This window comes from Nostoc sp. WHI (genome assembly GCF_015714725.1).
Classification (GTDB): domain Bacteria; phylum Cyanobacteriota; class Cyanobacteriia; order Cyanobacteriales; family Nostocaceae; genus Nostoc.
Window position 1 is genome coordinate 1 of the sequence record NZ_WBKM01000038.1, and the last position, 57,671, is coordinate 57,671.

37 protein-coding genes and 3 pseudogenes (1 of these 40 running past the window's edge) are annotated in these 57,671 nt (G+C 42.7%); 19 read left to right on the plus strand and 21 right to left on the minus strand.

Annotation, left to right across the window (positions count from 1 at the left end):
- From F8S12_RS42205 to F8S12_RS03620, 7 genes and pseudogenes are all read right to left on the minus strand, one after another.
- Positions 1–306, minus strand: a pseudogene (locus F8S12_RS42205) (ISH3 family transposase); the annotation flags it as partial.
- A 323-nt stretch (positions 307–629) separates the two neighbouring features.
- A complete protein-coding gene (gene pqqE / locus F8S12_RS03595; protein WP_196514831.1) occupies positions 630–1,727 on the minus strand; it encodes a pyrroloquinoline quinone biosynthesis protein PqqE in 1,098 nt (365 codons plus the stop codon).
- A 15-nt stretch (positions 1,728–1,742) separates the two neighbouring features.
- On the minus strand, positions 1,743–2,084 hold the full coding sequence (gene pqqD / locus F8S12_RS03600) for a pyrroloquinoline quinone biosynthesis peptide chaperone PqqD (RefSeq protein ID WP_196514832.1): 342 nt from the start codon (positions 2,082–2,084) through the stop codon (positions 1,743–1,745).
- Between the two features lie 77 nt (positions 2,085–2,161).
- On the minus strand, positions 2,162–2,890 hold the full coding sequence (gene pqqC, locus F8S12_RS03605; protein ID WP_331001340.1) for a pyrroloquinoline-quinone synthase PqqC: 729 nt from the start codon (positions 2,888–2,890) through the stop codon (positions 2,162–2,164).
- 21 nt (positions 2,891–2,911) lie between these two features.
- A complete protein-coding gene (gene pqqB / locus F8S12_RS03610; protein WP_196514833.1) occupies positions 2,912–3,817 on the minus strand; it encodes a pyrroloquinoline quinone biosynthesis protein PqqB in 906 nt (301 codons plus the stop codon).
- 57 nt (positions 3,818–3,874) lie between these two features.
- Positions 3,875–4,063, minus strand: coding sequence for a pyrroloquinoline quinone precursor peptide PqqA (pqqA, locus tag F8S12_RS03615; RefSeq protein ID WP_196514834.1), 189 nt, complete (start codon positions 4,061–4,063; stop codon positions 3,875–3,877).
- Between the two features lie 248 nt (positions 4,064–4,311).
- Positions 4,312–4,593, minus strand: coding sequence for a hypothetical protein (locus F8S12_RS03620; RefSeq protein WP_196514835.1), 282 nt, complete (start codon positions 4,591–4,593; stop codon positions 4,312–4,314).
- A 66-nt stretch (positions 4,594–4,659) separates the two neighbouring features.
- On the opposite strand from F8S12_RS03620, the gene F8S12_RS03625 reads away from it, so the two are divergent.
- The 3 genes from F8S12_RS03625 to F8S12_RS40220 all read left to right on the plus strand — a co-directional run bounded on the left by F8S12_RS03625 (position 4,660) and on the right by F8S12_RS40220 (position 5,929).
- On the plus strand, positions 4,660–4,836 hold the full coding sequence (locus tag F8S12_RS03625; RefSeq protein ID WP_196514836.1) for a hypothetical protein: 177 nt from the start codon (positions 4,660–4,662) through the stop codon (positions 4,834–4,836).
- The gene (locus F8S12_RS03630; protein ID WP_230967763.1) at positions 4,826–5,155 is read left to right on the plus strand and encodes a hypothetical protein; all 330 of its coding nucleotides are present in this window, start codon (positions 4,826–4,828) and stop codon (positions 5,153–5,155) included. The genes F8S12_RS03625 and F8S12_RS03630 overlap by 11 nt, the downstream gene beginning before the upstream one ends.
- Positions 5,156–5,494: 339 nt before the next feature.
- Positions 5,495–5,929, plus strand: a complete 435-nt coding sequence (locus F8S12_RS40220) for a hypothetical protein (RefSeq protein ID WP_230967764.1) — start codon at positions 5,495–5,497, stop codon at positions 5,927–5,929.
- Positions 5,930–6,248: 319 nt separating this feature from the next.
- Here F8S12_RS40220 and F8S12_RS03640 read toward each other — a convergent pair whose 3' ends face one another.
- Both F8S12_RS03640 and hslO read right to left on the minus strand, forming a co-directional pair.
- On the minus strand, positions 6,249–8,291 hold the full coding sequence (locus F8S12_RS03640; protein ID WP_196514837.1) for a chromosome segregation ATPase: 2,043 nt from the start codon (positions 8,289–8,291) through the stop codon (positions 6,249–6,251).
- A gap of 154 nt (positions 8,292–8,445) precedes the next feature.
- A complete protein-coding gene (hslO, locus tag F8S12_RS03645; RefSeq protein ID WP_196514838.1) occupies positions 8,446–9,351 on the minus strand; it encodes an Hsp33 family molecular chaperone HslO in 906 nt (301 codons plus the stop codon).
- Between the two features lie 140 nt (positions 9,352–9,491).
- Between hslO and F8S12_RS03650 the strand changes: the two genes are divergently transcribed.
- Complete coding sequence (locus tag F8S12_RS03650) at positions 9,492–9,878, plus strand: hypothetical protein (RefSeq protein WP_196514839.1); 387 nt, start codon at positions 9,492–9,494, stop codon at positions 9,876–9,878.
- 199 nt (positions 9,879–10,077) lie between these two features.
- Here the strand turns inward: F8S12_RS03650 and F8S12_RS41510 are convergent, their stop codons facing one another.
- From F8S12_RS41510 to hisD, 4 genes are all read right to left on the minus strand, one after another.
- A complete protein-coding gene (locus F8S12_RS41510) occupies positions 10,078–10,398 on the minus strand; it encodes a Uma2 family endonuclease (RefSeq protein WP_331001341.1) in 321 nt (106 codons plus the stop codon).
- Positions 10,399–10,400: 2 nt separating this feature from the next.
- Positions 10,401–10,664: a Uma2 family endonuclease gene (locus tag F8S12_RS41515; protein WP_269144765.1), complete on the minus strand. Its 264-nt coding sequence runs from the start codon at positions 10,662–10,664 to the stop codon at positions 10,401–10,403.
- A gap of 18 nt (positions 10,665–10,682) precedes the next feature.
- On the minus strand, positions 10,683–11,108 hold the full coding sequence (locus F8S12_RS03660) for a universal stress protein (protein ID WP_196514840.1): 426 nt from the start codon (positions 11,106–11,108) through the stop codon (positions 10,683–10,685).
- A 349-nt stretch (positions 11,109–11,457) separates the two neighbouring features.
- Complete coding sequence (gene hisD / locus F8S12_RS03665) at positions 11,458–12,759, minus strand: histidinol dehydrogenase (protein WP_196514841.1); 1,302 nt, start codon at positions 12,757–12,759, stop codon at positions 11,458–11,460.
- Positions 12,760–13,139: 380 nt separating this feature from the next.
- Between hisD and rpsT the strand changes: the two genes are divergently transcribed.
- The 11 genes from rpsT (at position 13,140) to F8S12_RS03720 (ending at position 29,874) form a co-directional block, all read left to right on the plus strand.
- A complete protein-coding gene (gene rpsT, locus F8S12_RS03670; RefSeq protein ID WP_196514842.1) occupies positions 13,140–13,436 on the plus strand; it encodes a 30S ribosomal protein S20 in 297 nt (98 codons plus the stop codon).
- Between the two features lie 163 nt (positions 13,437–13,599).
- The gene (locus F8S12_RS03675; protein WP_196514843.1) at positions 13,600–14,397 is read left to right on the plus strand and encodes a TatD family hydrolase; all 798 of its coding nucleotides are present in this window, start codon (positions 13,600–13,602) and stop codon (positions 14,395–14,397) included.
- Positions 14,398–15,137: 740 nt separating this feature from the next.
- On the plus strand, positions 15,138–18,437 hold the full coding sequence (gene rpoB / locus F8S12_RS03680; protein WP_196514844.1) for a DNA-directed RNA polymerase subunit beta: 3,300 nt from the start codon (positions 15,138–15,140) through the stop codon (positions 18,435–18,437).
- A 259-nt stretch (positions 18,438–18,696) separates the two neighbouring features.
- Positions 18,697–20,574, plus strand: a complete 1,878-nt coding sequence (locus tag F8S12_RS03685) for a DNA-directed RNA polymerase subunit gamma (protein WP_196514845.1) — start codon at positions 18,697–18,699, stop codon at positions 20,572–20,574.
- 110 nt (positions 20,575–20,684) lie between these two features.
- Positions 20,685–24,764: a DNA-directed RNA polymerase subunit beta'' gene (locus tag F8S12_RS03690; protein WP_196514846.1), complete on the plus strand. Its 4,080-nt coding sequence runs from the start codon at positions 20,685–20,687 to the stop codon at positions 24,762–24,764.
- Between the two features lie 268 nt (positions 24,765–25,032).
- Positions 25,033–25,362, plus strand: a complete 330-nt coding sequence (locus F8S12_RS03695; protein ID WP_196514847.1) for a hypothetical protein — start codon at positions 25,033–25,035, stop codon at positions 25,360–25,362.
- A gap of 72 nt (positions 25,363–25,434) precedes the next feature.
- Entirely contained in the window at positions 25,435–25,983 is a 549-nt protein-coding gene (locus tag F8S12_RS03700) for a GIY-YIG nuclease family protein (protein ID WP_196514848.1), read from the plus strand.
- A 48-nt stretch (positions 25,984–26,031) separates the two neighbouring features.
- Positions 26,032–27,462 (plus strand): protein kinase domain-containing protein, encoded by a 1,431-nt coding sequence (locus tag F8S12_RS03705; RefSeq protein ID WP_196514849.1) that lies wholly within the window; start codon positions 26,032–26,034, stop codon positions 27,460–27,462.
- 641 nt (positions 27,463–28,103) lie between these two features.
- Complete coding sequence (locus F8S12_RS03710; protein ID WP_196514850.1) at positions 28,104–28,463, plus strand: Mo-dependent nitrogenase C-terminal domain-containing protein; 360 nt, start codon at positions 28,104–28,106, stop codon at positions 28,461–28,463.
- Positions 28,464–28,485: 22 nt separating this feature from the next.
- Complete coding sequence (locus F8S12_RS03715; protein ID WP_196514851.1) at positions 28,486–28,758, plus strand: cupin domain-containing protein; 273 nt, start codon at positions 28,486–28,488, stop codon at positions 28,756–28,758.
- Between the two features lie 369 nt (positions 28,759–29,127).
- Positions 29,128–29,874, plus strand: coding sequence for a creatininase family protein (locus F8S12_RS03720; RefSeq protein WP_196514872.1), 747 nt, complete (start codon positions 29,128–29,130; stop codon positions 29,872–29,874).
- A gap of 200 nt (positions 29,875–30,074) precedes the next feature.
- Here the strand turns inward: F8S12_RS03720 and F8S12_RS03725 are convergent, their stop codons facing one another.
- The 7 genes and pseudogenes from F8S12_RS03725 to F8S12_RS03755 all read right to left on the minus strand — a co-directional run.
- Positions 30,075–30,572, minus strand: a complete 498-nt coding sequence (locus tag F8S12_RS03725; protein ID WP_196514874.1) for a DUF427 domain-containing protein — start codon at positions 30,570–30,572, stop codon at positions 30,075–30,077.
- A 130-nt stretch (positions 30,573–30,702) separates the two neighbouring features.
- A complete protein-coding gene (locus F8S12_RS03730; protein ID WP_196514852.1) occupies positions 30,703–32,286 on the minus strand; it encodes an HlyD family efflux transporter periplasmic adaptor subunit in 1,584 nt (527 codons plus the stop codon).
- A gap of 179 nt (positions 32,287–32,465) precedes the next feature.
- On the minus strand, positions 32,466–35,474 hold the full coding sequence (locus tag F8S12_RS03735) for a peptidase domain-containing ABC transporter (protein WP_196514853.1): 3,009 nt from the start codon (positions 35,472–35,474) through the stop codon (positions 32,466–32,468).
- A gap of 823 nt (positions 35,475–36,297) precedes the next feature.
- Positions 36,298–39,027, minus strand: a complete 2,730-nt coding sequence (locus F8S12_RS03740; protein WP_196514854.1) for an FG-GAP-like repeat-containing protein — start codon at positions 39,025–39,027, stop codon at positions 36,298–36,300.
- A 271-nt stretch (positions 39,028–39,298) separates the two neighbouring features.
- On the minus strand, positions 39,299–42,106 hold the full coding sequence (locus F8S12_RS03745) for a Calx-beta domain-containing protein (protein WP_196514855.1): 2,808 nt from the start codon (positions 42,104–42,106) through the stop codon (positions 39,299–39,301).
- Positions 42,107–42,600: 494 nt separating this feature from the next.
- Positions 42,601–45,732 carry an esterase-like activity of phytase family protein gene (locus F8S12_RS03750; RefSeq protein ID WP_196514856.1) on the minus strand — a complete coding sequence of 1,044 codons (3,132 nt, stop codon included), beginning with the start codon at positions 45,730–45,732 and terminating at the stop codon, positions 42,601–42,603.
- Positions 45,733–46,446: 714 nt separating this feature from the next.
- A pseudogene (locus F8S12_RS03755) lies at positions 46,447–46,632 on the minus strand (DUF3124 domain-containing protein); the annotation flags it as partial.
- A 57-nt stretch (positions 46,633–46,689) separates the two neighbouring features.
- Here F8S12_RS03755 and F8S12_RS03760 point away from each other — a divergent pair.
- A complete protein-coding gene (locus tag F8S12_RS03760) occupies positions 46,690–47,886 on the plus strand; it encodes a serine hydrolase (protein ID WP_230967765.1) in 1,197 nt (398 codons plus the stop codon).
- Positions 47,887–48,075: 189 nt separating this feature from the next.
- Here the strand turns inward: F8S12_RS03760 and F8S12_RS03765 are convergent, their stop codons facing one another.
- On the minus strand, positions 48,076–51,108 hold the full coding sequence (locus F8S12_RS03765; protein WP_196514858.1) for a HEAT repeat domain-containing protein: 3,033 nt from the start codon (positions 51,106–51,108) through the stop codon (positions 48,076–48,078).
- 812 nt (positions 51,109–51,920) lie between these two features.
- Between F8S12_RS03765 and F8S12_RS03770 the strand changes: the two genes are divergently transcribed.
- The 3 genes and pseudogenes from F8S12_RS03770 to F8S12_RS41520 form a co-directional block, all read left to right on the plus strand.
- A complete protein-coding gene (locus tag F8S12_RS03770) occupies positions 51,921–52,241 on the plus strand; it encodes a hypothetical protein (RefSeq protein WP_196514859.1) in 321 nt (106 codons plus the stop codon).
- 69 nt (positions 52,242–52,310) lie between these two features.
- A complete protein-coding gene (locus tag F8S12_RS03775; RefSeq protein ID WP_196514860.1) occupies positions 52,311–56,705 on the plus strand; it encodes an esterase-like activity of phytase family protein in 4,395 nt (1,464 codons plus the stop codon).
- Positions 56,706–57,282: 577 nt separating this feature from the next.
- Positions 57,283–57,671, plus strand: a pseudogene (locus F8S12_RS41520) (beta strand repeat-containing protein); its annotated part runs 1,825 nt beyond the window's last position; the annotation flags it as partial.

Below are 57,671 nucleotides of genomic sequence, written 5' to 3' on the forward strand. Positions count from 1 at the left end.
TTTTTTTTCAATCCTAAAGGAATTCGACTTTTCAATGCTTGATTAATTTGTATCTCTAATTCCTCAAAATTGTTAATTTTATTAAGATGATATCTAATATCATTAGCTGTAGGGACATTCTTTAATGATTTGGCTGTATTTTCGATACTATCTCCATTGCTAGCTGCCTTTATAAGAATCTCGAATAAAGTCTTTTGATCACATAGTCCTTGAGAATCAAAAAGAAAAATTTTCTACTAAGCATTCAATAACCTCTTCAAGGGTTTCTGAGGCGGTTATTGCCAGTCCTTCTAATGAAACAGTCAATTTTTTCAGCCAATATGCTACACAATACTTTCATCATTTCATTTTTTGAAATTTTTCAGATTAGTATAAGCATTAATTATAATGTAAGTAGCTTATCTTACTTTAATATACGTAGTCGCGACTAGCGATCGCTCTTTGGGAAAAACTTTTTGGTTTACTGATATTTAGTAGGGGTCTTAAACCCATTTATTCAGACGCTCGAAGACTCGCTAACGCTACGCTATCCGCTTTTTTGGTCAGAATTAATGCTGAATTCTGACTCCTGACTTCTGAATTCTGTTTGATAATGCTCAATTTTTCACAAAAGACGGCGAGAAAGCCCATTACATTTGCATGGAGCGATAAACCAAAGGTAGGGGGGAATCCAAGTTTTCCTGATTTGCCTGCTTTGTAACTGTAGTAATCAGGTGATGGTGTGGTGACAGATGACAAACAGGATCAGTGGCAGCAGCATTGTTCGTTAGAAGTAAGGCTTGACAACGGCAACCACCAAAATCAAGCTGGCGGCGATCGCAACTTTGGCAAGGTTCAGACATCCATTCTGTTCCCCGGAAGCGATTAAAAGCAGATGATTCAAACCAAATCCAATCTAGTGAATGGTTACGGACGTTAGCAAATTCTAGTTCTGGAATTGAACTGGCGGCTTGGCAAGGTAACACATCGCCATTGGGAGCGATCACTAAAGCTCGATTACCCCAGCCACTCATACATGGTTTGGGGTAATCTTCATAGTAGTCTGGAAGCACATATAAGATACCCATTGGGCAGATATTGCGCTTTCTAGCTAATGCTACTGCGGCATCTGCTCGTTCTAACTGCTGGCGGGTGGGTAGTAAAACAGTACGGTTGCGATATGCCCAGCCATAATACTGAGTGTTTGCTAATTCAACTCGGTCTGCTTTTAAAACCTCACACAGCTCTAAAATCTCATCAATTCTGTCTAGGTTTTGCCGATGCAGAACAAAATTAAGTGTTAACGGAAAACCTAAAGCTTTTACTAATCTTGCTGCTTCTAGTTTTTGATTAAAAGAGGGAGTTCCAGCAATATAGTCCGACTCAGCAGCACGACTATCTTGGATACTAATTTGTACGTGATCGAGTCCGGCATCACGCAGCTGTGTAGCTCGTTCTGGAGTTAACAGTGTAGCAGCAGTAATCAAAGTAGTATATAGTTCGGCTTTGGCTGCTGCTGCCACAAGTAATTCTATATCTTTTCGTAGCAGTGGTTCGCCGCCGGTTAAGCCAAGCTGTAACACACCCAAGTTTGAGGCTTGCTGAATTACTCGCAACCAATCCTCGGTGGAAAGCTCTTGACGATAATTATGATCGCCACAATTAAGCGGGTTGGAGCAGTACGGACAACGCAGTGGGCAGCGATATGTTAATTCTGCAATTAAGCTTAAAGGTCTATCAGTCGTCATTGTTAGTAATAGTGTTTAGTTTAAATCTGCTCCACTTGAGAAATTACTTTTTTCATTTGGAGGTAAAGGTTCTGGTTCTATTCCTTCTACAGTTAATAGTCCTCGTTCACTAATTCGAGAGAGCAGATGGCGCACGTCCTCTAGCATATTTTCGCCTTGGTACTGTTTGTTCAACTCCTGTGCGATCATATTCAGAGTTCGTTTACCGTTACAAAGTGCTAAAATTGCTGCTGCTGTGGAGTTTAATTTTAGTGCCCCTTCTGGAATCAGGAGCCAATGCTGCTTTCTCAGATCATCCCATCGTAAACGCACACCACGAACTAGCCGAGGTTGGGCATGATTCTCTATAATACTCATTTAATTCGTAATTCGTAGTTAATTTTATAGGGATTAGGGACAAAGAGAATTAACTGTTAACTTTTGTCTGTTGTCCCCTATTCTCTATATCCTTCTTGAGGTCTAGTATCGCCCCGTTCAATCGCCTCTAATTGGCTCCACAACAAATTGCACTTAAATATTAAAGCTTGTACTGCTCGTTCCTGAGACTCACGAGTTCTACAGTGTTTGAGGACTTGGTTGAGGGCATATTGAGCATCTCTGGGTGCTTGGTGAAGACGTGCCCGAAAATAGTCAAATCCAGCAGGATCGATCCACGGGTAATGCTGTTCTAATGCAACTAAGCGTACTCGAATTGCATCTGGGCCAAACAGTTCAGTCAGCGATGCAGCCACTGCTTCAATCCAGGGTCGAGTGCGGCAAAAGTTAACGTAGGCATCCACTGCATATTGAACTCCAGGCAGTACGTGCTGGTCTTCTAAGAGTTCTTGACGAGACAATCCTACAGCTTTACCGAGTTTTAACCATGCCTCAATACCACCTTCGCTCTCACCTTGACCGTCATGATCAATGATGCGTTGAATCCATTCCCGCCGCACTTCTAAATCAGTGCAGTTTGACAAGATAGCAGCATCTTTAAGAGGAATACTTTTTTGATAGTAAAATCTATTTGCTACCCAGCGCCGTACTTCTGTTGACGTTAAATCACCACTGTTCATCCTTGCATGAAATGGATGCAGATGATGGTAGCGGCGATGTTGCGATCGCAATACAGCCTCTAGTTCTGTCTGAGTCCACGGGAGAGGTTCTTTAACTAATTCCAACACGCTTTTTCTTACACCTCAAAATTACAATTCGATGGTTAGACCATCGTAACCAACTTCTATTCCTGCGGCTTCAACAATTTTGCGCTCCTCTGAATCAGGTAAAAGTATTGGGTTAGTGTTGTTGATGTGAACCAGAATTTTCCGAGGACGGCTGAGTTTAGCAAGGCTTTTTAAACTAGTGTTAAGGGGTAAGTGTCCCATATCGCGGGCTTGCAGCTTGGATATTCCTAAAGCCAACAACTCATCATTGTCCCAGCAAGTGCCATCTACTAAAATGCAGTCACTAGACTCAAACCGCTCTAAGATTTTTTCGTCAAGTTCAGCTAAACCTGGAGCATAAGTAGCAACTTTGCCAGTTGTATGATCGCGAAATGTTAAACCTATAACCCAAAATCCATCTAAATTTGTCTTGTGGCGCATATATTTTGGTGGTTTGGCTGCTAGTGGAAATACCTCCACTTCCAAACCATCTTCTCCATTCAACCCCAAGTTTATAGGTACATGAGGTTCAAGTACAGACCATTCCACACCACAATAGCTTGCTAACGTAGATAGCAGGGGATAACCCTCTGTCAGAGCCATGTGTACTGTTTCTGTACCATAGACACGTAGTTTTTCCGTAGATTCTCTGAGAATAATCAGCCCAGTGGTATGATCAATCTCTGCATCAGTTAACAGAACACCAGCGATCGGGCTTGACCGAATTGTAGACGGCTGTCCTTCCCGCAATTTCTCCAACTGCGGACGTACATCTGGAGAGGCATTGACCAAAAACCAGGGCTGATTGTTTTTCCTCACTGCAATTGATGACTGGTTGAGCCAATTTACACCTGCACGACTTGTGCGGACTGCTTGGCAATTAGGACAGTTACAATTCCATTGGGGAAAACCACCACCTGCGGCAGTACCAAGAATTTTTAGGAACATAAAAACAGAAAGCAGGTAGAGGTTTTATTCAGCAATTAGACTTGTTAGTATCTACAATTATTGCTCATTGAAAATGTATGTGGTAATTTCCATACACAAGTCAAGTTCATCAAAATCTGGTTTTTCCCAATCAATTGCTGACTTAACATTTGGAGGATGAAATGAGCTTCTAGCAGAGGCATCCTCCCTTAATTTTGAGCTATTGCTTTCTTGTTGCATAGAGTGATTGTTTGTTTTCCGAATCATTATTGGCTCCTATTGAAATAAATGTTCAGTTTTTTATTTGGCCTGCAATTAATTCTAGTAATTTTAATTACTATCTGTCTTATTTGCTGGCTCAAAATATCTTTGCTTTAGGCTAAACTGTGCTACACAAGAAGTATACAGTATTTTTACTGCTCTTTCCTTATTTTTCATTATACGTAAAAGTAAGGGGGCGTTTGAAAAGTCTGAGAAATAGTAAAAATCTTTCTCAGTATATGCTAATAGAACTTTCAAGAAACACATTCCGTGGAGTGAGAAATAGGGATGAGTTCTAAGCCAAAAGCCTGAGCTTTTTTCTTCAAGTTTTTCAACGTGCGCTCTCGGTACTGTTGCTCACAAGCATCAAGACCAGGGTCAGAGTAGGCACTTCCAGAAGTCCAAAGGTGATAAAAAAGACGTGCCAGCTTGTGAGCGGTGGTAGTAATCGCCTTTGGCGTGTCCAAACGGGACTGTATTCGACGGTAGAAAGCACCGAGAGCAGAATGACTAAATATTGGCGAGTATTTTTGCAAAGCTGAAAAAGGACAAGGGCGGTCGATCCTATTTCAGAAAAAAGCCCCGTTTATTGATAATCGAAAGTGCGATTGCACAACGTCAACAGAGTTGAGGAATTGATGCAGCGAGGTTTGATGGCTCAAGGAGTAATTGCAGCCTTTGCTATTTTGATGTTTTCGTTCATCGACATCTACGGTGTTTATCGTTACATCGGTCAACAAGTTCAACAAATTCAGGAGACGTATAGCAATGTTAGGTAAATGGCTTCCTGGTTTATTTGGTAGTAAAAATGACGGTATAGTTTCAACAGATTTAAGAGTGGGAGATGCTACCCAAATTGAAGGAAACCTCCCTTCATCAATCCGCGATCGCTACACATTACCTGCTTACACTACAGCACAGCAGGTTCTGGATGAAGCAGAAGTGACTGGCACTTTAAAGGCGCAGAAGTGGCTACATACAAAATTTTCCCGCCACAAGCTCAAGCAGTTACAATCCTTGGCAGAGATGTATAAAAACCAACTGGCATATTCTCAAGAAGCCCTGAAGGTTGAGGAGGATTTACAGCGAACCAGGTGATATTTACGAGTGTGTTCTTGATGTTGGTTAGTGTAGTTCTAAAAATAATCAGCAATCCTCACAACAGCAGATTGACTGGTATGAAGAAATTATAAAATGGGCAACAGAATTAGGAAGAAGACCGCATTTCCAAGAAATCAAACAGAAGTGGCACGAATTAAGGGGGCAAGAGTTAAACGAAAGGGGGGTGACTCTATTACTAGAAAATCTCGGCTACCTAGATAATTAAACTGGAACGCTCGATATGGTAATCCGAAAGAGTACAGAAAGCAAGTAGCGAAGCCAAGTGCCGGGACTGGCTTAATAGCCCAATTTGGGAAACTACAAGGCGCAAGTCTGATGCTCAACGAGCTTGCACCCGATAGATCAAAGATTCTGCGTCGGTTGTTTCCAGACACTCCACTATTTGGGGTCAACGCCGAACAAATCAACGATTATTTAGCCCGCATTTCTCAGCCTTCGGTTGTTCTGATGAATCCACCGTTTTCGTCGTCCCCGAAAATCAACAGTCGCAACCCTGATGCCACCCCTCGCCACATCAACTCGGCATTGCAAAGACTGGTTGACGGTGGACGGCTGGTAACAATCACAGCCACTCTCGAAATTGAGTTAACGCCCACGCAAGAACGGATTTATAATAGCTACTCCGATGCTTTTCAAGTTATTCATAATAATTTAGAGAAGGCGTTAGAAGCTTGCAATATTTCCGGTGCAAAAACGTACAATCGCGCTGCTAAGATGTCTGCCACTAATTATTTGATTGACGTTATTTGACCGAAAAAGATGTAGATCATTTTTAATAAAAGTAGTAAATAAAAATATTTAGCGGAGATTGAAATAGTCTTGGCTAAAATTATCATGTTGATTTTATCGTCAATTACTGGCTTATTTGAGAGAGGCAATCTATTTTTAAAGCCCATAAAATTAATTTACTTAATCTTCTCTATTTTTGGGCTTTAAAAAGTCAACCTCAACCAGAAAAATTAAGTAGATAAAATTTTCCTGGCTGTTTTTTCAAAAATATCAATAATCTGAGTCACATCTGCGGAATGTGGGTCATATATTGACTTGAAAATTGCTGTAATAATTAATATCACTGCCCATTAGTAGTCGTTGATGGTGGCAATTGTGGAGACTCAAGCTCAGGCTGAGGCTGCGGTTGAGGATTGAGAAATTCCTGCCAAGTTCTAATTTGCTCTCGCGCCGCACTATAAGCAGCACTACCGCGTGGAATCAATTTGGCAATTTCAATTCCTCTGGAAATATCAGACTGACCTTGAGAGCGTGCTATTTCTAACAATTGCTGACTCCACTGGTCAATAGCCTGATTCGCATCCATACGTAAGATGCTATTGTTTGAAACCCGATCCGCCAGTCGTATTGCCTCAAGCAAGGCTTCGGGCGTGCCAACTGCCCCCACTTCCTGCGCTTTTCTCCAGTTTTCTGTGGTGCGGATTTGCCCTTGCCACTCATCTATAGCAGCTTGTGCTTCCCCAGAAAGTGCCCTTCCCGACGATGCAATTTGTTGAGCTGTGCTAATGGCGGCGGTAAGATTTCCACTCTGAGCCAGTTCTTGTGCCTGATCTAAGTAAGGCTGGTCTTGAATTCGCTGAATCTTTCCTGTCCAAGTGCGAATTTTGTTCCGTGCTTCTGGATATAATGCCCGACCTCTACGGATTTGACTGGCTTCAGAGATAGCAGCTTGCAATGAGTTAATATCCTCGAATATTGCTATCTGTTCGGCGCGTTCTAAGTAAGGTTGGTCTTCAATTGTCTCCACTTGTACACGCCAGCGACCCATCTCTTGCCTAGCTTCTGTGGCCCTGGGGTTACTCGCAGGGATGAGCTGTACTTGGGCGATCGCTGCTGTTAAATTATTGACTGTTCCTTGGCTAGCCAATATTCTCGCTTTTTCTAGATTGGCAACATCTTCAATTTCCAACTGCCAACGAGCAATCAATTCTTGTGCTTCGTTATACACTGGTCTTGTGGGTTCAATTTGTTGTGCTTGGGCGATCGCTGCCTCTAAACCAGAAACATTACCTATCCAAGCACTTCTTTTGGCGTCAGCTATGGCGATAAAGTCATCTGTTTCGCCTTGTAGTTTCGTACTTTCCGGTATTTGTCTAGCAATATTCAGTGCTTCATCCGCATCCTGCTTATCTAGTTTCGCCCGTGCCAATTCCAGCATTTTGCGTCCAAATGCAGGAATCGCCTCCTGAGCTTTTTGATAAATGTAACTTTCCTGACCAATGGACTCGGCTAACTTGATAGCTTCTAATAAATTATCAACAACTTTGCTACTTGCTAAGTTTTCAGCTTTTCCTAACTTATCGCCATCTTCCCGCGCTGTGATAATTAGACGATTCAATTGGTCGTATTTAGTACCCGCCCAGTATTGATTATCTACGCGCAGCATTCTGGCGGATAACATGAATGCCGATTGCCAACGCCTTTCCCGCACTTCGGCGATCGCACCGTTGTATGTTTTTTCTGCTTTTGACCAAATCGACTGCCATTTGTCGATTTGCTCATTAACTAATTTATAAGCTGTTACGTCTTCGGGTATTTTCTGAGCAGTAGCGATCGCTTCCTCTAAATTCCCTGTTTGGAAACTTTGATCAGCTAACTTCAAAATATCTCGTGACCATTCCTCGATGAAACGATCAATTTCTCCATGCAACGGGTGATTTTTTGGTAGTTGTTTCACCAAAGCGATCGCTTGCAATAAATCGTTGACTGTCTCCTTGGAAGCCGCCAACTGAGCGCAGTGTAGCCGCACCGAAGCACTTGCTAGGGGCCAAAAAATTGATGGGCAGTTAGGAGCAGTTGGCAGTTTTAGCAGCATTGCCATTGCCAAGAATCCTACACTGCCGGGAATCAACATTAGTAGTACTAGCCACAACGTCCAGCTTTTCATCCAGCGTGGCCATTTTCCAGAAGTACTACTGAGTTGGGCAGTTTCTTCTGAATCGTTTTTTTTTCGCCGCTTCACTGACTTAGAGGTAGAACCAGTAGTTGGGCCATCAAATGGCTGAGTTTCACCGAATTGTTCTGTTCGAGATAATCTTGTATTTTGATCTGGCTCGCTTCCACTGGCTGAAGACCAACTGTCTGGAATATCCCGCTCTGTCATCTTTCACACCAAAATAATTGAATAGCGCTCTATTTTAGGTCGATAATTCCATTGTTGTCATAGTAACTTTCTGATCATTAAAAAGCTACTTTTTTGATTATCCCTCTCCACAGAATACCATTATCAATCGAAAAGTTCAGTGCTGTTTTATACTTTATTCTGAAACGGTAGATTCAGCTTGCAAATCGGCAATTAGTTGAGCTAAGTCATCGCTACTTGCCTGATAAACGTTGCCGCAAAAGTCGCAAGTTGCCTCAGCACCATTATCTTTAATAATCATATCTTGTAGTTCGGCTTCTCCCAAAATCTTGAGTGCCCCCAAAACGCGATCAAAAGAACAACCACAGTGGAAGCGCAATATTTGCCTTTCTGGAAAGATTACCAGTCCCATGTCTCCTAGCAGATCATTAAAGATTTCAGTCAAAGTCTTCCCAGCTTGCAACAACGGTGTAAATCCTGCGAGACTTGCTACCCGTGATTCCAACTTTTCTACTAGGGCTTCGTCTCTAGCAGCTTTGGGCAATACTTGTACCAACAATCCTCCAGCAGCTGTAACTCCACCTGCTCCCACGAACACACCCAAAACTAAAGCTGAAGGTGTTTGTTCGGAATTCATCAGATAATGAGCCACATCATCGCCAATTTCACCAGAAACTAGTTCTACTGTACTAGAGTAAGGATAACCATAACCGATATCCCGGACAACGTAGAGGTAGCCGGCACCCACTGCACCACCAACATCTAGCTTTCCTTTGGCACTGGGAGGCAATTCCACAGATGGATTTCCCACATACCCGCGTACCGTGCCATCTAGTCCGGCATCTACCAATATGCCGCCCAAAGGCCCATCGCCCTTGACCCGAACATTGACCTTCGACCCAGTTCGTTTCATACTAGAAGCCATTAACAAGCCTGCTGCCATAGTCCGACCTAGTGCTGCCGTTGCCACATAGGAAAGCTTGTGACGCCCCCGTGCTTCTTCTGTTAAACGCGTGGTGATCACACCTACGGCACGAATCCCACCTTCGGCTGCTGTTGCACGAATTAACTGATCCGCCATGAATAACCTTACATTTCTTAACAAGTTCACCTTTTCTATTCTAAGTTCTCCGCTCGTAGAAAAGTGACGCGGTAATAATCAGTGATTGTATTTGCAATATTAGAAATAGCGATGTCTCACCTTTAGGTAATCGGATAAAAATGCTGGGTAATTTTCAACAAAGTCAACTGCGGATCGAAATCGAAGCACCAACAGATGCAATTCGTGACAGTCTACTGCATCCGGTGCAACTAGAAAAATGGCTCTTAGGGCAGCGCTTTGCCCCAGGAATGCCAGAAGAACTGCTTCCTGGATTTCAGTTTACTAGCTGGACTGGCCCAGTCCAGATTCATCATCAAGTAGACATCGTAAAATCCAACTGCCTCCGCTTCTTACTCAGTGGAGGCATTGACGGGTTTCACGAATGGTACTGGGGAGAAGGTTGGGTACAGTCTCGCTTAGAAGGAGTTTCAATTTTGCCCTTGAATTTGGGTCAAACCTTAAGTTTGTTGAGATTGCGTCAGTTTTTGGCAACTCAAGGGCGTTGAATTGACTGAATGTAGGGACAAGGGGATTTTCCTTGTCTCTATCCCAGATTTCTGAATCAGCCGACAAATCTATGAGCAGCCTTGCTTTTCTCAAAATAAATTTACTGCTTGACCAAGGTAAATTGAAAATGTAAGCGTCTCTAAAAAAGTTACGCACCAACTAAGTGAGCATTTAAATTTTCAAATCATTAAATTATTTTTAATTGTCGGCTGTTAACACTTGTTCAGCTGTTAATTCTAACTCTGGAAAAGTTTGAGATTGAATGCGATCGCTACCAACAAACTCTATCGGTTCGTATAATTCTTCAATTAACATAAAAATAGTCACTTTGTTCGTTAATGGATCGACAATCCAATACTCTGGAATATTTAAAACGTTATATTCAACTCGCTTGGCTCGATAATCTACAATCTTTGTTGATTCACTAACTACTTCCACCACTAACAAGGGGGGTGGTTCGTTGAGTTCAATAACTGCCTCTCGGTTTCTCAACTCTCGCCACTGAGGCAATGGAATCACAACTACATCTGGAATCCTTGATGTATCCCATCTGCCAGCAGGGGGGAACGAATACCGATAACCATTTGTTTGGAAGTCCAATCCAACCTTAGCCGGAGAATTTCGGCTCGGAAACAAACATTGAGAAATTCTGCTAACGCCCCATGTTGCCCACTTCCTAGACTCATGGGAATTAGTTCTCCATTGACCAATTCGTAGCGGGTATCAGTGCCATCATCATATTTCAGGTATTGATCAAAGGTTAGTTTTGGGGTGGTTATAGTCATTGCTTCCCCTGTAAGTTTTTACCCTGGTTTGACGACTAACACCGAACAATTAGCCTCTTCCACAACTTGACTGCTAACAGAACCCTGAACAATTCGCTTCATCCCAATCAACCCCCGACTACCAATTATGATCAAGTCAGTTTTGTAAATATTACCAAGGCGAATAATTTCTTCGGCAGGATCACCAGTTACCAGTTCTAACTCACTTGTGACTGATAAGTTTTTCTGATAAGATTGTAGTTGTTTTTCAATATTAAAATAAGAAAATGTTGGGGACTCTGGCTGAGGCCGATCAGCAGGTAGTTCCATTTCTGACTCTGGCGTGGGAAACACATGGCAAAGAATAATCTTGGCATCTTTTGAAAATGCCAAATTATCTAAAGTCTCAATTACTCGTTCTGCAATTTCCGAACCGTCCAGAGCTACCAAAACAGTATTTAGCACCGCTCTCGTCTCCTAAAGAGTAGACACCTTACATAAGTATCTAACAAAATTCCTCGGCAGCGACACTAAACCAATTTTTGCTCTGCCAACTTAGTTTATATATTTGAAGCTGCGCCATAGGTTAGTTTCATACAACTTTCAGTCTAGTGGGTTGTAGCAACTAATTTGGAGAAGCTTTTCACCAGTTTCTTGGAAAGGCAAACCCACTCCAAGGAACTACAGTTCAGCAATCCCCGACTTTTGGATGCTTAAAGGGCGAATGGGGTGCGATCGCCCCATCCAAATTTTCAGTTTGCAGCAAGAAGAGTGACTTTTGCTAATAGTATAAGAAAAAATTAAGCATTTCAAATCACTCTTCTTGCTGAATCCGGTGTCGTACTGAGTCAGCATGGGAGGGTAAGCCCTCTGCTGTTGCCAGCACATCAATTGCACTAGCCACATTTTGCAGTGCTGTTTGGGAGTATTGAATAATACTGGAGTGTTTGAGGAAAGTTTCAACCCCTAACGCTGAAGCATAGCGAGCAGCTCCAGAAGTTGGCAAGGTATGGTTAGGGCCTGCCAAATAGTCTCCTACAGCTTCTGGTGTTGAGTAACCCAAAAAGATTGCCCCAGCGTGGCGAATCTGTGGTAATAGTGCCCAAGGGTCTTTGATTTCTAATTCCAGATGTTCGGGGGCAAATTCATTTGAGAGTTCTGCTGCTGCTTGAAGCGATTCCACTACAACAATCAAGCCGTAGTGAGCGATCGCCTTTTCTGTGTCGATTCGCCTTGGGTGATCCACTAACTGTCTTTCCAACGCTAATTGCACGTTCTTCGCCAAAGCAGCATCCGTCGTCAGCAAAATTGCTGCCGCCATCGGATCGTGTTCGGCTTGGGCTAACAAGTCAGCAGCGACATGCACCGGATTTGCGGTTTCATCGGCAATCACCAGCACTTCACTAGGGCCTGCCAAAGAATCAATGCCGACGATGCCGTAAACAAGTTTTTTCGCTAGGGTAACATAAATGTTACCAGGGCCAGTAATCACATCCACCTTCGGAATCGTTTCTGTGCCATAGGCTAAAGCGGCGATCGCTTGTGCCCCCCCAATGCGATAAATTTCTTGCACTCCTGCTTCTTGGGCAGCTACCAACACTGCTGGGTTAATTGCACCCCCTACGCCTGGTGGTGTTACCATCACCACGTGGGGTACAGCAGCAACATGAGCCGGAATTGCATTCATCAGCACTGTACTGGGATACGCAGCACGACCACCAGGCACATACAACCCCGCTCGATCTACGGGGGTGTAGCGTTTGCCCAAAACTATTTCATCGTCGCCAAAGTGCACCCAGCTTTTTGGAACTCGCTGACGATGAAATGCTTCAATTTGGCGGCAAGCTAGCCGAAGTGCGCCCAACAACTCCTTTGAAACCTGCTGATAGGCTGCATCAAGTTCCGAGCCTGTAACTCGGAGTTCTTCCGCTTTCAGGATTTGTTGATCAAATTCGGCTGTGTAATGCAATACAGCTTTATCGCCTTGGCGCTTCACGGCTTGCAAAACTTCCCGCACCGTTGCTTCTTTATGAAGCACCTGTTCGTCGTGGGTGCGATCGCAGATCCGTTGTAGTTCTGCTCTGACGTCTGCCTGCTGAGTAATAATTCGCAGCATGGAGTAAAGACAATGCCAAAATTATAATATTCCCAACTGAGATTTAGTCTTGCTCTTTACCCACTGGGGGTATAGAACTCACTCTAATTCTCTTCTCTAGCTTAACCTGGATTTTTTTGATACTCCCAAGACTGCCACCAGATGCTCTGCTTGAGAAGGTGACTTAATTGCTTAGTTTTATTGATATATCTTAATTATAACGCATTTACTCAATTGACGACACATTTAATTAGGGATTGGGGATAGTTCTTCCCCAGTAATTAATCTCATTACCCCAATGGCAGGATTTTTTTTAGGAAATTATAATATTGGCAATTTGGCTGCTATATTAGTAAGTCTAGTAGTGTGTGTACATATTAATAGTATTTTTGGGATTGATTGTGGCGAATACAAAGTCTGCTCTCAAGCGTGCCGGAATCGCAGAACGTAACCGACTGCGTAATAAATCTTATAAATCAGCAGTCAAGACGCTGATGAAGAAATACCTGAATGCTGTAACTGCCTATACAGCTAATCCTACCCCAGAATTAAACCAAGAAGTACAGGCTCGGTTATCCGAGGCTTACGCCAAAATCGATAAAGCAATAAAACGGGGTATTCTTCATCCCAACAATGGGGCCAGGAAAAAGTCAAGATTGGCTCACAGACTAAAACCTCTCACACAAACGGCTGAATAGTCATTGGTCATTTGTCCTTAGTCATCATCATGATGAAGGACAAACAACATAGACGCGCCAGCGGTGAAGCAGCGCGGTCTTGGGGGTTTCCCCCATGAGCGACTGCTGAACCCGTTGGCGCAGCCTCTCGTAGAGAAGGGCTTCCCGCAGGGTAGGACAAAAGATGCAACTGATAGACACACATGTTCATCTGAACTTTGATAGTTTCCAGCCGGATTTAGCAACAGTGCGAGCGCGGTGGCAAGAAGCAGGTGTAGTGCGTTTAGTACATTCCTGTGTTCACCCTAAGGAGTTTTCCAGTATTCAATCCATAGCGCGAGAGTTTCCCGAAATCAGCTTTGCGGTGGGATTACATCCTTTAGATGCTGATAAATGGAATGACGAGACAGCCGAGAAAATCAAAACTTTGGCGAATTCTGACTCGAATGTGGTGGCAATTGGGGAAATGGGGCTGGATTTTTACAAAGCTGATAACTATGAGCAACAGTACATAGTGTTTGAGTCACAGCTAGCGATCGCTTCTGAACTCAACTTACCAGTGATTATCCACTGCCGCGATGCTGCTGTGGCAACCAGAGAAGTGTTGCAAAAATGGCGGGAACTCAAAGGAGAAAGAGTGCGGGGCGTCATGCATTGCTGGGGAGGAACGCCAGAAGAAACTCAATGGTTTCTCGATTTAGGCTTCTACATCAGCTTTAGCGGAACAGTAACGTTCAAAAACGCCAAAGCGATCCAATCCTCAGCTGCAATGGTGAGTAGCGATCGCCTACTGATTGAAACAGACTGTCCATTCCTCGCTCCAGTTCCTAAACGAGGCGAGAGGCGCAACGAGCCGGCCTACGTGCTTTATGTAGCCGAGCAAGTAGCTAAACTGCGTCAGGAAACGGTAGAGGCGATCGCCCATCAAACCACCAAAAATGCCTGTGAATTATTCGGTTTGTCAATAGCAAGTGTGTCCTAGTGTCTTTTGTTAAGTTATGTTAAAAAAATAAACCTTTAGGGGGAACAAAATATGCTAATATTATTCCCTCAAAAACATTTTGCTTGCGCCATAATGATAAAGGAAGGAATGTAAAACTTCTCATCTGAATTTTCCGTGCTGTTATCGGCTTGGCCATCCTCCAAATCTCTACAAGCGGATGCTCTCGACATATTACTAACCGTGCCAACTCAGGTGGAGCTAAACTTTTGCACAACATCGGCTTCATGTCTATTCAACCTATACAAAATCCTTAAACGAAATTGCCTTGTGAGTACAATCCAGCAAAATCAAGTCATTCTGATTCAAAGCCGACAAGGTGCGGATCATTCCCTCAATCTGAGAATATCTAAAGATATTACTGAGAGGATAAACAGCAGGGTGCATTTAAGACACGCCGTGTAGAGTTGCGTAAGCAAATTAACGCACTTTTTGGAGGGGAAGTGAGGAAAGTAGATAAAACTCAGGGATATCTCAATTGTATATTCTTCTTGAATCAAGACTATAGTTGGTTTTTGGTCTCTGAGTCACCGATTAGGGCAATTATCCCCTTCTCAAAATTGCTCATTCCAGCCAGCTTTAATCGCTGCGTTTGCCCACATCTGTAAATAGCAGGTGTGTAAGAAGAAATTCCCAAACAGCTAAGGACACTGGCTAGCAATGGGAAACGTCAAACAGCAGTGTCCAAGCGAAAATTTAACCAGGTTGACAAAGGTAGAGGCATGACTAAAGAAACATATATGGAACCGGCCTTTCTGTTGCCCGACTTGATTGAAATCCAGAGGTCAAGCTTTCGCTGGTTTTTGGAAGAAGGGTTGATAGAAGAGCTTAACTCCTTTAGTCCTATCACAGATTATACGGGTAAATTAGAACTGCACTTTTTGGGTCATAACTACAAACTCAAGGAGCCAAAGTACAACGTCGAAGAAGCCAAACGCCGGGATAGTACTTATGCCGTCCAAATGTATGTTCCCACACGCCTGATTAATAAAGAAACCGGGGAAATCAAAGAGCAAGAGGTATTTATTGGGGATTTGCCTTTGATGACCGATCGCGGCACGTTTATTATTAACGGAGCCGAGCGGGTAATTGTCAACCAAATAGTGCGGAGTCCCGGAGTCTACTACAAATCAGAAATAGACAAAAACGGGCGGCGCACTTACTCAGCTAGCTTAATTCCCAACCGGGGAGCATGGCTAAAATTTGAAACAGACCGTAACGACTTGGTGTGGGTACGCATCGACAAAACCCGCAAACTATCAGCGCAGGTACTTCTAAAAGCTTTAGGGTTATCAGACAACGAAATATTTGACGCTTTACGCCACCCCGAATATTTCCAAAAAACCATCGAAAAAGAAGGGCAATTCTCTGAAGAAGAAGCCCTGATGGAGTTATATCGCAAACTGCGTCCTGGTGAACCTCCCACAGTCTTAGGCGGACAACAACTCCTAGACTCTCGTTTCTTTGACCCGAAACGTTATGATCTGGGTCGTGTCGGACGCTACAAGCTCAACAAGAAATTGCGCCTTTCTGTCCCCGACACAATGCGCGTGTTGACTGCTGGGGATATCTTGGCAGCCGTGGATTACCTGATCAACCTAGAATATGACATTGGTAATATCGACGACATCGACCACTTAGGGAATCGGCGGGTAAGAAGCGTTGGTGAATTGTTACAAAACCAAGTACGGGTAGGCTTAAACCGTTTAGAGAGAATTATTCGGGAACGGATGACCGTATCTGATGCCGAAGTGCTGACTCCTGCTTCTTTGGTGAACCCTAAACCATTGGTAGCAGCAATTAAAGAATTCTTTGGTTCTAGCCAGTTGAGTCAGTTCATGGATCAAACCAATCCCCTAGCAGAACTGACCCACAAACGCCGCCTGAGTGCCCTTGGCCCTGGTGGTTTAACCCGCGAACGCGCTGGGTTCGCTGTGCGGGATATTCATCCTAGTCACTATGGACGTATTTGCCCCATTGAAACACCAGAAGGCCCCAACGCTGGATTGATTGGCTCCTTAGCAACCCATGCACGGGTGAACCTGTACGGTTTCTTAGAAACGCCATTTAGACCTGTAGAAAATGGGCGAGTTAGGTTTGATTTGCCTCCGGCTTACATGACAGCCGATGAAGAAGACGACCTGCGGGTTGCTCCTGGAGATATTCCTGTAGATGAAACCGGGCACATTATTGGACCCCAAGTGCCAGTGCGCTATCGCCAAGAATTTTCCACCACAACACCGGAGCAAGTAGACTACGTAGCAGTGTCTCCAGTACAAATTGTATCAGTAGCGACCAGCATGATTCCTTTTTTGGAGCATGATGACGCTAACCGAGCGCTGATGGGGTCGAACATGCAACGGCAAGCAGTACCTCTGCTCAAACCAGAACGTCCTCTGGTAGGTACAGGCTTGGAAGCCCAAGGAGCAAGAGACTCTGGGATGGTGATTGTATCGCGGACTGATGGAGATGTTACCTATGTAGATGCCACAGAAATTCGCGTCCGTCCGAAACTGGCAACCCCCGAAGTTAAGTACACCCTTTCCAAATACCAACGCTCAAACCAAGACACCTGTTTGAACCAAAAACCTCTCGTCCGCATTGGTGAGCGTGTTGTTGCTGGTCAGGTGTTGGCTGATGGTTCTTCCACCGAAGGTGGCGAATTGGCGCTAGGACAAAATATTGTAGTTGCTTATATGCCTTGGGAAGGCTACAACTACGAAGACGCAATTTTAATTTCGGAAAGACTGGTGCAGGATGATATCTACACCTCAATTCACATTGAAAAATATGAAATTGAAGCTAGACAGACGAAACTGGGGCCAGAAGAAATCACCAGAGAAATTCCCAACGTTGGGGAAGATGCCTTGCGTCAGTTGGATGAACAGGGAATCATTCGGATTGGGGCGTGGGTAGAAGCTGGAGATATCTTGGTAGGAAAAGTCACACCCAAAGGTGAATCTGACCAACCGCCAGAAGAAAAACTGTTGCGGGCGATTTTCGGTGAAAAAGCGCGGGATGTGCGAGACAATTCCTTGCGAGTACCAAACGGTGAAAAAGGGCGCGTAGTTGACGTGCGCTTGTTTACCCGTGAACAAGGCGATGAACTGCCACCGGGAGCCAATATGGTAGTCCGGGTGTATGTCGCCCAAAAGCGCAAAATCCAAGTTGGTGACAAAATGGCAGGACGCCACGGTAATAAAGGGATTATTTCTCGGATATTGCCAGCAGAAGATATGCCCTATTTACCCGATGGTTCACCAGTGGACATTGTACTTAACCCCTTGGGTGTACCCAGTCGGATGAACGTCGGACAAGTATTTGAGTGCCTCTTGGGTTGGGCTGGTCAAACCTTGGGAGTACGATTTAAGATTACTCCCTTTGACGAAATGTATGGTGAAGAGTCATCCCGCCGAATCGTGCATGGCAAGTTGCAAGAAGCACGCGATGAAACAGGAAAAGACTGGGTATATAACCCAGATAATCCCGGCAAAATCATGGTGTATGACGGTCGTACAGGCGAACCCTTTGACCGAGCAATTACTATCGGTGTGGCTTATATGCTGAAACTGGTGCATTTGGTGGATGATAAGATCCACGCTCGTTCCACAGGTCCTTACTCACTCGTAACTCAGCAACCCTTGGGTGGTAAAGCCCAACAAGGTGGTCAGCGGTTCGGGGAAATGGAAGTGTGGGCATTGGAAGCCTTTGGTGCGGCTTACACCTTACAAGAATTACTCACAGTTAAATCTGATGATATGCAAGGACGAAATGAAGCCCTAAATGCGATCGTTAAAGGTAAAGCAATTCCCCGACCTGGAACACCAGAGTCTTTTAAGGTTCTAATGCGCGAGTTGCAATCATTGGGATTAGACATTGCCGTACACAAGGTAGAAACTCAAGCAGATGGCAGCTCCCTAGATGTGGAAGTCGATTTGATGGCAGACCAATCAGCCCGCCGCACACCTCCTCGACCCACCTACGAATCTCTTTCCCGCGAATCCCTGGAAGAAGACGAATAAGGAGTGCTGAGTGCTGAAAAACCAGTGCATTGGTGAGCCAGCACTGTTGACGAGACAGGTTTCCCGTCGCAGGTAACTGGTCTATGGCTCTGCTGACTTGTTCGCGTTAGCAGAGCCTCTGGCAGAGAAGCAACTGGCGTTGCTGAGGATTAAAAAACTCAGTAATTGGCATTTAGCACTTGGATTTCTCTTAATTCAAACCTTAAAACTCAATATACTCAAAACTCATAATTCATAACTCGGAACTCAGTACTTAAAAATGAGACCTGCCCAAACTAATCAGTTTGACTACGTAAAAATTGGACTGGCTTCCCCTGAACGCATTCGGCAGTGGGGCGAGAGAACATTGCCCAATGGTCAGGTAGTCGGTGAAGTTACCAAGCCAGAGACGATTAATTACCGAACTCTCAAGCCGGAGATGGATGGCTTATTTTGTGAGCGGATCTTTGGTCCCGCGAAAGATTGGGAATGCCATTGTGGCAAGTATAAAAGAGTCCGTCACAGAGGCATTGTCTGTGAGCGCTGTGGGGTAGAAGTCACCGAGTCACGGGTGCGTCGCCACCGGATGGGCTATATTAAACTCGCCGCGCCAGTAGCTCACGTCTGGTATCTCAAAGGCATTCCTAGCTATATTTCCATTCTTTTGGATATGCCTTTGCGGGATGTCGAGCAGATCGTTTATTTCAATTCTTATGTTGTCCTGAGTGCAGGTAATGCCGAAACTTTAACTTACAAACAGCTACTGAGTGAAGACCAGTGGTTGGAAATAGAAGACCAAATTTATAGCGAAGATTCTCAGCTACAGGGCGTAGAGGTAGGTATTGGTGCTGAAGCACTGTTGCGCTTGCTTGCCGATATCAATTTAGAGCAAGAAGCCGAAAGCCTGCGAGAAGAAATTGGCAATGCCAAGGGACAAAAGCGGGCCAAGCTAATTAAGCGACTACGAGTGATTGACAACTTCATCGCTACTGGTTCCAAACCAGAGTGGATGGTAATGGCAGTTATTCCCGTGATTCCCCCCGACTTGCGCCCAATGGTGCAGCTAGATGGCGGACGGTTTGCCACCAGCGATTTGAATGATTTGTATCGGCGGGTAATTAACCGCAATAATCGTTTGGCACGCTTGCAAGAAATTTTGGCACCAGAGATTATTGTGCGGAACGAAAAGCGGATGCTGCAAGAAGCAGTGGATGCTTTGATTGATAATGGTCGGCGGGGACGTACTGTGGTGGGGGCAAATAACCGACCCCTGAAATCTTTGTCCGACATTATTGAGGGTAAGCAAGGACGTTTCCGACAAAACTTGTTAGGTAAACGGGTTGACTACTCTGGACGTTCTGTAATTGTGGTCGGGCCAAAGCTGAAAATTCACCAGTGTGGTTTGCCTAGAGAAATGGCAATTGAGCTATTTCAACCATTTGTGATTAACCGCCTAATTCGTAGCGGTATGGTGAATAATATCAAAGCTGCGAAAAAGCTGATATCACGTAATGACCCCAGTGTGTGGGATGTGTTGGAAGAGGTGATTGAAGGACACCCAGTGATGCTAAATCGGGCACCAACGTTGCACCGCTTGGGTATTCAGTCTTTTGAACCGATTTTAGTAGAAGGTAGAGCAATTCAACTGCATCCTTTGGTGTGTCCAGCGTTTAACGCTGACTTTGACGGCGACCAAATGGCGGTACACGTTCCTCTGTCGTTAGAAAGTCAGGCGGAAGCACGGTTATTGATGTTGGCTTCTAACAATATTTTGTCACCAGCCACAGGGAAACCCATCATCACGCCCAGCCAAGATATGGTGTTGGGGGCGTATTACTTAACAGCAGAAAATCCTGGTGCGACAAAAGGTGCAGGAAAGTACTTTTATTCGCTAGATGACGTAATTATGGCTTTCCAGCAAGACCAAGTTGACTTGCACGCCTATATTTACGTGCGGTTTGACGGTGAAATAGAATCAGACCAGCCGGATACGGAACCTGTGGAAGTGACGGAAAACGACGATGGTAGTCGGACATTACTCTATAAGTTCCGCCGAGTCAGACAAGACGCTAAGGGGAATGTAGTTTCTCAGTATATATACACAACTCCTGGTCGTGTTATTTACAATAACGCCATTCAGGAAGCACTAGCAAGTTAGGGAGTAGGGCATGGCGCATGGGGCATAGCGAATGGGAAAAATTACCAATGCTCAATGCCCAATGCCCAATGCCCAATGCCCAATGCCCAATGACTTAGGACTAATGACTAATGACTAACGAAAAAATGATTTTTCGCAATCGCGTGGTTGACAAAGGTCAACTGAGAAATTTAATTTCTTGGGCTTTTACGAATTTTGGTACGGCGCGAACCGCAGTGATGGCGGACAAACTGAAAGATTTGGGATTTCGCTACGCTACTAAAGCAGGGGTTTCCATCAGTGTAGATGACTTGATGGTGCCACCAACTAAGCGATCGCTCCTAGAAGCAGCCGAAGAAGAAATTCGCGCCACCGAAATCCGTTACCAACGAGGAGAAATCACCGAAGTAGAACGTTTCCAAAAGGTAATTGATACCTGGAACAGTACCAGTGAAGCCCTCAAAGATGAAGTAGTCGTTCACTTCAAGAAGACTAATCCTCTGAACTCCGTATACATGATGGCATTCTCCGGCGCACGGGGGAACATCTCTCAAGTCAGGCAATTGGTGGGGATGCGGGGACTGATGGCAGATCCTCAAGGGGAAATTATCGATTTGCCCATCAAAACCAACTTCCGTGAAGGATTAACTGTAACGGAATACATTATTTCGTCTTACGGTGCCAGAAAAGGATTGGTGGATACTGCTTTGCGGACGGCTGACTCTGGTTATCTTACCCGCCGTTTGGTGGATGTATCCCAGGATGTGATTATTCGGGAATTTGACTGCGGCACCACTAGAGGTCTTGCCGTGCGACCAATGACAGAAGGTGCTAAAACTTTGATTCCTCTAGCAACCCGCTTGATGGGACGGGTAATTGGCGAAGATGTGATGCATCCGGTGACAAAAGAAGTGATTGCACCACGCAATTCCCCAATTTCTGAGGATTTGGCGAAGAAAATTGAAAAATCTGGGGTGGGAGAAGTTGTAGTGCGGAGTCCTCTAACTTGTGAGGCTGCACGTTCTGTCTGTCAACACTGCTACGGCTGGAGTTTAGCCCACGCTAAAATGGTAGACTTGGGCGAAGCTGTGGGGATTATTGCTGCTCAAAGTATCGGCGAACCGGGCACCCAGTTAACCATGCGGACATTTCACACGGGTGGTGTGTTTACTGGGGAAGTGGCGCAACAAGTGCGTTCTAAAATCGATGGAACTGTCAAGCTTCCCCGCAAACTGAAGACCAGAACATATCGGACTCGCCACGGAGAAGATGCCCTGTATGTTGAGGCTAATGGCATCATGCTTTTGGAGCCAACAAAAGTAGGTGATTTTATCCCAGACAACCAAGAGGTTCATCTGACTCAAGGTTCAACATTATATGTATTTGATGGAAATCAGGTAAAACAAGGTCAGTTGTTAGCAGAGGTTGCCCTCGGTGGACGCACAACTCGGACTAATACAGAAAAAGCAGTTAAAGATGTCGCCTCTGACTTAGCGGGGGAAGTGCAATTTGCCGAAGTAGTCCCAGAACAAAAAACCGACCGTCAGGGTAATACCACAATCACAGCTGCACGGGGTGGCTTGATTTGGATTTTATCTGGGGAAGTTTACAACTTACCGCCGGGTGCAGAATTGTTGGTAAAAAATGGTGATGCGATCGCCTCTAATGGAGTTTTAGCAGAAACCAAGTTAGCCAGTTTGCACGGCGGTGTGGTGCGCTTACCAGAAGCTACCCCAGGTAAGAGTACCAGGGAAATTGAGATTATCACTGCTTCTGTGGTCTTAGACCAGGCAACTGTGACAGTCCAAAGTTCCCAAGGACGTAATAACTACTTAGTCTCCACTGGCAACAACCAAGTATTTAACCTCCGGGCTACACCAGGCACAAAAGTGCAAAATGGTCAAGTAGTAGCTGAGTTAATTGATGACCGTTATCGGACAACCACTGGCGGATTCCTGAAATTCGCGGGTGTCGAAGTCCAGAAAAAAGGCAAAGCCAAGCTGGGTTATGAAGTTGTACAGGGCGGTACGCTGTTGTGGATTCCTGAAGAAAGCCACGAAGTTAATAAAGATATCTCCTTGTTGTTGGTAGAAGATGGTCAGTTTGTAGAAGCTGGCACTGAAGTGGTGAAGGATATCTTCTGCCAAAACAGTGGTGTGGTAGAAGTTACCCAGAAAAACGACATCCTGCGGGAAGTTGTGGTTAAGCCAGGGGAACTGCTAATGGTGGACGATCCAGAATCAGTCACCGGGCGAGATAACACCTTCATTCAACCAGGCGAGGAGTTTCAAGGCAGCGTCGCCACGGAATTACGCTATATCCAGTATGTGGAGACACCAGAAGGGCCTGCTCTGTTGAGTCGTCCAGTAGTCGAGTTTGCTGTACCGGATAATCCAGATGTGCCATCAACGACATCGGTAAGTCAACAAACCGGACGATCAATTCAGTTGCGGGCAGTGCAGCGACTGCCTTACAAAGATTCAGAACGCGTCAAGTCAGTTGAAGGTGTAGAACTGCTGCGAACCCAGTTAGTGCTGGAAATTGAGCAAGAAGGAGAACAAGACCACAACGCTTCGCCTTTAGCAGCAGATATTGAATTGGTACAAGATACCGAAGACCCAGAAGTTCAGCGCTTGCAACTGGTGATTTTGGAGTCCTTAGTAATTCGTCGAGACATTACCGCCGATGCCACCCAAGGTAGCACCGAGACGACACTTGAGGTACACGATGGGCTAACCATCGCCCCCGGATCTGTCGTCGCACGTACCCAAATCTTGTGTAAAGAAGGGGGAATAGTCCGGGGCGTCCGAAAAGGAACCGAAAACGTGCGTCGCTGTTTAGTGTTGCGCGACGTTGACAGGCTGATCACCAATACTAGTACTCAGCCCAAGGTAAAAGTGGGTGACTTGCTAGTAGAAGGTACAGAAGTTGCTCCGGGAGTTTTTGCCCCAGAATCAGGGCAAGTAGTGGACGTTAAAAAGTTAGGAGTTAAGAGTGAAGAGTTAGGAGTTAATTCCGAAACTCCTAACTCCTCACTTCAAACTCAGAACTACGTTATTACTACCCGCATCGGTCGCCCCTACCGAGTCAGCCCTGGTGCTGTGTTGCAGATAGAAGATGGCGATTTGGTACAACGGGGTGATAACTTGGTGTTGTTGGTGTTTGAACGCGCCAAAACCGGAGATATTATTCAAGGTTTGCCCCGGATTGAAGAACTGCTTGAAGCTCGTAAACCAAAAGAAGCCTGTATTTTATGTCGGCGGGCTGGTGAAATCAAGGTAGTTTACGCCGATAGTGGTGATGAAGCGATCGCCATCAAGGTCATAGAATCAAATGGCGTAATCACAGATTATCCTCTAGGCCCAGGACAAAATTTGATTGTGCCAGATGGATCGACTGTATTAGCGGGGCAACCGTTGACAGATGGCCCATCTAACCCCCACGAAATTTTGGAAATCTTCTTTAGCCTGGGTTCCGAAGACGGAATCTATGCTTGTGCTAGCATTGCTTTGCAGAAGGTACAGACATTCTTGGTGAATGAAGTGCAAATGGTGTATCAATCTCAGGGGATTGATATTTCTGATAAGCACATTGAAGTAATTGTTCGCCAGATGACCAACAAAGTGCGGATTGATGATGGTGGTGACACTACAATGCTTCCCGGCGAATTGGTGGAACTGCGCCAAGTTGAGCAGGTGAACGAAGCTATGTCAATTACAGGCGGTGCTAGGGCCCAGTATACTCCAGTATTGTTGGGTATCACCAAAGCATCGTTGAACACCGACAGCTTTATTTCCGCCGCATCCTTCCAAGAGACAACACGGGTACTCACCGAAGCCGCTATCGAAGGCAAATCCGACTGGCTGCGCGGATTAAAAGAAAACGTGATTATCGGGCGATTGATTCCGGCTGGTACTGGGTACAATACCTATGATGAACCCGGTGCCATCGAGGACTATGCTACTGAGATTAGCAGTAGTGTCTTGGATGAAGTTGATGACCCGTTGGATATGGTCTTAGATGACCGCACGGCTCGCACCTATAATTTAGATTCTCCTACTCTTGGGGAATCTGGCTTTGGCAGCAGACGTGCAGAAAGGTCAGTTTTAGATGACGATGATGAATTAATTGCCGATGAAGTAGCAGAAGAAGAGGATTTCGAGGAAGAAGAAGACGAAGAAGACGACTTCGACGACGAAATAGAAAGCTAAAATTTCGCGTCTCTATTAAAAGGCAAAAGAAAATCTTCTTTTGCCTTTTTATTTTGCTCTATCTTACAATTCTTAATCATATTAGCTTCCTCCTGTGGCTGACAGAAGTTCCACAATCCAATAGGCTGATCTTAAAGTGGTAATTTTTCACAAGGCTGATCTGCTTAAGAAGGTAGGCTTTGTTAACCAGTGCTTTTGGATCACCAATGTGCAAAATGTTGCCTACCCTCTATCATTATTTAGTTGTTAAAAACTAGCTATACAGAAAATGTCTCTTAAAATCGTCCAGAACTTTGATGGCAGTTTCACTCTCGAACCTGAGCTTCAAGAAACTCTATTCGAGTTATTGACAAGCGTGGCTTTTTTAAATCAAATTTGTCAACAGTTGCGGTGTAAGGAAGTTAAATTTACAGAACTACTTTTCCAGCCAGTTCCTTATAGCTTAACTACCACTAAAGGAATGCCAGTAGAGTTTGAAAAGTATTATAAATCTGATGAATATGTCATCATCAACGTCCCACCAAATTTCATGTTCAGTGCTAAAATTTTTAAACCTAGTCGCCTTTGTGCAATTTACCAAAAATTGAGTAATGAGTAATTTTAAAAATAATTTTTCCCTAATTAGCAATTCTCAATTACGAAGGCAAATAGCAAGTTTTATCTTTGAGCTATGACTCCTGAAACAAATCTTTCTTCTTTAGCAACTCTAGAATACATTCCTTACATTAGCGATCGCGGTCAATTACCTGAAGAATTTCAAGGTAAAATCGGCGTATATGCGATCTTTGACCAAAAAAAAGTGCTGCAATTTGTCGGGTATTCCCGTGATGTTTATCTCAGCCTCAAGCAGCATTTAGTTCGTCAGCCACAGCAATGTTATTGGGTCAAGGTTCAAACTATTGAGCGCCCTAGTCGCACAATTTTAGAAAATATTGAGAATGCTTGGATTGCTGAAAATGGCAGCGTACCCTGGGGAAATGGGGATAACAAAGAAAAATGGACTCATCCCATTGATATCAAAATGGTAATGACACCTGAAGAACAGGCAAATTATCAAAATCCAGCTAATGACGAATTAGCACAAATGAAAATTATTAAAAATGTAGCCCGGAGAGTAGAAGCAGAAATTTCAACACAATTGCTAGAAGTGCGTGGTTTGCAAATGCAAATTCGCTTCAATCCTAAATTGAAAGAAGAAGGTTTACTAGATTTGAAATGAAGGTAGTTATGGGGAAAACTATCTTATGAATATCGCTTGTAATCTCCTATGACAATACAGCTGCTGAACGATCGCTATCAAGTTATCCGTACATTGGGTGCTGGTGGGTTTGGTGAAACCTATGTAGCAGAAGATACCTATATGCCCTCAAAGCGGCGTTGTGTAGTCAAACAGCTAAGACCGATTCACAACAATCCCCAAATTTACCGAATAGTCCAAGAGAGGTTTCAACGGGAAGCAGCTATTTTAGAAGAACTTGGGGGCGCAAATGACCAGATTCCGGCATTGTATGCCTATTTCTCGTCAGGTGGGCAATTTTACTTAGTTCAGGAGTGGATTGAAGGCGATACCCTAACTGGGAAATTCCAGAAGCAGGGAGTATTTAGTGAAAGCGCTATCCAGGAATTATTCATGAATTTACTACCTGTCCTGGATTACGTCCATTCTAAGCATATCGTTCACCGCGATATTAAACCGGATAACATTATTGTGCGCGATCGCGATGGTAAACCGGTGCTGATTGATTTTGGCGCTGTGCGAGAATCAATGGGAACAGTAGTGAATTCTCAAGGCAATCCTACCAGTTCGATTGTGATTGGTACACCTGGTTATATGCCGAGTGAACAAGCCGCAGGTAGACCAGTTTATTCGAGTGATTTATATAGTTTAGGAATGACGGTAATTTATTTGCTGACTGGTAGAGCAGCGCAACAACTAGAAACAGATTCCCAGACGGGTGAAATAGTGTGGCGACAGTATGCCACTCATGTTAGTTCAATCATAGCAGGAGTGATCGATAAAGCGATCGCTTATCATCCGCGCGATCGGTACTCAACAGCCAGAGGAATGCTAGATGCTTTGCAGAGCATAGCAAATCCAATTCCACCAACGCAATCGGTATCTGCACCGCTACCTCAGACAGTGTATGTTAAGCCACAGCCTAACCCTCAAAGTAATAGTCAGAATAATATTCTTATAGGCAGTTTAATCGCAGGTGGGTTAATTGGTGCATCTGTAATTATTGGCCAGGTATTAACAAAATCTTCTCAATCTACAGCAGACAAAACGGTGTTATCTTCCGAAACACCGTCAACTCTCACAAGCCCCGTGATAGAAACTCCCAAATTTATACCAACAAACCCATCTGTTCCTACTCAATCTACACCTACCCCAACTACATCAATACCTACAGTTGTCAACACTTATTTCTGGCTTTCCCAAAGACTTATAACTGATGCAGATTTGGATGGTAAAAACGGTTTTGAATTAGATATTATGCGAAATTCAATTTTTGCCAGTCACGGCCGCCGTTTTGACACTCCTGAATTACAAGATTACTTTAATAACCAACCTTGGTATCGTCCCATATATTCACCAAAGGCATTTTCATCTAAATTGCTGTCAAAATTAGAGCAACAGAATGTGGAGTATATCAGCAAATATCAAGACCGTTACGACTTGAGACATTTTAAGAAATAAGCTTTTAGCGATGATACCATTTCACAAAATATCTAATATTTATTGACAAGGGCGTACAGAGGTACGCCCTTACATTTGATATACGTGTTGCAAAGATTTTTATAAATACTATACTTTCTAAGTATATTAGCTGGGAATTATCAAAGGATTTCTTGCTACTTATTAGATAATGTCTAAGTTAGCTAGTGTAACATATTGGACAGATTACTAAATATTTAATAGCCTAAAATCGCTAGATAGTTAGAGGCTAATCCTAGTAAAGTCTATATGGAGTAAGATCAAAACTGTATTTTTCTTTCCTAAAGTACATCTTCAGATACTAGGCATTTTCAGAACCAGGCATTTATATTTAAGATATAAAATTGCTATATCCAAGATCACAAATCCATAAGTTAAGGAAATGCCATTTTTATATTTTCTTTGTTATTTTGTATTTAACGGGACAGTTCTTCTTGATTTGGTAGGGTTAAATAACAATTAGTTCAACTATTTCCTCCCAGAGATGTATGTAAATTGTTTGCATTGTGCTTATTTTTCTTCATAATTTACTAAGCCTAATGCAAATTTACCAGACAAATTACATGGTAATATTCCCAGTCGGCAAATAGTTCATCTACACAAGGAAAACCTTGCTCACAACTATGCTAAAAACCAACAACCGACGTATTTTTCTACCTGCTTTTATTAGCCCTTTAGAAGAAAATAATCAAGCAGGTAGTAAAAAAAAATTTGCTCAAACTAGATTAGATTTACTACAACCATTACGTCAATGGCTTGACAAAATCGAGATTCCGAATCGGGAATTAGCCCAATTTATTGCTAAGTTGATTCCTGCCCAGTGTCCATTTGAGCGTGATATCATGCTTTTTGGTCGCAAAGTAGGACACATTCCCCCACTGTGCAAGCTCAATCCGCTTTATGACGAACTTGTGTACTTGCGTTTTCGCGCTTTATGCTATCTAGTAGATCAGTGTGGAGAGGATATCCAATCCTACTGCTGAACACAACTAGAGAAAGCACAGTATGGAAATTAAAATTGAGCATCAACCCAGTCAACAACATCTTAATCAATTAGGTGTGTCCAAATGGGACATTTGGCAAAAAGAAATCTCAAAATTCCCTTGGACTTATGATTCTCAAGAAACCTGCTACCTTTTAGAAGGTGATGTAGTTGTTACTCCTGATGGTGGACAGCCAGTGCAAATGGGTAAAGGCGATTTGGTGATTTTTCCTGCTGGTATGTCCTGCACATGGGAGATTACAAGTAACGTCAAAAAACATTATTACTTTGAATAGTCTACAGCGAAGATTGATCCCCTTTGTTTTGTTGATGATCCCAAAAACTTACATCTCATAACTCAATTTTGATTTCTATTATAAGGAGGTTCGCAGCGAGTGTTGTAGGATAAAGTAGCAGAATCGGTAAATTGCTTATATCCATATCTGTCGAAACTCGTTGCGACTCCATCACCTAAACAATATTCATAGAAATAAATAGTCTCATTTCCTCCAAATTTGGCAGAAATGATGGGATTTCATAGTGATTCCCGCCGATGGAAACAAAGAAAGTTCATAATCGTGTTAGTGGGAGTTTAATTACAAAAGATGCTGTTTAGCAGAAAAGGTTTCGTCCCACTGGAATTTTATCGAGAAAAATCATCAAAAATGTTACTACATTTAAGTACTTGGCAAGAAGTCGAAACTTATTTACAGCAGTCAAAGGGAATTATTTTTCCTATTGGTTCCACAGAGCAACATGGGCCAACGGGGTTAATTGGCACTGATGCCATTTGTGCAGAAGCGATCGCTCGTGGGGTAGGTGAATCAACTCAAGCGATCGTTGGCCCTACAATCAATGTGGGGATGGCACTGCATCATACTGCATTTCCCGGTACAATCAGTCTGCGTCCTAGCACTTTAATTCAAGTAGTGCGAGACTATGTAACTTGTTTAGCCAAAGCTGGTTTTACCAAGTTCTACTTTATCAACGGACACGGCGGTAATATCGCCACCCTCAAAGCTGCTTTCTCAGAAACTTACGCTCACTTAGAAGATTTGCAGATTGCCAATGCCCAACAGGTACAATGTCAAGTAGCAAACTGGTTTATGTGCAGTTCTGTATATAAGCTAGCTAAAGAATTATATGGCGATCAAGAAGGTTCTCATGCAACCCCAAGTGAAGTAGCCCTCACCCAGTACGTTTATCCAGAGGCGATTAAGCAAGCACCCCTCTCACCAGAAGTTGCAAGTGGACACAGAATTTATAGTGCAACTGACTTTCGAGTGCATTATCCAGATGGACGCATGGGTTCAAATCCAGCTTTAGCAACGCCAGAACACGGTAAGCAATTTTATGATTTAGCGGTGAAAGAACTTAGCAATGGGTACTTGGAATTTGTGAACGCAGAATAAAACTCATCTAAACACATTGTAGAGATGCGAGGAAAATTGCGTCTCTATAAAACATCGTTTAAATAACTTTTGGGCGTTGCTGAATCAAGGAATAAAATTTTACATATTAAAATCTAAACTCCTTATTCTCTCTGCGTCTCTGCGCCTCTGCGTGAGACATTTATCCCGTAACTATACAACGCCGAATTTTAAATTACTCCTCACCATCCCCAAGTACCGGGAGCGCCTTTGAATGGCCCAACGATATCATTAGTAACCCAACCGCCATAGAAATTACCTGGTTGTGGTTGTGCCTTTTCGTCATTCACGTAGCAGCTATCCATGACATGAGCGTAAAAAGCTATATAATCTTTCATGGATTCAAAGGCTGGTGTAGGGTCGGGGTAGAACCAACCAGCATTCTGAACTTCTTTTTCACCAACGGCGATTGTATAATAACCAGCGCGTCCCTTCCACTCGCAAAAGCTAGATTGCGGTGTCAGGTGCAGATATTCCATTTTGATATCCGCAGGAGGGATGTAGTAAACGGGTGGATGACTAGTTTCTAAAACGCGCTTGGCGCTGTGAGTATCCGCAATTGTTACCCCATTAAAAATAATTTGGATATGTTTGTTTGTGTCCTCCAGACGAGGAGGACGGGGGTAATCCCAAACTGATTCTTGTCCGGGAGCAGGTTCGATGCGTTGAGAATAAATCATCATGAAGAGTGCTGAGTGCTAAGTTATGAGTGCTGAGTTCCGAGTGCTGAGTTATGAGTGCTGAGGTTTTTTAACTCAGCACGGGCTAAACCTTAGCTATCCGCTAACAGCACTTTTAACTCAGCACTCTTCATCGTACCTCTTTAAGAGTATCAACTTGGTTGGTAAACAATTCAGTGAATAGACTAAGCACAGTCCGTTCTTCGCGTACCTTTATATTGGCACTTATCGACATACCAGACTGCAAAAAGACGCTTTTACCATTAATTACTAAAGATTGTTTATCCAATGAGACTTTTGCCGGAAATCTATAAAACTGATGTGTTTGGTCTGGCGGTAATGCGTCTGACCCTATTCCAGTTACTTCTCCTTTGATATCGCCAAACTCACTGTAAGGAAAGGAGTCAATTCTGACATCTGCCTTCATGCCTTTTCGGACAAAACCAATATCTTTGTTAGTGATGAAAACTTCAGCTATATAGTTTTCATTTGGGACAATTTGCAGCAGTTTTGTAGTTGGAGTCGCTACAAATCCAGGGTTTTTTGCTTGCAAATCAAAAACTGTTCCGGCTACAGGTGCGCGGAGTTCTTGATATCTAACGTTTAACTGTGTTTGAGAGATTTTACTATTGACATCTGCTAAACGCTGCTCATTATCCAGCACAACTCTCATGAATTGGCTATCGATGTCGGCAATACGCTGTTTGTTATCAGCTATCTTATCCAAAATGTTTTTATCAGAAACAGCGACTGTATTGCTTAAGTCTTCCTGGCCTTTTTCTATATCAAATTCTAGGCGTTTCAGTTCCTCACCTAGTTGTGCTACTTCCGCCGTGCGGTTTTGTACTTCTTGTTGCTGGTTGAGATACTGAAGCTGAGAAATGCCACCTTCTTCTGCTAATATCTTCAGTTTATCTAAAATCCCTTGTTGAATAGCTAAACTTGCTTTACTATCTTCCAGCTTAATTTGATTTTGAGTAAGTTGTTTTTTGGTTTTTTCTACTTCCAATCGTCCCGATGAAGAGCGAGAATCTAATTCTTTTTTGGCAACTTGTAGACGTCGTTGCTCATCAATTCCTAGCGCGAAATCTTGACCGGAATTTTTTAATTGAGTCCGCAAGAATTCATTTTCTCCTACGAGTGCTGCCCGACTTTTCAGCAGAAAAGCAGTTTCTGGTGGCAAATTACCGCGCAAATATAACAGTTCCGATCCTGTGGCGGTACTTGCACTCATCAATCGGCGGTAAATCTGGTTTTCTTTAATTAATGCAATGCGAATCTGGTTCAAAGAATTTAACTCAGCCACAGGAGCTATGGAATCAAAAGTCAGTAGCAAGTCTCCTGGCTTTACTGCTTGTCCATCTTTAACATAAACTTTTTTTACCACTCCACTAACAGGAGCCTGAACTTCTTTGATTGTTCCTTGCGGCTTTAATTGTCCTGTTGCTGGCACTACTTGCTCAATTTTCGCAAAATAAGCCCAAGTAATTCCAAAACAAGCTAACCCCATTAGTGTAACCATGATTGCCCGCGACCAAATTGGAGATTGGCGCAAAATAACGGCTTGCTCAAAGTCTTGAGTATTTGAGTCAGTTAAAGGCTCTGGAGCCGCTTTCTGTTGTTTTGTAATTACCCGTGAATCTTGCTTTACTTTGTTTTTATGATTGCCGTTTTTATGATTGCCGTTGAGGTGATTTCCATTAAGTTGAGTCATAACGATTTTAGATTTTGGATTTTAGACTTGGGGTTTTTTGTAGGGTAGGCACTATTTACCGATGCCGAAAACCTGGATTTTGATATTTGTGATAGTGCCTACTATCTGGTGATTGCTGTATCTATGGAATGTTGGTCAAATAGAGAATCTTCTGATGCCATGCCCCTAGCAATGACTTATTACAAGCTCACATCTTGTTGCTGATACAGGTAATAATAATGACCTTTAGTAGCCATTAATTCTTGATGGCTACCTTGTTCTATAACCCTGCTATTATCCATGACAACAATCATGTCTGCATTACTCACAGTGTTCAGTCGGTGGGTAATAAAAAATACTGTATCACCCTTGAATGCTTTGGCTAAGTTGAGACATATTTGCCGTTCTGTGGGATAATCTAATGCGCTCGTTGCTTCATCTAAAACTAATAATTTTGGTCGTTGTAAAACTGAACGGGCGATCGCAATTCTTTGTCGTTGTCCACCCGAAAGTGCGGAACCTCGTTCTCCCACCCGCGTATTATAACCGTTGGGCAAGCTCATTACAAACTCGTGGGCGCACGCAACCTGAGCCGCTTCGATAATTTCTTCGGTTGTCGCATCGGGATTTGTTAGGGCAATATTTTCTTGAACGCTGCCGTCAAACAATAATGTCTCTTGAGGAACTACACCAATTTGTCGTCGTAGTGAATAAAGTTCCACTTTGGCAATATCATAACCATCAATCAAAATTCTGCCGGACTCAGTTTCGTAAAGTCTAAGCAGTAACTTCATCATCGTACTTTTACCAGAACCACTTTGGCCAACAATACCGATAAATTTACCTGGAGCAAATTCGAGGTTGACATTGGAAAGTTGCAGAGGGCCACTCGTGCCAAAGCGGAAGGAAACATTTTCGTATTTTACTGCTCCGGTGATCGTAGGTAGCGGTATATTGTAACGGTCTGTTTCTCCTTCTTGTGGTGTATCGACAATATCGCTTAAACGTTCTAGAGACAACGCCGTTTCTTGGAAGCTTTGCCAGAGTTGAGCCAAACGCAATATTGGGCTGGTGACGTAACCCGATATGATTCTAAAGGCAATTAATTCGCCTAAAGTTAATTCTCCTTCGAGTACGAGATAAGCTCCTACCCACAAAACCAGTAAGCTGCTGAGTTTGTTGAGAAAGTTGCTGGTAGAGTTAGCGAGGGTGGAAGTCACAACTGTTTTAAAACCAGCAGCGACAAACCGAGCGTAACGTTCTTGCCAAGAAAAGCGCGATCGCAATTCGATATTTTGCGCTTTTACTGTTTGAATTCCTGACATCACTTCCACTAAATAAGATTGAGTTTCGGCGTTGCGTTCGGCTTTGGCACGTAACTGTCTGCTAATGGTGGGAGAAGCGATTAAAGTAATAATGATAAACACGGGAATCGTGCTTAAACCTACTAAGGTGAGTTGCCAACTATAAATCAGCATCACACCGATATAAACCACCGAGAAGAGAGCATCTAACCCCACCGTTAAGGCAGTGCCGGTGAGAAATTGGCGGATATTTTCTAATTCGTTGATCCGTGTGGAAAGTTCACCCACCGGTCGGCGTTCAAAGTAGCGCAACGGTAGACGTAGTAAGTGATCGATAATTTGCGACCCTAAACCCATATCGATCCGATTAGTGGTATCGACAAATAGGTAGGTTCGTAAGGTAGTCAACACTGCTTCAAATAGCCCGACGACTAATAGCAAAACCCCCAAAATATGTAGGGTGCCAATACTATTTTGAGTGATAACCTTGTCGATAATTAACTGGACGACTAGCGGGTTTGCCAACGCTGCCAACTGGACGAAAAAGGAAGCGACAAAGACCTCTATAAGGACTCGCTTGTGGCGTGCCAAATAAGGTATAAACCAGCGTAAACTAAAGCGCTCTTGGGGTGTTTCGTTGGTAGCACTGAGCAGCAATACCCTAACTTGGGGCGGAAAGTTGGTTGGATCAACATCTAATTGTTCAACCAATTGAGCGGGTTTGCAGCGCACAATTCCTTTGGATGGTACACCCACAACCATAGTATTTGCATCTGCTGCATATAAAACGGCAAAACTATCACCATAGCGAATCAATGCTGGTGTAGGAATGCGCGGCAGCGAAGCAATTGGTAGCTCTACCAACTGCGCTTTGAGTCCGATTAACTCTGCCAGGTAAGCAGTAACTTGAAACGATATACTACCCTGACGTTTGACTTGCTCAGTTAAGATCCGGCGAACCACCTCTCGACGAAACGGTATTCCTAAGTGTTTCGTGAGCATTTGGAAGCAGGCAAAGGCTGTATTTAGTTCTCCCTTACCGCTAAAAAATGGGTATTTGCCTTTTGACGAAATCTTTGAGGTTTGGGGGGCTGTCTGTGGAACTACTTCGTCTGATGCGTAGGGGATATCTAGTTCCTCTTCCTCTGCGCTATCTGATTTGGTGTCCCTTACCACAAGTTCTATCTGATGACTATCTTTTAAGATCAAATCTAACGGATGTATACCAAGCAACCGTGCGGGGTTTTGACCTATGACTTGAATTTTGTCTCTGTCATCGTCCGATTCTAGGCGATCGCCAGGTGATAAATTCGTTACTGTACCACCGCCACTTACAAACCAGATTCTTTCGCTATCCAGTTGGTTGAATGAAGTTTTTCCTGGAGGAAGATAATGTACTCTCGCCTGTGGTAAGGCGTTTTCTGCCAGTTCTTTGAGATTTAAAGTTGCGATCGCTTGCTTTTGCCAATGGAAACCGAGAATCTCAAAAACTTCCATCAAATAACTGCGGTTCTTACGAGCTTCGGCAAATGCTGGGTATGAAGACAGAAAATTCAAATACGCAGATGCAGTTAAGGTTAAACATACTACTTCGGTGGAGGCGATCGCTGTCTCGCAGGCAACATCGCGCAACAAACCAATTTCGCCGATAATTTCCCCTGGTTGCAGTAATTTTAAGGTGATTGGCATTTGCGTCTGGGGTTCGTATCCCAACAAACGCACTTGTCCCTCATAAATTATGGTGATCCGGTCGGGGAGACTTTCTTTACCGATGATTTTCTGACCGATGCGATAGCGCCAGGCTTGGAGTTGTTGTGATAAATTAGCGATCGCTTCATCTGGTAACTGCTCAAACCCTTCTAGGGTGGTGAGAAATTCGGGAAAAGTGTTCTTAATATAAGTCATATAAAACAAGTCAAAGGTAAAAGTGAGGAATAAAGTCGAGAATATTAGAGAGTATCTCTTTTGCTAACAGTACCAATGTTTGGTTTTATGCCAATAGGGGCAAAACTTCTGTGGCATTAAGTTTGCCTAAATATGTAAAAACACAGAGGGTAGCTTCGTCTAATTGTATACCTGCATTCATATCACAGGGTTCCTACTGTTATGCATTGTTCAAAACCAAAGATAGTGTAAATAGATCGAGGAAAGGTTATCACTTGGTTAACACTACATAATTTATACAGCTTTAAATCAATATTTAGCGTTGCAAGTATCCAATATGGATATTCATCATCAAACCAAGACACAGAAGCGCAGTTGTCAAACTTAGCGTTGCGTATTTTAATTTTATGATAATCAACATGAAAATATCACAGATGCTTTCCTAAGTAAATACCCTAATTAAGAATTATGTAATAAAAAAATTTTAAATTTCAGAATGATTTTTTACAAATTCTTGAATATGGGTATTAAGTAGGATCATTGATGAGGAAACTTAGTGAGCTTTCCTCATTAAACAGCACCAATGACCGATTATGAAATAATTCTTCATCACTTTTTTGCTAGCTTAATTTAATAAAAATTAACTGGAAAAGTAAAGGCGAAGATTTTTGTCACCATAGAGGAATCAACTACTAAATTTATGAAGGAAAGACAATAACTGCCTTCAGTAAATTTACCAGTTTAATTAATATCAAGTCAATTTAATCGATATACATAGAATAACCCCACCCCGCAACTGGGATGAGGTTGTTCGATTTTACTAAGTAATTACTTAGGTTTGATATTACGCAGCCTTGACACTTAAATTTAGCTGCACAATGACATCGTTGTAATCTTTATCACCACCATTTAGGAAATCCTCAAAACCAAAGGTGTTATTCCCTAATAACCGAACGTGATCTGCCTTATCTGAGTTAGCACCTAAGAATGCAAAGTACACCTTATTATTGTTACTGCTATTGAGAATGGCATCGGGTTTACCATCGACAATAATAAATGGCGCAAACAGAGAATTAGGCCCGAAACTGCCAGTGTATTTTGCAGAACCTTGGTTGTCTACTGTCAAGTCAATGCCTGTAACACGCCCACGCACAGCAGCTTGGGCATAACCAGCCTGTCCAACGAGAATATCTGCTGTGCCATCACCGTTGGTGTCAATACCACCATTCTCATCAGCTATCTGATAGAAACCGACAAAGTTGTTGTAAGATGCTTCTCTGTTGACTACACACTCGGCTGTTACTGATTGTGTCATACTCCGTAAATCAATCAGTTCGCCTTGATATTTGCCTTGCAGACTAGTACCTAAAGATACCTCTTGCTCTGTTGTCTGAACATTCACAACCAAATTTTGGAAGTTCAGAGAAAACCCTTCCTCTTCTGTGCTGCTATTTGTAGCTGAGGAAAAAAGGACATTGGAGAAAGATGTTTTTCCAGAAAGTACAGCCTGAGTAGTACTGTTAGATACCATATAGAATCTCACTTTGGTATCAGAGTCAAATTCTACAATATTTTTCAGGTCGGCGTGCTTAAAACCCTTGGGTAGATTGGCAATGGAGGAGAAAATCACTTTTGAGCGCTCTAGAGCTACTCGTGTATAACTCTCTGCACCGGGGGCTATACCGTTAATCGTACCTTGTTCATCGTCAACGAAAAATACACCCAGTTCATTCACCTCTTTAGAAGTGCTGGTTTTAATCTTAATGGAGAGTTTTCCTTTACCACCCTTAATTTTACTTTTGACGGTAAATATATTTTGAGTAACATTAACCATCTGGAAAGTTGTTGTCACCTGGGTATTTGTAGTAGACCCAAAACCCTCAATATTAACAGCCAAATCTTTATCAAAAGAAAGTCCACCAATATCAGTAGTGCGGACGCGAATCTTGTAACTAGATTTAGTCACGTCAGATTTAATTTTTAAGCTATCTCCTTCAATGATGAATGCGCCATTATCATTATCGGTAGTACCCGCCACTAAACTATAAGTGTGCTGGTCATTGTTGTCTGGGTCAATGGTGCTGAAGATACCAATGATTTTTTTATCATCATTATCGTCGTCATCATCATCTCCATCACCACTACTATTATTATCATCATCGTCATCATCGTCATCGTCATCGTCATCATCATCATCGCTGCTAATAGCGCCACTAAATATCAAGTCTGTAGGCTTTTCGTTGAGGTCGTTGACATTGATAACTAGCTGCTTCTCAAAGATGAATCCACCGAGGTCTGTGCTAACTACCCGGATGTTGTAAGTTGATTTGCTTTCAAAATTGGGGGAATTCTTTATTTGTAGGCTACTGCCGACAATGGTAAATAGAGCGTTATCAGTATCGCCAATACCCGCTATTAAACCATAAGTGTACTGGTCGTTGATGTCTAGGTCAGCGGTGGTTAAAATGCCAATTTCACTTACCGCAGCTACATTCTCATCTACAGCAATAACACTCAAGATCAAGTCTGTAGGGTCAGAATTGAAAGTATTTAGCAGCACTGAAACATTGCCAGAACCGGAGTTAGCTACTGCCAAGTCCAGTTTACCATCACCGTCAAAGTCTTGCACAACAACGGATTTGGGACTTGAACCGACTGTGAGATTAGTGGCAGCATCAAAGCCGCCATTGCCATCGTTCACTAGCACTGAAACATTGCTAGAACCCGAGTTAGCTACAATTAAGTCCAGTTTGGTGTCACCGTCAATGTCCGCCACCGCAACGGAACGAGGATTTGTCCCGACTACGAAGTTGGTGGCAACATCAAAGCCGCCACTGCCATTGTTCAGCAGCACAGAGACATTGTTGGAATCATAGTTCGCGGCTACAATGTCCAGCTTGCCGTCACCATCAATGTCTGCCACCGCAACGGCTGCGGGACTTGTCCCAGCAGTGAAGTTAGTAGCAGTATTAAAGTTGCCACTGCCATTATTTAGCAACACAGAGACATTAGCAGAATCATAGTTTGCGGTGACAATATCCAGCTTGCCGTCATTATTGAAGTCTCCCACAGCAACGGAATGGGGACTTGTCCCAGTTGTGAAGCTGGTGGCAGCGTTAAAGCTACCACTGCCATTGTTCAGTAGTAGCGAGACATCGGTGGCACCATAGTTAGCTACCACCAAGTCTAGTTTGCTGTCACTATTAAAGTCTCCTACAGCAACGGAATTGGGTTCTGCCCCAACTGAAAAGCTGGTGGGAGTGCCAAAGCCGCCAGTGCCATTGTTTAGTAATAGCGAGACAGTGCTAGAAGTATAGTTTGTGACTACAAAATCTAGTTTGCTATCACCGTTGAAGTCTGCTACAGCAACAAAATTGCTAGATGTCCCAGCTGGGTAGTTGGTGGCAGTGCCAAAGCTGCCATTACCATCGTTCAGCAGCACCGAGACATTGTTGGAACCTAAGTTAGCTACCACCAAGTCTTTTTTACCATCACCGTTAATATCTGCTGTAGTAACGGAATTGGGATTTGTCCCAGTTAGGAAGTTAGTGGCATTTGTAAATGATACAGTCATGATTGCTTTTATTAATAGTGTCTTAGCTTTCTCACACCTGTTTTTGCTAGTAAAAGTAATATTCTTTGTTAGCAATGTGAGTAATACACCATACAGTTTATTGTGTAAATCGGGGTGATACCTCGGTAAATAAACTGAGTAAATCCCAGTTTTAGACTTAGCGCATAAATAACCCCATCCCGCAAGGGAGATGAGGTTATAAAGCTGTATTAAATAGGCTGAAATTTATCTAAAATGGCAGCGTAATTAACTGGGATTTGATATCATTTTGCTAGACGATAGTCAGATTAATTTGCACAACGGCATCGTTAAAATCTTTGTCACCACCATTTACTAAATCTTCAAAGCCAAAGGTGTTGTTTCCTAACAGACGAATGTGATCTACTTTGTCTGAGTTAGCGCCCAAGAATAGAAAGTAAACTGCCGGATTGTTATTGGCATTACTATCGAGAATGGCATCGGGTCTACCATCAATAATAATAAATGGCGCAAAAATGGCATCACTCCCAAAAGTACCAGTGTAAGTTGCTGTACCTTGGTTGTTCACCGTTAGGTCAATACCCGGAACACGTCCACGAATTGCTGCTTCAGTATAACCCGCCTGCCCGACGAGAATATCTGCTGTGCGATCGCCATTAGTATCAATGCCACCATTTTCATCAGCCACTTGATAGAAGCCGATAAAGTTGTTGAATGCAGCTTCTCTGCTGACTACAAAATCTGCTTTTACCTGAGCGATTACACCTCGTAAATCAATCAGTTCTCCTTGTTGTTTTCCTTGCAAACCTGTTCCCAAAGGCAACTCTTGTTCTGTGGCTTGAATTCTCACTACCAAATCCTGGCTTTTCCAAGCGAGGGAGAAGCCATCATCGCCCAAGCTTTCAATTTTAAGATTTGTTGAGTCAGAAAACACTACATCTGTAAAGGCAGTTTGTCCAGCTAAGACATTATCAGTGGTGCTATTGCGTACCAAGTAAAATCTCAGTTGTTCACCAGAGGTAAATTCTAGCAAGCTTGTTAAATCGCTATTAAAGCCCTTGGGGAAATTGTTCAGCGAAGAGAAAATCACCTTGGCTCGATTCAAGGCTGCTTCAGCATAACCAGCAGCACCGGGAGCAATACCTTGAATATTTCCTTGTTGATCATCTACAGCAAATACTCCTAGTTCATATAACTGATTAGAGCCGTTTCCTGTCAATTCAACTGAAAGTCTTGCTTTTTCACCTTTACCTTTGATGGTGAAAATATCATTATCAGCACTCTTCGCCAGTGGGATGTCGTTGTCAGTAATGTTAACGTTTACAGAGGCGATCGCAGTGCCATCATAATTAGCATCGCTACTTGTAAGTGTATGCTGGATAATCTCAGTATGATCACCTTCTACCACTGCATCATCTACTGCCGTTAACGTCACATTTTGCACCACATTCCAGTTCAGTGCAGTAAAGGTGAGAGTCTGAACGCTGGTTTTTATTTGCTTACCACTATTAATAGTAATAGTGACATCAGCAGTTGGCTGATCAAGGAGTACGACAGAGTAACTGTCAGTTGCACCGCCTTCGGTGACGTTGGTGCTGTCACCAGTCTCGGTGATGGTAACACCTGCATTTATAGGAACTGAGTCATCATTAGTAATAGTTCCCTTAGCTGTACCACTAGTAGGATTAATAATTGCCTGGTTTGTGGGATTGCTCAAACTGACTGTAAAAGTCTCATTCCCCTCAAATAGGGAATCTGGAGTTGTGACAACTGTAAAGCTTTTCTGAGTTTCTCCCGCTTCAAAGGTGAGAGTTTCGGTTTTAGTCGTGAAGTCCGTGGTACTGGCGGTATCCCCAGTAATCAAAGATGTAGATACAGTTACACTTTCATCAACTTGAGAATCTCCTGTGCGGGTAATGATGAAGGTAATGGCATTTCCTTCAACTGCGGAAGCAGCAGAAGCGATCGCAAATACAGGCGCTAGATCATCATCGTTAATAGTACCCTTAGCTGTACCACTAGTAGGATTGATAATTGCGTCATTTGTGGGATTGCTCAAACTGACACTGAAAGTTTCATCTTGCTCAAACAGGGAATCTGGAGTTGTGACAACTGTAAAGCTTTTCTGAGTTTCTCCCGCTTGAAAGGTGAAAGTATCAGTTTTTGTTGCAAAGTCAGTAGTACTGGCGGTATCCCCAGTAATCAAAGATGTAGATACAGTTACACTTTCATCAACTTGGACATCCCCTGTGCGGGTAACGATGAAGGTAATGGTATTTCCTTCAATTGCTGAAGCGTCAGTAATTGAGAAAATTGAAACTATAAAGTTGAAGTCATCTGGTGTAAGAGTATTAGCTTGAACATTTCTTAAAATGCCGAACTCTTTAAATTCACCATTGATACTAGCTTTGATAACTGTATCAAGTCCTGTTTGCTCTAATTTTAAATCTTGGAATTTCTGAATTTCAGGGATTCCAGTAATTACAACTTTATCTTGACCCTTTGTAAAATCTAATACTTCAACAGCTACTTCAGGAACGGCTGCACTAGCAATAAAAAAGCGGTCTTCTCCAGTACCTCCTATTAGTTGGCTGCCTTTTTTACCAGCAAAGAGCGAATCATCACCAATTCCCCCAAATAAGCGATCGCTAGCTAATCCCCCAATGAGAACATCATCACCTTCATTACCCTCAAGGCTGTTATTACCTGTTCCATTAGAGACATCTAGTAAATCATTACCAGTTCCACCCAATAGTGTATTATAGCCACTTCCATCGGAAACTATTAGGCGATCGTTTCCTGAACCGCCATCAAGTTTGTTATTGCTACCCTCCACTACAAAAAGGCGATCGTTGTCTTCTCCTCCTTCAAGAGTGTTAAAGCCAGAACTATCTAAAGCAAATAATTCATCTTTTCCAACACCGCCTTTTAAAGTGTCGTTATTATTCCCAAAAAGGCGATCGTTGCCAGAACCACCATCAAGTAAATTATTCCCTTGACCATTGGAGGCATCTAAAATGTCATTGCCATCAAGACCAAAAACCTGATCATTTTTATTGGCGTACAACTCATCTTGATTTGAAGTACCGTTAACAATCATGACTATGTTTTACCTAGATATAGCTTGTTTATGCAGACTTATTTATTCATATCCTTGTACACAACCTTAATTTAATAGTTAAAGCGCTGATTATCAAGCACTTTTACTATTTATGTGAAAGGATATGTTAAAGTTCAAATAAATTTTTAAAATGCTTGATTTTAATTATACTTATGAGGTCGTTTTTTAAACTCTTAATTTTACATATATAGTAATTAGGAAAAACTTGACAACTTTTAAATTAAATACAAATACTAATAACCCATAAAAACATTAACAAATGATTATCAATGGGTTACAAAAAAGTTAAAAGGCACATTATTATTTAACTAACTTTGAATATTGAATTGAAACTGTAATTATCTTCATCTATGGCAATCCTATTTGATTTTGTTCAAATCTCAAGATTTAGATCCTCGACTTCTTAGAGAAGTCGAGGATCTAGTTGCTCACGAATGATTTAGGATTGCTATCTAAGACGCTAGGCGAACAGATTAACCCACAACACTAACAGAGAAAATGAAATCATTTGCTGTGAGGCTAGTTGATGTAATTCCAACTAATGAAGCCAACTCAGTATTTCCAGTTTTCACCAAAGTATCACTACCCTGTTGCAACAAGGTTAGGGCACTAAACTGAGTAACGCCAATACCGCCCAGCCCAATCACGTCAACGCCGATCGCAAAATCAGTCACAATGTTCTTGCTAGTTGGTAGACTGCTATTTGCAATCCAGAACTGGTCAGCAGCAGCGCCACCATTGAGGCGATTGCCACCTCCTTGACCAGCAAATAGCACATCATCACCATCACCACCAGACAAAGAGTCATTGACACTGGAGAAGAGTTTGTCATCGCCAGAACCACCGTAGAGTCGGTTATTGCTACCTTCACTTTTGAGGGTATCATTGCCTGAGCCACCGAAGGACAATTGGCGAGAACCTTCAATTACTGTGAGAGTATCATTACCTGCTGCTCCAAACAAATTATTACTACCACTGGCTTCCACCACGACAATCAGATCATCACCATTGCCACCATCGGCACTGGTATTTTCAGCCGGACTGTTTTGACCAATAAATATCTGATCATCACCGTTATTCCCGGATACTGAGGAGTCACTGCCTGCAAGCACCGTGTCATCACCATTGCCGGCAATGATTGTGTTACCTTCAGTAGCTTCTACAAAATCCGCTCCGTCACCTGTGATTAAGGTTTGATTCGGTTGAACGGTAACATCATCGCTGTCAGTGGAGCCAAAGTTAATGTCTTCAGCTTGAGGTTGACCTAAACCAGCAGCAAGGTTAAGGGGCTTTTCCAACTTCAGCAGCAGAATTTCGTTGTTGTCGATGACTGGATTTTGAAGATCATTTCCAGGACGACCTGTGGAGAAGGGATAGTTATTGTCATTGGCAACCAAAATGGTGTTTTTGTCAACAACCAACACATTTTCAATTGTGACAAATGGGAAGTCAAAGGTTGTTTTGCCATCCCCGTTGAGGTCGTTGGGGTCTTGGATGTTTAACAAGTCTGCAACTTCTTCTTTAGCTACATAGCCATTAGAATCTGTCTTAGACAAGTCTATTTTGTAGATTTTCTTGAATTGAGCAGCAGCGCCTTGACCACCATCTCGCTCAATGACTAGGTACTCATTGTCATTGATAACTGCTAAATCGCCGATCGCATACGCGGGATTCTCCAGCTTGTAGGAAAGTTTCTTATCAGTGTACTGACGGCTAGCGATGTCAAATTCGTTAATCCGCAAAGCACCAGCAACATCACCCTGAACTGTCCCTTCTAACAGCATATAGAGCTTGGTTTTGCTGGCGTTGATTGCACCACCCTCAAAACCTCTGGAGCCACCCAAGTTAGCAAAAGCGTCTCCTGAAAGAACATCAGGGTTTTGTGGCGATCGCACTAAGTTATTCTGAGGATCACTCAAGAAATCCCGGACTTTATCCCCTGTAAGTGGGAAGTCTGTGAAAAGTGCATCTACGCCTAATTGAAAGAACTGCTGGAATTCTAGTTCTGGATTACCTTTATAATCTGCTGCTAAGTACAGGTCTTCATCGCGGAATGTGTAGGGGTGAACCTGTAAACCTGCATTGTGAGCATCTTGAACTAAGGTAGTAGGAGGTAACAGGTTTCTGTCAGCTTCATTTACTAAACCGTCCCCATTGATATCATCTGCCAAACCATCGTTATTAGCATCAGTACCTCTGACGCTAACAATCATCCGCTTCCAAGGGCCAATGCCATCAGCATAAGTGGCAATTTCAGCTAAACCTTGTGGAGTTCGTAAATCGCCATAAGTGCGAGGGTCATCATTGACTTCCAAATCATAAGGCTGAGTCTCAATGAGCGTACCATTTAGCTCAATGCCAGCCGCATCTAGAAGTTGGATCAGTGGGATATCTACCCCGGCATTAGGCATAATGCGATCGTGTAGATCCTTAAGATTACCGACTTCAAAGGACTGGATGAAGATCCGACTTGGATCAGTGAAATTCTCTGCCTTCAGTGTATCTATTAGTATTTCACTGGTGTTTCTGTTAATTTTGTCTGTGGTGCCTACATAGGTAGCTTCATCAGCAGAATAGGTGGGATGCTTAGTTTCAGGATAGATGCCAATCTTTTTACCTGTCTCGGCTTCTACTTCCTTAACCAAGTCGATAATTTCCGCGAGGGTGGGAACCTCAAATTGACCATTGAAGGATTGATCGCGGAAAGGTAGACGCTGTATCGCCCCTAAAGTTTTGATTTCTTCTAAAGTAAAGTCTTCAGCAAACCAACCTGTGATTGGGTTTCCATCTAAACTTACTGTTTTCAGGCGATCGGCAAATTGTGGATATTTGCTAACATCGTAAACGTCTGTGGTTGTATTGGTAAGATTGACAGTACCATTAGCGTTCAAAATTGCTAAAGCAGGCTCATGGCGAGCAATTAATATCCCATCTTTTGTAACTACTAAGTCAGGCTCAATAAAATCAGCGCCGTCCTCAATTGCCTTTTTGTACGCTTCCAAAGTGTGTTCTGGAAGATCGCCGCTTGCACCTCTATGACCAAGAACTTTTGGTGCTTCTCCATCTAGAGTCTTAAAGAAGTCAGGTGTAGCGATGGGAGCCTCTAATAACTTACCAGTGGCATCGAAATGCAGTAGGTAAGGGCCAAACTCTTCTCCGACCCAGATTGTACCGTCTTTATCAAAAACAAATGACTCTATATCAAAGTCTGCACCAGTTAGTAATCTGTCATTAGTTCCTTCATTGACAATATCAAAAGAAACCTTGTTATCAGGGTCAGACAGTTGAATGTAATCTAAAACTTTAACACCGCCATCTCCATTCTCTGTTCCCTTAAAATTCGGGTCTAGACGATTGATTCGCAGCAAAAAGTCTTCACTATTATCTTTGCTACCGTAACCATTGTCTGAGAGGAAGTAGAAAGAGTTACTGTTAGCAAACTGTACACCACTGAAGCCTTGTATTGGCTGTCCTGGAAAAGGTCCTGTTCTGCCATTGGCTGAAATTTCCGCACCAGAAGCAGGCCCATCACTAAAGGTATCAGCAGGTAAAGAAGCAAAACCTACTAACTCAACTTGTGGGACAGGTGTATTCTCAATTGCCATAATTTAGAATGTGTTTTGGGTATTTGGATTTAGCTTTATTACAAGTTCTTTAACTTGCATGACTTATGGGAAAAATAATTCATCTTCTCACTCTAGAAACCGGAATTACGGGTAAATTTCGGAGTTACAAGCATATAGTTTCAGTCAAGTCCGTTAAGTCCGATTCCGCCATTAACTCCGAGAAGATATTTACAAAAATCCGATGTTCTCCGAGTTATCGAAAGCGTGAGAAATGATAGTGGAATGTCAACTACTAATTTGTGTTAGCAACTGTATAGTGTAAAACACTTAGATTCCGAATTTAAATCTGTCGATAGTAGTTATGAGAAAGATTAGCTAACATTCATTAAGTATATTTTCACTGCAAGGTTAAGAAAAGGATAAGTTAAATAGAAGAAATGATTAAAATACACCCGGAGAAAAAAGATAATATTTTTTATTAAAATTTATCAAAAGGGAATTAAAAAAATAATACAATAAATATTTATGCTTGTTTTCACAAATTATTTTTGATAATTCTAATAGAAAAAGATAAAACTTAAATTGTTTCACTTTTATCCGACATTGTGCAGATTGACTCAACACCGGAGATAATATTTTTTACAGGCGTAACCAAGACACTGTAGTATGAGCTTTCGTTCGTCAGTAAAGTTAGAAATCAGTTTGACATCAGAAACGTTTGATCACTCTATCGGGACTGATAAAATAAATTACTTAGTGAAAGTCAGTACCAATCATAACTGCTTCCACCGCAGGGTCAGACATTTCTAGTTGGGCTACCCACTCTATAATAAAGTTTACTCCTAAACCTCCACTGGTATCATTTCTATTTACAAAAAAATCTATAGAGACTAGTGCATCAAGTTGAATAGGTTTCTCTAAATACTCTTTACTAATTTTATAATGCGTCAATATTACATCAGTTTTATATCGACTAGCTTGCTAACAACGAATTTCATGTTTTCTCCGATGGCATTAGCAGATGTTAAACCTAAAGTACTACCTTTAACTCAGATTCAAACCCAAAGTGAATCTGTGTCTCCTAAAGTAGCTTTAGAAAGATTATTTACTAGCAAAGAAATACAGAATGAATGGTTTGCACCAGATTTTTTAGCTCAAGTTCCTATCGCACAGGTGCGGCAAATCATTGACGAATTGAAAAGTCAACTAGGAACTTATCAAGGTGTACAAAAGAATGCACAAGATTACTTAGTTATTTTTAATCAAGCTTCAGTGCCAACTAAAATAGTTCTAAATAGCAAAAAACAGATTTCAGGGTTGCTATTTGAGTCACCGCAAACTCAATTTATTAGTTTACAAGAAGCGACTACTAAATTTAAAGCATTACCTGGTAAAGTCAGCTTTCTAGTTCAGGAAGGCAAAAGAATACAAGCTGCATTAAATACCAAAACACCCCTAGCAGTTGGTTCAGCCTTCAAACTAGCCGTACTTAAAGCACTGAAATCAGAAATTGCCTCTGGTAAGCGAACATGGAAAGATGTAGTACAACTGCAACTCAGTTGGAAAAGTTTACCATCTGGAATATTACAAACATGGCCAGATAAATCATACTTGACAGTGCAAACACTCGCAGCTTTAATGATTTCTTTAAGCGACAATACAGCAACAGATACATTAATTAACCTGATAGGACGGCAACCTATTGAGTTAGTATCACCCCATAATCGTCCTTTCTTAACTACGCGTGAATTGTTTATTTTGAAAAGTTCTCGAAATGAAAAATTTCTAAAGCGTTATCGCACAAGTAACGAAGCTCAACGTCGGGCAATCTTGAAAGAACTCTTTAAAAAACCGCTTCCTGATGTGAATGAATTTGAGGGAGCTAATCCAGTCGCCCTTGATGTCGAATGGTTTTTTACAGCTGAGGAACTTTGTGGATTAATAGAACAGGTTGCTGATTTGCCTCTGATGACTATTAATCCTGGTGTAGCCAACCCTAAAGATTGGCAACGAGTAGCATTTAAAGGTGGATCTGAGCCTGGTGTTCTCAATATGACAAGTTGGTTGCAAGGAAAGAATGGCAGAAGTTACTGTGTGGTTGCTACTTGGAATAATAGTAATGCATCTCTAGAAGAGTCAAAATTTCTGGCATTGTACAATGGGGTGCTTGCTAAACTTGCAACTAATAAATGAATTTGTCCTTTGTCATTTGTTTAGATTTGCCAATGCCTTATGCTCAATCAGGACTTACGCAAACAATAGCCAAAACCCTGATTTTTAGGTAGGGGCAATTCATGAATTGCCCCGTACAGCGTGTGGTTTTGGGTAAGTCCTATCAATGACTGTTATCCTGATTTTTTAACTATTCTGACTCCTGAATTCTTACATTTTCCCATTGTTCAGTCCTTTGGAATTGTAATTTTTTATCTGGTATTTTTCGAGCAATTCCTTAACTTGAGCAGCTATCAGAGGGTGGGAATCGTTTTGTAACTGGGGGAGAATTTGAAGAAGGACACGATGTGAAACCATATTCAAGTATGCGATCGCAGCTTCCCTAACAAAGCCAGTTGGATGACGCAAACTCACCAAAATCTCAGAACTTGTGAGCTTGATGCGAGTAACTTGAGCAAAATGAAAACAGCAAGCTAAACACCAATCAGAAAGCAAATTACCCAATAGCAGCAATCTGTGGAGGCGATCGCTAACTAACATATTCTCATATTCTACGATCTTGGCTTCTACAAGATGTTGCAATTTTTCTGGCTGTGGTCGATTATCTAAAATATTCAGCAGTAAAGACTTTGAAGACAAAGTTATGGTATGCTCTAAGATTTCTAACCCCCGCGCTAAGTTTACCACCGAGAGCGATCGCAGATTGAATGCTGCTGCTTGCATCTTTTCTGGCGAGTAAAGCAGTTTCAGTAGCAGTAGCAGCCGCTCTTTGACATCTAATTCTAATTCTAAAAGGGCGCGTTGCAGTAACTCAGAGACAATCACAACCCTCTCACTGGATTGATGATTTTCTTTTTGATCTAGTGTTTTGAAGTCAATGTATGCAGCGTAAATCTCGCCTAAAAACTTTAATTCCTGCTCAATTAAATTTTCTACCCGACTTTCATAAAACCGATCTACTAAACCTGTAATTCCTGCTTGTTTATGTATTTTTAGTAAGCTGCGAAGAATATGATCCCTAGTAGTACCCCAAGATGTTTCCAAGTTTTCCCATAAAGTCTCCAATGCTTCCTGAGTACCAATTTGAGCAATAGTCCGCCAAGCGTACATCCGCACTACTTCTGGTTTATAAATATTGGTAGCCATCTGCAACAGCATCTCTACAGCTTCATTCTCTAGTCTTACTAAAGCTGATATTGCTGTACTACGGGTTGATTTATAGTAAAGTGCTGCAATCAGTGCCGAATAGTACTCCTCTAAATGAGTTGCTGCGATCATTTCTAATACTGCACAGCGCACCCGTAAAGATTCATCCTGCAATAAATTCGGGATATGAATCCGCAACGCCTGCAAATAAACTGCTTCTCTAAGCGCTCTAACTGCATTCACCCGTTCTCGTTCTTGCTTATGAGTCAGCATCCGGCGCATGGTTTGGGTAGCTGCTACCTTTTGCATGGGCGTTCCCTGGCGTAAGACTAAAGCGGCGGCGGTGGCGCGGATGAGTGAGTTTTGGCGGGGGTTAAGGTATTCTTCTAGGAGGCTTAAATTGGGATTGGGTTCAGCCAGCCAAACGTAGCGCAACGCTAGGGCAAAAACTTCGGGGTTAGTTTCTTTCTTTTGTTCTAACAAAGGACGGATGGCGGGTAGATAAGCGGGATTTACACCTGCCATTAGCATTACCTCTAAACTTTGGCGCTGCAAATCTGGGGTTAACTTGATTAGTAGAGGTGCTAAAACTTCCGCAGCTCCAAGGGAATCCATTTGGGCTAAAAGTTCAATGCAAGAACGTTTATCAGCCTCGCTGCCTTTTTCTGCTAAAGCTTTGACTACCCCCTGCTTAAAGAATCGCAAACCCACATTGGTTGCACTCAACTGACCCCGTGCCACACTCAAGACTAACAGTTCAACATAGCGCGATCGCAATTCCCAAACTACTGTTAAACATGTGCCAGCTATCAGCATTGTTTCTGCTACTAACACCCACTTTTGCAGTGGTACAGGTACAAACCGCCCACAAAACAATAGAGTTACAAAAATTAGCGCTCCTGTCAAACCTGTAGCGATCGCTTCGGCAGTTCCGCCAGATAAAGTCTGCATCCGGCTACGAATTCCCTCTGGAATCGGTTGGTAGAGGATGGGGCCGCTACTCATGACAAAGGTGTAGCGCAAAAGTTCATCAAAGAATTTGACAATTATCAAACCCCAGAAAAAGCTTTGGGATTGCATGGCTGGAATTAAATGCAGCAATACCACCACACCTGGTAGGGAAAAGCCTACGGTGATTGGTAAAAGCGTGGCTGTAAAAAATACCCCCATCCGTTCGATGAGTCGGCTGGAAATAAACCACTGTAACAACAACTCACACAGTCCCAACATCCCACCAAAAAGACCTAAGAAGCTAGCGAGTTCTCGGTCGCTTAAATTAGAATTGAGTTCGCGCAAATACTGAAAATCTATTAACAACCCAATCACTTGCAACAGACCCACAAAGGCGAACAACGAAAAGACATACCGTTTTAATGGACTTTTAATAAAACGCTGCCGTGAGGCTTGTTCTTCAGTAATTAGTTTTTGTGGAGTTTCGGGAAAAGCGGCTCGATAGTGATGAGTTAAATAGAATAAAATCCCCGATCCTAATAAAATCATTACACAGGCGATGAGTATAATCTTATTCAGCGTGGTGTATTGCACTAGCCAAGGCAAACTAAAACCACTGATCACATCTGCTACCAAAAGCCCACTACTCACCAGTGGGTAAGTCCGCTTAATCTCCCGAATATTAAATATTTGGTTGGCGACGATGGAGGTGTTGAGGTCATTGACCACATAAAGGGCATCTACCCACAGCCGCAGCAGAAATACCGAAATCACTGCCAGGTAGGAAAAATGCGATCCCCAACGTAATAAAACTAATAAGACTAATGGCATCACCATGCAAGGTGCGATCGCTACAATCACCCGGCGTAAGGGAAAAATCTTTTGCAGCCAAGAGTATAAAAAAACCAATCCTGCACTCATCACAGCACTGGCAATATACATCCACGGTAGTAGGTTAGTCCCATATTCATCCAAAAACAGCGCCACCGTACTGTCCTCTGCCCACCGCAATCCTACAGATACAGTTGTGTAAAAAACAAACATTATCTGAGTTCGCTCGCTCTCCTCTGGTCGGAGATTCACCCACTGTAGTAGTCGTGGTAAAGCAACTTTATTTGCAGCCAACCAGTGATTTTTGAGTTCCATGCAGTTTTAGTTTCTGGTAGTATCACCGAGACAAATTTTGTAATTGATTTCTCCCTCATCCCTTAGAAATAGCAAAAGTCCTGAGTAACTGAGTATTATGTTTCCCACTCAGCCTTCAGGACTATCGATTTTAGATAAATTTAAACCACCTTATACCATTTCACACAAACCCCGATATATCTGGATTTCTCCTAGAGGCATAAGAATGCTCATGCGTAGCTAAAACTTCTTTAAAACCCAATACGCTTGGGTTAAGGGCTACTGGTACAAAATTTTGGGTTTTTGAGACGCGATAAATCGCCGTCTCTACAAATGTTTTGGTCTTATCTGAACTGTATTGCTTTAAAACCTCGTTTCTAGTTAAAAAGGTGGTCTTAAGTGTACATGGTCAACTTCCTGTCAATTCGTAAGTCCTGAGTTTATCAATAATTACTCAAGTTACATAGTTGTAAATTTTTCGGACTATGTACTTAGTCATGGATAATTTTTTATTTTCAGTACAAACACTAGACTTTACTGTGAGGTCTAGGTTTAAACTGGTTCGTTGAAGTCTGGTGGCGATTGTAACTCTATTGAAGTAGCGTTAACTGCCTCAAGTTAATATTCAAGACGCTATTGATGCGTTACCAACCAGACTACTTGAAATATTTTTCTTGCACTTTGAGCAGGAGTTAGCCAAGCTATCGAGGTATTGTCCAAAAGCAAGCTATTTTCCACACTAACCCACACTAACCTTTACGTTTTAATATACTCAAAACAAAAAATGTAGTTTCTAGTTGAGATTATTTTGAAACCATTAAGATTTTTTCCTAATGCTATCACTCAAATGGTGTGAATGCTCTTGTACGGAAATCTTATTGATTGCAGCTTTAGGTTTAATCGTTAATATATTCAGCATTAAATTGCTTGATCCCCACACTCATAACGATTTAAATCTACAGGGAGTGTTTTTGCACGTAATTGCTGATCCTGTCAGTTGTTTGAGTGTAATTATTGCTGCCTTATTAGTTCAGAGGCAATTGCAGTTTATTCATAAGCGATCGCACTTAATACATAAACAATTGCAGTTTATTCATGAGCGATCGTTTTTCCTATTAACGCATCCCTTTCACATAACTGACTACTCTTTTTGAACCATTACTTTTCTAATTGCTGTGGTTTCAAATTTTACCGATCAAAACAACTTCTAAGGACTATTAACAATGGCAAATAATGCAACCCTAGTTACCACAACTACCATTGCAGCTAGTGAGACGGATCTGTTTCCCCTCAATGGCAGTACCAGTAGTGCTAACATCAATCGCCTGGGCGGATTTGGTTCAGATTTATTCTACGATTATCGCCAAGACGTATACTATGCCCTAGTTGACCGTGGTCCTGGTGGTGGAGTGATTAGCTACCAAACCAGAGTCGAGAAATTTTCCATTACCACTGACCCAACAACCGGAGCGATTACCAACTACCAACTATTAGGTACAATTCCCTTCACTGTTGCTGCCGAAACAACCCTTAATGGTGTAACTTATGATGAAACAACACCATTTAATGGGCTGAATGCGAAACTCCTCAATGGTAATGGTGGCGTACTTGGTTTAAGCCAAGACCCAGAAGGTTTTGTAGTTGGAAAAAACGGCAACTTCTTCGTTTCCGATGAATACGGCCCTTCAATTTACGAATTTAATCCTGCTGGGGTATTTGTTCGAGCCTTTACAGCCCCCAGTAACCTCATTGCTAAGGCAGATGGTATACCCTACTATGCAGCTAATGATAATCCTGCTACCACCCTTGGTCGCCAAAGCAACCGGGGTTATGAAGGCTTAACCATCAGTCCAGATGGGACAAAGCTGTATGCTATCCTGCAAGACCCCCTGCAAGAAGAGGGTTCTGGCGGGTCTAATCCAGGACGCAGTAGCCCCAATGTAAGAATTATTAGATATGACGTTGCTAATGGTTCAAGTGATGCTCAATACATTTACCAGTTAGAAGCCTTGAGCGATATCAACGCTCGCATTCCCGAAACAGCCAACGATTTCAGTGCCACATCTCAAGGACGCAACATTGGTCTAAGCTCCTTGGTAGCCATCAATAACAACGAATTCCTAGTGATAGAGCGGGATAACCGGGGTGTAGGTATAGACGACCCAACAGGCACTAAACCCATTGGTAGTAAACGTGTTTTTAAGATTGACCTCACCCTAGCAACAGATGTTACTAATACTAATTTAGCTGGGACTAACTCTCTAGGCAATGCGACACCAGTAAGTAAAACCCTCTTGCTGGATATTGCTGAAGCTATCCAAGGTGCAGGGCAGATAGTTCCAGAAAAATTTGAAGGATTAACAATTGGGCCTCGGCTGTCTGACGGTACGTTTGCGCTGATTCTTGCTACTGATAACGATTTCAGCGTCACCCAAAACGGTAGCAATACACAGTTTGACGTTTATAGCAATGGTGTTAGTACTGCTCAGGTAGCCATTGATAGCGCTGCTCCTACAGCACCCGCAGGAGAGCCAGCCTACACCCTTCTTCCCAGTTATTTGTATTCCTTCAAAACTCAAGCAAATGCCTTAAATCCCACTCCTCTATTTGACTTTAGTAGCGCCAACTACAGCGTTATCGAAGGCAATAGCCCTGGCTTTACCACCAATGCCACTGTGAGAGTGACTCGTACAGGCAGCATCACTGGTACAGACACAGTGCAACTGCAATTGAGTGATGGTAGTGTTGTTGCTCCCACCCAAGATACAACCAAAGGGCCGAGCAGTTCTGCAACCCCTTATATAATCCCCGCAACATCGGGATCGGGTGTGAATTTGACCTCGATCTTGAGCGTGGGCGACAGCATAGGTGGTTATAAGATGGTCGGGATTCCCGATGGTTTGGGATTCTTCGATAACGGTGATGGTACATTCACCTTGCTAATGAACCATGAACTTGGTGCTACGGCTGGTGCTGTCCGCGCTCACGGATCTATAGGTGCGTTTGTCTCCAAGTTGGTGATCAACAAATCTGATTTATCAGTTGTAAGTGGCAGTGACCTGATTCAGACTGTGAACCTCTGGAATGGCTCTGGCTTCACCCAAGGCACCACAGCATTCAATCGTTTCTGCTCTGCCGATCTCCCCTCTGTTTCTGCTTTCTACAACGATGCCACTGGGCTGGGTACTGATGTACGCATCTTTTTAAATGGGGAAGAATCTGGGCCTGAAAGTCGTGCATTTGGTCACATCGCTACAGGAATAAATGCTGGCACTACTTATGAGTTGCCCTACCTGGGTAAGTTTAGTTGGGAAAATGCCGTAGCCAGCCCCACTGCTAGTGACAAAACTGTGGTTGCTGGACTGGATGACTCTACTGGCGGGCAAGTGTACTTCTACGTTGGGAATAAAACCAACAGTGGTACAGAAATCGAGAAGGCTGGGTTGAACAACGGCAAACTGTATGGTGTCGCTGTTGCTGGATTTACATCTGAGACTAACGCAACCAGTTTGACTTCTGGAACCCGCTTTACGATGGCAGATTTGGGCAACGTCCAAAATACAACCGGGGCAAACCTCGAAACCCAGAGTCTTGCTGCTGGTGTCACAGCTTTCCTCCGCCCTGAAGATGGTGCTTGGGACCCCTCAAACCTCAAGGATTTCTACTTCGCTACCACCAACGGTTTCAATAATCCCAGCCGCCTCTGGAGACTCCGCTTCGATGACGCGACTAACCCTGAGTCGGGCGGTACTATTGAAGCGGTTCTTGATGGGACTGAAGGGCAGCAGATGTTTGACAACCTGACCATTGATCGATATGGTCACATCCTACTTCAAGAAGACGTGGGAAACAATGCTCACAACGGCAAAATTTGGCAGTACGACATTGCCACTGACACATTGAAAGTGCTGGCTAAACACGATCCTGCCCGCTTTGGTGATATCGGGGTTGCTGCAACTCTACCGTTCAGCCAGGATGAGGAATCATCTGGGATTATTGATGCTCAAGATATCCTGGGACCAGGTTGGTTCTTGCTTGACACCCAAGCCCACTACAACATTCCAGGGGAACTGGTACAAGGTGGGCAATTGCAAGCACTGTTCAATCCAGATACCTACAACGCTTACCAAGCAGACTACAACAGCACCCCAATTACCGTTACCTTCAATCCTGGTGAAACTTTCAAAGATGTGCTGATTCCGGTTGCACGGGATACGAATGTAGAAATTGATGAAACGGTAAACCTCACCTTGGCGAATGCCAGCGCTGGCAGTGTAGTGGGAACCAAGCAGCCCAAGGCCGTGCTAACGATTCAAAATAATAGCGCTCCCACTGATGTTAGTTTAAGTGCTACCAGCGTTGACGAAAATGTGACAGCCAACACAGTGGTAAGTACATTTACTACTACTGACCCTGACACAGGTAACACTTTCACTTACAGCTTACTTGCCGGAATTGGAGATACCGATAATGCTGCCTTTACCATCAACGGGGATAAGTTGCAAATTAATAGTTCCCCGAACTTTGATATCAAATCTAGTTACAGCATTCGGGTCAAAACAACAGACCAAAGTGGACTTTCCTTTGAAAAAGCATTGAACATTGGTGTTAACAATATCGTCATCCCTGCTCAACTGACAAAGGGTTCTGATGATGTTTTTAATATCAAAGGCGATAATGGTAAAGGAACACTGAAAATCACGATCGCTATTAGCACTCCTAATCCTAAGCAGTTGAGTGAACTGGGTGTATTTAACGTTGATGATGCTGCGGGTAGTGTTAAAGATGATACTGGTAAATCACTTCTTCCAGGTGCAAACGGTTACGCTAAAGCAGCTTTAGCACGAGCTAAGGTGCTTTTCTCCACCATTGCCAATTTGCCAAATGGGTTTAGTAACAACGGTATTGTTCGCTCACTGCAATTGGACTCTGGTTCTAACCTCAGATTTTATTTGGTTCAAGGCACTACAACTCAAACTGTAATCAATAAAAACAGTTATAGTGACGTAGTGTTTTCCTCAACCCAAAATATTAAAGACTTGGGTAACAGTGTTTTCTCGCTGAATTTTCCGAATTTAGTGGTGAATATTCAATCGACAAATGAATCATTAGATGCAGGTTTGAGTAACCAATTTGGTCAGCAGGGTTCAACTAAAGGAGAAATGCTTTATGTGAATGATAAAGTGAACGCTACTTTTACTGTCAACAGAGAAGCGGCTTATGACAACTTTATTGGTTTTTATCAGGTGACTGATGAGACTGGTACTATTAATGTCAATGGTACGATTTATAAACCTGGAGACTCAGGGTATACCCAAGCAGCAATTAATAGTCGGGTTGTCGGACTGACAGGAACTAACCAAGCAACAATCACATCCAACGGAAAGTTTAGTTCTAATGGTATCTTTGCACCATTTATTATTGCTGATGGTGATCCAAACACATATATAAGCCGTGGAAATTCTGTTTATTTCTCATTCTTGGGTGCTAATCCTACTAGTGATAAGCAAGTTGATCACATTCGTTTATTAGGCAATAATACTTTTGGCTTTGAGGATTTAGCAAGTGGTGGTGATCAAGATTTCAATGATCTAATTGTGCGAGTCAATTTCAGCTAGAAGTGTGGCAATCTCTAAACTGCAAGCCAATAGCCAATTTAGAACCAGCTTTCGCCTGAAGTTAACACCAATGAGCATTGCTGTGCCCCTACCAACGTATTTGTATCATTATTAAAATGAAACGATTTCAGAGGTAGGGGCGCACATATGTATTTTTTATGCATCCTTCGGCCATCTTGCTACTGTTTTGTGCATATTCTTAAACTCTCGAAATATAAAGAATACATAAAGCTTAGTACTTGATACATACATTATCAGCAACCAATGTGAAGAGTATGCAAAGATATTTGTTTAACTATAGACATATAAATAAATATTCGGTATGTGATTATTATCAAGTTATTTAGATGCTACCTATTTTCAAGCTAAATACTTAAGGGCAATAGCCCACTACATATGTACTACTTGCAAGGCAGTCAAAGGGTGAATCTACGGAAAAAATTCGTAGCCATCAATGGTGACACGAAATCATGTTGAAAGCCTAGACTATAGGCGAATTTTTGTGCAATCAAACAGCACTAACCGCAACTTGAGAACTTAATTTACTGCAAAAAATTGATTCAGGTAGGAAAAAGTTATGGCAAATATCATTGGAACCAACGGGAATGATACTTTATTGGGTGATTACGAGAACGACACAATTAACGGTAAAGCAGGTAACGACACTATTACAGCTAATGATGGCGATGACACCCTAACTGGTGGCGGCGGCAAGGATAAATTTGTTTACGAGAAAATTGTTTACAACTATGGCAGCTTTTGGAACGACGGCGCTGATATTATCACTGATTTTGGTGGCATAGGTAAAGGAACAAACCCCACAGCAGCAGTCATTGCCGAAGTCGATACTTTGGTATTCCAAGGTGCTGGCTTGACTGCGCGAAATCTGTTGCTCACCCAGAATGGCACAAGTTTGGAAATCACCTTTGAAGGGGAGGCTTATGGCGGAGTCATCTTGCAAAATTT

Coding starts and splice junctions, on each gene's coding strand:
- rpoB (WP_196514844.1), top strand. CDS start 15,138: ATGACTAAAGAAACATATATGGAACCGGCCTTTCTGTTGCCCGACTTG.
- F8S12_RS03695 (WP_196514847.1), top strand. CDS start 25,033: ATGTCTCTTAAAATCGTCCAGAACTTTGATGGCAGTTTCACTCTCGAA.
- pqqD (WP_196514832.1), bottom strand. CDS start 2,084: ATGAGTATTATAGAGAATCATGCCCAACCTCGGCTAGTTCGTGGTGTG.
- F8S12_RS03760 (WP_230967765.1), top strand. CDS start 46,690: ATGTTTTCTCCGATGGCATTAGCAGATGTTAAACCTAAAGTACTACCT.
- F8S12_RS03765 (WP_196514858.1), bottom strand. CDS start 51,108: ATGGAACTCAAAAATCACTGGTTGGCTGCAAATAAAGTTGCTTTACCA.
- F8S12_RS03720 (WP_196514872.1), top strand. CDS start 29,128: ATGTTACTACATTTAAGTACTTGGCAAGAAGTCGAAACTTATTTACAG.
- F8S12_RS03735 (WP_196514853.1), bottom strand. CDS start 35,474: ATGACTTATATTAAGAACACTTTTCCCGAATTTCTCACCACCCTAGAA.
- F8S12_RS03710 (WP_196514850.1), top strand. CDS start 28,104: ATGCTAAAAACCAACAACCGACGTATTTTTCTACCTGCTTTTATTAGC.
- F8S12_RS03640 (WP_196514837.1), bottom strand. CDS start 8,291: ATGACAGAGCGGGATATTCCAGACAGTTGGTCTTCAGCCAGTGGAAGC.
- F8S12_RS03700 (WP_196514848.1), top strand. CDS start 25,435: ATGACTCCTGAAACAAATCTTTCTTCTTTAGCAACTCTAGAATACATT.
- F8S12_RS03650 (WP_196514839.1), top strand. CDS start 9,492: ATGCTGGGTAATTTTCAACAAAGTCAACTGCGGATCGAAATCGAAGCA.
- F8S12_RS03675 (WP_196514843.1), top strand. CDS start 13,600: ATGCAACTGATAGACACACATGTTCATCTGAACTTTGATAGTTTCCAG.
- hslO (WP_196514838.1), bottom strand. CDS start 9,351: ATGGCGGATCAGTTAATTCGTGCAACAGCAGCCGAAGGTGGGATTCGT.
- F8S12_RS03705 (WP_196514849.1), top strand. CDS start 26,032: ATGACAATACAGCTGCTGAACGATCGCTATCAAGTTATCCGTACATTG.
- F8S12_RS40220 (WP_230967764.1), top strand. CDS start 5,495: ATGCTCAACGAGCTTGCACCCGATAGATCAAAGATTCTGCGTCGGTTG.
- F8S12_RS03775 (WP_196514860.1), top strand. CDS start 52,311: ATGGCAAATAATGCAACCCTAGTTACCACAACTACCATTGCAGCTAGT.
- F8S12_RS03725 (WP_196514874.1), bottom strand. CDS start 30,572: ATGATTTATTCTCAACGCATCGAACCTGCTCCCGGACAAGAATCAGTT.
- F8S12_RS03745 (WP_196514855.1), bottom strand. CDS start 42,106: ATGATTGTTAACGGTACTTCAAATCAAGATGAGTTGTACGCCAATAAA.
- F8S12_RS03690 (WP_196514846.1), top strand. CDS start 20,685: ATGACTAACGAAAAAATGATTTTTCGCAATCGCGTGGTTGACAAAGGT.
- pqqA (WP_196514834.1), bottom strand. CDS start 4,063: ATGATTCGGAAAACAAACAATCACTCTATGCAACAAGAAAGCAATAGC.
- F8S12_RS03770 (WP_196514859.1), top strand. CDS start 51,921: ATGCTATCACTCAAATGGTGTGAATGCTCTTGTACGGAAATCTTATTG.
- pqqE (WP_196514831.1), bottom strand. CDS start 1,727: ATGACGACTGATAGACCTTTAAGCTTAATTGCAGAATTAACATATCGC.
- F8S12_RS41515 (WP_269144765.1), bottom strand. CDS start 10,664: ATGACTATAACCACCCCAAAACTAACCTTTGATCAATACCTGAAATAT.
- F8S12_RS03630 (WP_230967763.1), top strand. CDS start 4,826: ATGTTAGGTAAATGGCTTCCTGGTTTATTTGGTAGTAAAAATGACGGT.
- F8S12_RS03715 (WP_196514851.1), top strand. CDS start 28,486: ATGGAAATTAAAATTGAGCATCAACCCAGTCAACAACATCTTAATCAA.
- pqqB (WP_196514833.1), bottom strand. CDS start 3,817: ATGTTCCTAAAAATTCTTGGTACTGCCGCAGGTGGTGGTTTTCCCCAA.
- F8S12_RS03685 (WP_196514845.1), top strand. CDS start 18,697: ATGAGACCTGCCCAAACTAATCAGTTTGACTACGTAAAAATTGGACTG.
- F8S12_RS03730 (WP_196514852.1), bottom strand. CDS start 32,286: ATGACTCAACTTAATGGAAATCACCTCAACGGCAATCATAAAAACGGC.
- F8S12_RS03740 (WP_196514854.1), bottom strand. CDS start 39,027: ATGACTGTATCATTTACAAATGCCACTAACTTCCTAACTGGGACAAAT.
- F8S12_RS03750 (WP_196514856.1), bottom strand. CDS start 45,732: ATGGCAATTGAGAATACACCTGTCCCACAAGTTGAGTTAGTAGGTTTT.
- hisD (WP_196514841.1), bottom strand. CDS start 12,759: ATGCTGCGAATTATTACTCAGCAGGCAGACGTCAGAGCAGAACTACAA.